At 54.5% G+C, this 56,652-nt stretch carries 57 protein-coding genes and 1 other annotated feature (1 of these 58 cut by a window edge); of the genes, 28 read left to right on the top strand and 29 right to left on the bottom strand.

Features of this window, described 5'->3' with window-relative positions; all coding sequences use genetic code 11:
* Positions 1-29 precede the first annotated feature (29 nt).
* Positions 30-2,627, bottom strand: a complete 2,598-nt coding sequence (gene topA / locus LZ634_RS13650) for a type I DNA topoisomerase (protein WP_234506040.1) — start codon at positions 2,625-2,627, stop codon at positions 30-32.
* A 394-nt stretch (positions 2,628-3,021) separates the two neighbouring features.
* On the opposite strand from topA, the gene LZ634_RS13655 reads away from it, so the two are divergent.
* Positions 3,022-3,273 (top strand): YciN family protein, encoded by a 252-nt coding sequence (locus LZ634_RS13655; RefSeq protein WP_052281647.1) that lies wholly within the window; start codon positions 3,022-3,024, stop codon positions 3,271-3,273.
* 81 nt (positions 3,274-3,354) lie between these two features.
* On the opposite strand, the gene sohB is transcribed toward LZ634_RS13655, so the two are convergent.
* Positions 3,355-4,401, bottom strand: a complete 1,047-nt coding sequence (sohB, locus tag LZ634_RS13660) for a protease SohB (protein ID WP_234506044.1) — start codon at positions 4,399-4,401, stop codon at positions 3,355-3,357.
* 252 nt (positions 4,402-4,653) lie between these two features.
* Here sohB and LZ634_RS13665 point away from each other — a divergent pair, with 252 nt between their 5' ends.
* Entirely contained in the window at positions 4,654-5,415 is a 762-nt protein-coding gene (locus LZ634_RS13665) for a YciK family oxidoreductase (RefSeq protein ID WP_234506047.1), read from the top strand.
* Positions 5,412-6,002, top strand: a complete 591-nt coding sequence (gene cobO / locus LZ634_RS13670; RefSeq protein WP_234506050.1) for a cob(I)yrinic acid a,c-diamide adenosyltransferase — start codon at positions 5,412-5,414, stop codon at positions 6,000-6,002. Before LZ634_RS13665 ends, cobO begins: the two co-directional genes overlap by 4 nt.
* Here cobO and LZ634_RS13675 read toward each other — a convergent pair.
* The 6 genes from LZ634_RS13675 to rnm all read right to left on the bottom strand — a co-directional run bounded on the left by LZ634_RS13675 (position 5,974) and on the right by rnm (position 13,834).
* Entirely contained in the window at positions 5,974-6,954 is a 981-nt protein-coding gene (locus LZ634_RS13675; RefSeq protein ID WP_234506051.1) for a helix-turn-helix transcriptional regulator, read from the bottom strand. The two genes, cobO and LZ634_RS13675, sit on opposite strands and share 29 nt — an antisense overlap.
* A gap of 23 nt (positions 6,955-6,977) precedes the next feature.
* On the bottom strand, positions 6,978-9,329 hold the full coding sequence (locus LZ634_RS13680; RefSeq protein ID WP_234506054.1) for a beta-glucosidase family protein: 2,352 nt from the start codon (positions 9,327-9,329) through the stop codon (positions 6,978-6,980).
* A gap of 17 nt (positions 9,330-9,346) precedes the next feature.
* Complete coding sequence (locus tag LZ634_RS13685) at positions 9,347-10,708, bottom strand: MFS transporter (protein WP_234506057.1); 1,362 nt, start codon at positions 10,706-10,708, stop codon at positions 9,347-9,349.
* Positions 10,709-10,893: 185 nt separating this feature from the next.
* The gene (gene rluB / locus LZ634_RS13690) at positions 10,894-11,799 is read right to left on the bottom strand and encodes a 23S rRNA pseudouridine(2605) synthase RluB (RefSeq protein ID WP_061279478.1); all 906 of its coding nucleotides are present in this window, start codon (positions 11,797-11,799) and stop codon (positions 10,894-10,896) included.
* Between the two features lie 512 nt (positions 11,800-12,311).
* Positions 12,312-12,932, bottom strand: coding sequence for an L-threonylcarbamoyladenylate synthase (locus LZ634_RS13695; RefSeq protein WP_052281657.1), 621 nt, complete (start codon positions 12,930-12,932; stop codon positions 12,312-12,314).
* Positions 12,929-13,834 carry an RNase RNM gene (gene rnm, locus LZ634_RS13700; protein ID WP_234506183.1) on the bottom strand — a complete coding sequence of 302 codons (906 nt, stop codon included), beginning with the start codon at positions 13,832-13,834 and terminating at the stop codon, positions 12,929-12,931. The genes LZ634_RS13695 and rnm overlap by 4 nt, the downstream gene beginning before the upstream one ends.
* 142 nt (positions 13,835-13,976) lie before the next feature.
* Positions 13,977-14,069, top strand: a sequence feature (Trp leader region).
* Between the two features lie 36 nt (positions 14,070-14,105).
* Between rnm and LZ634_RS13705 the strand changes: the two genes are divergently transcribed.
* The 5 genes from LZ634_RS13705 to trpA are packed head-to-tail and all read left to right on the top strand — an operon-like array spanning position 14,106 to position 20,637.
* Entirely contained in the window at positions 14,106-15,668 is a 1,563-nt protein-coding gene (locus tag LZ634_RS13705) for an anthranilate synthase component 1 (RefSeq protein WP_234506060.1), read from the top strand.
* Positions 15,668-17,263, top strand: a complete 1,596-nt coding sequence (trpD, locus tag LZ634_RS13710) for a bifunctional anthranilate synthase glutamate amidotransferase component TrpG/anthranilate phosphoribosyltransferase TrpD (RefSeq protein ID WP_234506063.1) — start codon at positions 15,668-15,670, stop codon at positions 17,261-17,263. Before LZ634_RS13705 ends, trpD begins: the two co-directional genes overlap by 1 nt.
* A gap of 3 nt (positions 17,264-17,266) precedes the next feature.
* On the top strand, positions 17,267-18,625 hold the full coding sequence (trpCF, locus tag LZ634_RS13715) for a bifunctional indole-3-glycerol-phosphate synthase TrpC/phosphoribosylanthranilate isomerase TrpF (protein WP_234506066.1): 1,359 nt from the start codon (positions 17,267-17,269) through the stop codon (positions 18,623-18,625).
* Between the two features lie 9 nt (positions 18,626-18,634).
* A complete protein-coding gene (gene trpB, locus LZ634_RS13720; RefSeq protein WP_234506069.1) occupies positions 18,635-19,828 on the top strand; it encodes a tryptophan synthase subunit beta in 1,194 nt (397 codons plus the stop codon).
* Complete coding sequence (gene trpA / locus LZ634_RS13725) at positions 19,828-20,637, top strand: tryptophan synthase subunit alpha (protein WP_234506072.1); 810 nt, start codon at positions 19,828-19,830, stop codon at positions 20,635-20,637. Before trpB ends, trpA begins: the two co-directional genes overlap by 1 nt.
* A gap of 31 nt (positions 20,638-20,668) precedes the next feature.
* Here the strand turns inward: trpA and LZ634_RS13730 are convergent, their stop codons facing one another.
* Entirely contained in the window at positions 20,669-21,124 is a 456-nt protein-coding gene (locus LZ634_RS13730) for a MarR family winged helix-turn-helix transcriptional regulator (protein WP_234506076.1), read from the bottom strand.
* Between the two features lie 75 nt (positions 21,125-21,199).
* Here LZ634_RS13730 and LZ634_RS13735 point away from each other — a divergent pair, with 75 nt between their 5' ends.
* The 3 genes from LZ634_RS13735 to LZ634_RS13745 all read left to right on the top strand — a co-directional run bounded on the left by LZ634_RS13735 (position 21,200) and on the right by LZ634_RS13745 (position 23,469).
* A complete protein-coding gene (locus tag LZ634_RS13735; protein ID WP_234506079.1) occupies positions 21,200-22,147 on the top strand; it encodes a quinone oxidoreductase family protein in 948 nt (315 codons plus the stop codon).
* A 324-nt stretch (positions 22,148-22,471) separates the two neighbouring features.
* Positions 22,472-23,104, top strand: a complete 633-nt coding sequence (locus tag LZ634_RS13740) for a LysE family translocator (RefSeq protein ID WP_234506082.1) — start codon at positions 22,472-22,474, stop codon at positions 23,102-23,104.
* Positions 23,105-23,202: 98 nt separating this feature from the next.
* Positions 23,203-23,469, top strand: coding sequence for a hypothetical protein (locus tag LZ634_RS13745; protein ID WP_234506085.1), 267 nt, complete (start codon positions 23,203-23,205; stop codon positions 23,467-23,469).
* A gap of 185 nt (positions 23,470-23,654) precedes the next feature.
* Here the strand turns inward: LZ634_RS13745 and LZ634_RS13750 are convergent, their stop codons facing one another.
* Together LZ634_RS13750 and ompW are read right to left on the bottom strand one after the other, a co-directional pair.
* On the bottom strand, positions 23,655-24,548 hold the full coding sequence (locus tag LZ634_RS13750) for a flagellin (RefSeq protein WP_234506088.1): 894 nt from the start codon (positions 24,546-24,548) through the stop codon (positions 23,655-23,657).
* Positions 24,549-24,815: 267 nt separating this feature from the next.
* Complete coding sequence (gene ompW / locus LZ634_RS13755; RefSeq protein WP_234506091.1) at positions 24,816-25,451, bottom strand: outer membrane protein OmpW; 636 nt, start codon at positions 25,449-25,451, stop codon at positions 24,816-24,818.
* 391 nt (positions 25,452-25,842) lie between these two features.
* Between ompW and LZ634_RS13760 the strand changes: the two genes are divergently transcribed.
* Genes LZ634_RS13760 through yciA form a run of 3 tightly spaced genes read left to right on the top strand, consistent with a single transcriptional unit; the run spans position 25,843 to position 27,586 of the window.
* Positions 25,843-26,586 carry a YciC family protein gene (locus tag LZ634_RS13760; protein ID WP_234506094.1) on the top strand — a complete coding sequence of 248 codons (744 nt, stop codon included), beginning with the start codon at positions 25,843-25,845 and terminating at the stop codon, positions 26,584-26,586.
* Between the two features lie 46 nt (positions 26,587-26,632).
* Positions 26,633-27,172: a septation protein A gene (locus LZ634_RS13765; protein ID WP_234506097.1), complete on the top strand. Its 540-nt coding sequence runs from the start codon at positions 26,633-26,635 to the stop codon at positions 27,170-27,172.
* Positions 27,173-27,187: 15 nt separating this feature from the next.
* Entirely contained in the window at positions 27,188-27,586 is a 399-nt protein-coding gene (yciA, locus tag LZ634_RS13770; RefSeq protein ID WP_234506100.1) for an acyl-CoA thioester hydrolase YciA, read from the top strand.
* Between the two features lie 32 nt (positions 27,587-27,618).
* On the opposite strand, the gene LZ634_RS13775 is transcribed toward yciA, so the two are convergent.
* Positions 27,619-28,155, bottom strand: a complete 537-nt coding sequence (locus tag LZ634_RS13775; RefSeq protein WP_234506102.1) for a YniB family protein — start codon at positions 28,153-28,155, stop codon at positions 27,619-27,621.
* A 132-nt stretch (positions 28,156-28,287) separates the two neighbouring features.
* Here LZ634_RS13775 and hxpB point away from each other — a divergent pair, with 132 nt between their 5' ends.
* The 4 genes from hxpB (at position 28,288) to LZ634_RS13795 (ending at position 32,124) form a co-directional block, all read left to right on the top strand.
* Positions 28,288-28,956: a hexitol phosphatase HxpB gene (gene hxpB, locus LZ634_RS13780; protein ID WP_234506105.1), complete on the top strand. Its 669-nt coding sequence runs from the start codon at positions 28,288-28,290 to the stop codon at positions 28,954-28,956.
* A gap of 152 nt (positions 28,957-29,108) precedes the next feature.
* Complete coding sequence (kduD, locus tag LZ634_RS13785) at positions 29,109-29,870, top strand: 2-dehydro-3-deoxy-D-gluconate 5-dehydrogenase KduD (RefSeq protein WP_234506109.1); 762 nt, start codon at positions 29,109-29,111, stop codon at positions 29,868-29,870.
* 89 nt (positions 29,871-29,959) lie between these two features.
* Positions 29,960-30,550, top strand: coding sequence for a metal-dependent hydrolase (locus LZ634_RS13790; protein ID WP_234506111.1), 591 nt, complete (start codon positions 29,960-29,962; stop codon positions 30,548-30,550).
* 182 nt (positions 30,551-30,732) lie between these two features.
* The gene (locus LZ634_RS13795; protein WP_234506115.1) at positions 30,733-32,124 is read left to right on the top strand and encodes an L-cystine transporter; all 1,392 of its coding nucleotides are present in this window, start codon (positions 30,733-30,735) and stop codon (positions 32,122-32,124) included.
* A gap of 103 nt (positions 32,125-32,227) precedes the next feature.
* On the opposite strand, the gene cedA is transcribed toward LZ634_RS13795, so the two are convergent.
* From cedA to osmE, 8 genes are all read right to left on the bottom strand, one after another.
* Positions 32,228-32,467 carry a cell division activator CedA gene (gene cedA / locus LZ634_RS13800; protein WP_234506118.1) on the bottom strand — a complete coding sequence of 80 codons (240 nt, stop codon included), beginning with the start codon at positions 32,465-32,467 and terminating at the stop codon, positions 32,228-32,230.
* A gap of 131 nt (positions 32,468-32,598) precedes the next feature.
* Positions 32,599-33,354 carry a chitin disaccharide deacetylase gene (gene chbG / locus LZ634_RS13805; RefSeq protein ID WP_234506121.1) on the bottom strand — a complete coding sequence of 252 codons (756 nt, stop codon included), beginning with the start codon at positions 33,352-33,354 and terminating at the stop codon, positions 32,599-32,601.
* 11 nt (positions 33,355-33,365) lie between these two features.
* Positions 33,366-34,712, bottom strand: a complete 1,347-nt coding sequence (locus LZ634_RS13810; RefSeq protein ID WP_234506124.1) for a 6-phospho-beta-glucosidase — start codon at positions 34,710-34,712, stop codon at positions 33,366-33,368.
* A 105-nt stretch (positions 34,713-34,817) separates the two neighbouring features.
* Positions 34,818-35,642: a transcriptional regulator ChbR gene (gene chbR / locus LZ634_RS13815; protein ID WP_234506128.1), complete on the bottom strand. Its 825-nt coding sequence runs from the start codon at positions 35,640-35,642 to the stop codon at positions 34,818-34,820.
* 25 nt (positions 35,643-35,667) lie between these two features.
* Positions 35,668-36,015, bottom strand: a complete 348-nt coding sequence (gene chbA, locus LZ634_RS13820; RefSeq protein ID WP_234506132.1) for a PTS N,N'-diacetylchitobiose transporter subunit IIA — start codon at positions 36,013-36,015, stop codon at positions 35,668-35,670.
* Positions 36,016-36,070: 55 nt separating this feature from the next.
* Positions 36,071-37,429: a PTS N,N'-diacetylchitobiose transporter subunit IIC gene (gene chbC / locus LZ634_RS13825; RefSeq protein WP_061284849.1), complete on the bottom strand. Its 1,359-nt coding sequence runs from the start codon at positions 37,427-37,429 to the stop codon at positions 36,071-36,073.
* 80 nt (positions 37,430-37,509) lie between these two features.
* Complete coding sequence (locus tag LZ634_RS13830) at positions 37,510-37,830, bottom strand: PTS sugar transporter subunit IIB (protein ID WP_052281685.1); 321 nt, start codon at positions 37,828-37,830, stop codon at positions 37,510-37,512.
* A 285-nt stretch (positions 37,831-38,115) separates the two neighbouring features.
* Positions 38,116-38,457 (bottom strand): osmotically-inducible lipoprotein OsmE, encoded by a 342-nt coding sequence (gene osmE, locus LZ634_RS13835; RefSeq protein ID WP_052281686.1) that lies wholly within the window; start codon positions 38,455-38,457, stop codon positions 38,116-38,118.
* A 216-nt stretch (positions 38,458-38,673) separates the two neighbouring features.
* Between osmE and nadE the strand changes: the two genes are divergently transcribed.
* The gene (nadE, locus tag LZ634_RS13840; protein ID WP_234506135.1) at positions 38,674-39,501 is read left to right on the top strand and encodes an ammonia-dependent NAD(+) synthetase; all 828 of its coding nucleotides are present in this window, start codon (positions 38,674-38,676) and stop codon (positions 39,499-39,501) included.
* Between the two features lie 81 nt (positions 39,502-39,582).
* Here nadE and spy read toward each other — a convergent pair whose 3' ends face one another.
* From spy to LZ634_RS13870, 6 genes are all read right to left on the bottom strand, one after another.
* Entirely contained in the window at positions 39,583-40,098 is a 516-nt protein-coding gene (gene spy / locus LZ634_RS13845; protein ID WP_234506186.1) for an ATP-independent periplasmic protein-refolding chaperone Spy, read from the bottom strand.
* 314 nt (positions 40,099-40,412) lie between these two features.
* A complete protein-coding gene (gene astE, locus LZ634_RS13850) occupies positions 40,413-41,390 on the bottom strand; it encodes a succinylglutamate desuccinylase (protein ID WP_234506138.1) in 978 nt (325 codons plus the stop codon).
* Between the two features lie 9 nt (positions 41,391-41,399).
* Positions 41,400-42,725, bottom strand: a complete 1,326-nt coding sequence (gene astB / locus LZ634_RS13855) for an N-succinylarginine dihydrolase (RefSeq protein WP_234506141.1) — start codon at positions 42,723-42,725, stop codon at positions 41,400-41,402.
* Complete coding sequence (astD, locus tag LZ634_RS13860; RefSeq protein ID WP_234506145.1) at positions 42,722-44,200, bottom strand: succinylglutamate-semialdehyde dehydrogenase; 1,479 nt, start codon at positions 44,198-44,200, stop codon at positions 42,722-42,724. Before astD ends, astB begins: the two co-directional genes overlap by 4 nt.
* On the bottom strand, positions 44,200-45,231 hold the full coding sequence (gene astA / locus LZ634_RS13865) for an arginine N-succinyltransferase (protein WP_234506147.1): 1,032 nt from the start codon (positions 45,229-45,231) through the stop codon (positions 44,200-44,202). The genes astD and astA overlap by 1 nt, the downstream gene beginning before the upstream one ends.
* Positions 45,228-46,448, bottom strand: a complete 1,221-nt coding sequence (locus tag LZ634_RS13870; protein ID WP_234506151.1) for an aspartate aminotransferase family protein — start codon at positions 46,446-46,448, stop codon at positions 45,228-45,230. Before LZ634_RS13870 ends, astA begins: the two co-directional genes overlap by 4 nt.
* Positions 46,449-46,896: 448 nt before the next feature.
* Here LZ634_RS13870 and xthA point away from each other — a divergent pair, with 448 nt between their 5' ends.
* The 7 genes from xthA to LZ634_RS13905 all read left to right on the top strand — a co-directional run bounded on the left by xthA (position 46,897) and on the right by LZ634_RS13905 (position 53,988).
* Positions 46,897-47,700: an exodeoxyribonuclease III gene (gene xthA / locus LZ634_RS13875; protein WP_234506153.1), complete on the top strand. Its 804-nt coding sequence runs from the start codon at positions 46,897-46,899 to the stop codon at positions 47,698-47,700.
* Positions 47,701-47,905: 205 nt separating this feature from the next.
* Positions 47,906-48,565, top strand: coding sequence for a TVP38/TMEM64 family protein (locus LZ634_RS13880; protein ID WP_234506189.1), 660 nt, complete (start codon positions 47,906-47,908; stop codon positions 48,563-48,565).
* The gene (locus LZ634_RS13885; protein WP_414467741.1) at positions 48,565-49,269 is read left to right on the top strand and encodes a TVP38/TMEM64 family protein; all 705 of its coding nucleotides are present in this window, start codon (positions 48,565-48,567) and stop codon (positions 49,267-49,269) included. Before LZ634_RS13880 ends, LZ634_RS13885 begins: the two co-directional genes overlap by 1 nt.
* Entirely contained in the window at positions 49,269-50,459 is a 1,191-nt protein-coding gene (locus LZ634_RS13890) for an ABC transporter substrate-binding protein (protein WP_234506156.1), read from the top strand. The genes LZ634_RS13885 and LZ634_RS13890 overlap by 1 nt, the downstream gene beginning before the upstream one ends.
* Positions 50,432-51,967, top strand: coding sequence for an ABC transporter permease subunit (locus LZ634_RS13895; protein WP_234506158.1), 1,536 nt, complete (start codon positions 50,432-50,434; stop codon positions 51,965-51,967). Before LZ634_RS13890 ends, LZ634_RS13895 begins: the two co-directional genes overlap by 28 nt.
* A complete protein-coding gene (locus LZ634_RS13900) occupies positions 51,967-52,599 on the top strand; it encodes an ATP-binding cassette domain-containing protein (protein WP_234506160.1) in 633 nt (210 codons plus the stop codon). The genes LZ634_RS13895 and LZ634_RS13900 overlap by 1 nt, the downstream gene beginning before the upstream one ends.
* A gap of 84 nt (positions 52,600-52,683) precedes the next feature.
* Complete coding sequence (locus LZ634_RS13905) at positions 52,684-53,988, top strand: rhodanese-like domain-containing protein (protein WP_234506161.1); 1,305 nt, start codon at positions 52,684-52,686, stop codon at positions 53,986-53,988.
* On the opposite strand, the gene LZ634_RS13910 is transcribed toward LZ634_RS13905, so the two are convergent.
* Positions 53,985-54,617: a CDP-alcohol phosphatidyltransferase family protein gene (locus LZ634_RS13910; RefSeq protein ID WP_234506163.1), complete on the bottom strand. Its 633-nt coding sequence runs from the start codon at positions 54,615-54,617 to the stop codon at positions 53,985-53,987. The two genes, LZ634_RS13905 and LZ634_RS13910, sit on opposite strands and share 4 nt — an antisense overlap.
* Positions 54,610-55,176, bottom strand: coding sequence for a carboxymuconolactone decarboxylase family protein (locus tag LZ634_RS13915; RefSeq protein WP_234506166.1), 567 nt, complete (start codon positions 55,174-55,176; stop codon positions 54,610-54,612). Before LZ634_RS13915 ends, LZ634_RS13910 begins: the two co-directional genes overlap by 8 nt.
* Positions 55,177-55,254: 78 nt before the next feature.
* On the opposite strand from LZ634_RS13915, the gene LZ634_RS13920 reads away from it, so the two are divergent.
* Positions 55,255-55,671: a pyrimidine (deoxy)nucleoside triphosphate diphosphatase gene (locus tag LZ634_RS13920; protein ID WP_320673459.1), complete on the top strand. Its 417-nt coding sequence runs from the start codon at positions 55,255-55,257 to the stop codon at positions 55,669-55,671.
* Here LZ634_RS13920 and LZ634_RS13925 read toward each other — a convergent pair.
* On the bottom strand, positions 55,631-55,900 hold the full coding sequence (locus LZ634_RS13925) for a DUF1496 domain-containing protein (RefSeq protein ID WP_234506169.1): 270 nt from the start codon (positions 55,898-55,900) through the stop codon (positions 55,631-55,633). The two genes, LZ634_RS13920 and LZ634_RS13925, sit on opposite strands and share 41 nt — an antisense overlap.
* Positions 55,901-56,135: 235 nt before the next feature.
* On the opposite strand from LZ634_RS13925, the gene gdhA reads away from it, so the two are divergent.
* Positions 56,136-56,652, top strand: partial view of an NADP-specific glutamate dehydrogenase gene (gdhA, locus tag LZ634_RS13930; RefSeq protein ID WP_234506171.1) — the 5' end (the start) only. It continues 827 nt past the right edge of the window; 517 of the gene's 1,344 nt are visible here — the first part of the coding sequence; its start codon is at positions 56,136-56,138; its stop codon lies beyond the right edge, outside the window.

The following is a 56,652-nucleotide window of genomic DNA, read 5'->3' on the forward strand; positions in this document are numbered from 1 at the left end:
GGCCCTTTGTAAACAACGTTCTGGGAACGTTACTTTTTAGCTTCAACCCATTTACCGTCAACGAAGAACGCTGACCAGCCTGTCGCTTTGCCTTCTTTCTCAGAGGCTACGTACTGCTGTTTGGTTTTACGGCTAAAGCGCACCATCGTTTTGTTACCGGCTGGATCCTGCTGCGGCGCATAGGCCAGGTAGCGCAGTTTCTCCGGCAGACGGTCGCGGAAGCGGAACAGTTCTTCCACCAGCGGCGCACGCGTTTCACGCGATTTCGGGAAGGTGTTGGCAGCCAGGAAGACCCCAGCGGCGCCATCACGTAGCACGAAATAAGCATCGGACTTCTCGCACGTCAGCTCCGGCAGCGGTACCGGATCTTCCTTCGGCGGTGCAACTTCACCACTGCGCAGAATCTTACGGGTGTTCTTACATTCATCGTTAGTACAGGCCATGTACTTGCCGAAACGTCCCATTTTCAGGTGCATTTCAGAACCACATTTCTCACACTCAACGATCGGGCCGTCATAACCCTTGATGCGGAATTCGCCCTCTTCAATCTCGTAGCCATCGCAGGTCGGGTTGTTACCGCAGACGTGCAGCTTGCGCTTCGGATCGATAAGGTAGCTGTCCATCGCCGTACCGCACTTCTGGCAGCGGCGTTTGGCGCGCAGCGCATTGGTTTCTGCGTCGTCGCCTTCCAGCACGTTCAGCACTTCGTTTTCCGGCACCAGGTTAATAGTGGTTTTGCAACGTTCTTTTGGCGTCAGCGCATAGCCGGAGCAGCCAAGGAATACGCCGGTGCTGGCGGTACGAATACCCATTTTACGGCCGCAGGTTGGGCAGTCGATGCTGGTCAGCACCATCTGGTTTGGCTGCATGCCGCCTTCTTCAGGCGCTTTTTCCGCGGTTTCCAGCTGCTTGGTGAAATCACCAAAGAACAGATCCAGCACCTGCTTCCATTCGGCTTCGTGGTTAGCCACGCGGTCGAGGTGGTCTTCCATCTGCGCGGTAAAATCGTAGTTCATCAGCTCGCGGAAGTTTTCTTCCAGACGATCGGTGACGATCTCACCCATTTTTTCTGCATAGAAGCGACGGTTTTCAGTTCGTACGTAGCCGCGATCCTGGATGGTCGAGATGATCGACGCATAGGTGGACGGACGGCCAATGCCACGTTTTTCCAGCTCTTTGACCAAAGACGCTTCGCTAAAGCGCGCAGGCGGTTTGGTAAAGTGCTGAGCTGGCGTCAGTTCAACCAGGCTCAGGCTGTCGCCCTGCTGAACAACCGGCAGAACGCGATCTTCATCACCTTTACGCAGCGCTGGCATCACTTTGGTCCAACCGTCAAAGCGCAGGGTACGACCGCGCGCTTTCAGTTTGAAATCACCCGCTTTCACGGTCAGCGTGGTGGAGTCGTACTGGGCTGGCGTCATCTGACAGGCAACAAACTGGCGCCAAATCAGCTGATACAATTTCTGCGCGTCCGCTTCCATATCTTTGAGAGCTTCAGCAACAACGTTCACGTCAGAAGGACGAATCGCTTCGTGCGCTTCCTGCGAGTTCTCTTTGCTGGCGTACTGATTGGCGTTCTCCGGCAGATATTTCTTACCAAAGTTGTCACCAATATAGTCGCGCACCATGCTGACTGCATCCTGACTCAGGTTGGTGGAGTCAGTACGCATGTAGGTAATGTAGCCCGCTTCATACAGACGCTGCGCCATCATCATGGTTTTCTTCACCCCAAAGCCCAGACGCGTACTAGCCGCCTGCTGCAGAGTGGAGGTAATGAAAGGTGCGCCAGGCTTGCTGCTGGTCGGCTTATCTTCGCGCTCAAGAACGCTGTAACCGGCTTTTTCGAGCAGGCTAACCGCCGCCATTGTCTCGTCACGGTTTACCGGACGGAACGGTTTGTCCGCTTTATGCGTGACCTGCAACGCCAGCGTATCACCGCCAGGTGTGGTCGTGGTGGCATCCACTTCCCAGAATTCTTCCGGGACGAACGCTTTAATTTCACGTTCACGCTCGACCACCAAACGCACCGCTACGGATTGAACGCGACCGGCAGATAAACCACGGGCGATCTTTTTCCACAGCAGCGGCGAGACCATGTAACCCACCACGCGGTCCATAAAGCGACGCGCCTGCTGAGCGTTAACACGGTCAATATTCAGTTCGCCCGGCTTTTCAAACGCCTGACGAATCGCATTTTTTGTAATTTCGTTAAACACCACGCGGCTATAGCGTGACTCATCCCCACCAATGACTTCCCGCAGGTGCCATGCAATGGCCTCCCCTTCGCGGTCAAGGTCAGTTGCGAGATAGATGTGGTCGGCTTTTTCAGCCAACTGTTTGAGTTCCGAAACGACCTTTTCCTTACCCGGCAGCACTTCGTACTGTGCAGCCCAGTCATGCCATGGGTCGACGCCCATGCGATTAACCAGCGCGCCTCGTTCATCCTTTTTAGGCTTTTTGGCCGTTTTGGTGGAGGTAGAGTCAGCGCTCTTTTTGGCGGCTGAGCCACTGGTCGGCAAATCGCGGATATGACCGACGCTGGACTTAACCACGTAGTCATTACCCAGATACTTATTGATCGTTTTGGCTTTTGCCGGGGACTCAACGATAACGAGAGCTTTACCCATAATCACCTTACCTAATTTGATTCTTCCAGGAATACATCGCACATGTTCCACATTCCACTGGCGACAAGCCTTGTATGTTGCGGCAACGCCAAAGGATATCAACCCTTTACTGACCGGTATTTGATACAAGCAGCCAGGTGGCTGAGTTTACAGACTTTTTTTCGTCAGACGTTATAGCACGAAGAATATTTGGTCGAATGTCAAGCAAATCTGTTGCCAGATCGCCGAAAGCGTCACACTGTACCTGATAAAATTCGTTACGCAACTTTATTAGCATGCAAACACCATTCATGCCAACTCTGCGGTAAAATCATTGCCCCTGGTAAATGTCGGGAAAATTTGCCCGAAATCAACACCCGGCGTAAACTAGGGCCGCAAATTTGAGGAGTTGAATATGTCAAATACTAGCCAACCAATCGATCGTCAGACTTTGCTTATTGAAGCAAACCGACTCATTCGTGAGCATGAAGATACTTTAGCGGGAATTGAAGCCACTGGCGTAGAACAGCGCAACGGCGTGCTGGTATTCAGCGGTGAATATTACCTTGATGAACAGGGACTGCCGACGCCAAAAAGCACGGCGGTATTTAATATGTTCAAGTATCTTGCCCACCAGCTGTCTGAAAAATATCACCTGGTTGACTGACCGTTAGGCACCGTCTGGTCCCGGTCGAAATAGCCCGGTAAACGCTCGTTTACCGGGTTTTCTATTTGAGCAGAAGTATTATTACAGCAGCGGTTTTTGCCCGCGCTGCCACCAGCGCATCATCAGATTATCGGCACTTTCCGCGGCGCTGCCGGTAAAGCGGTCCATCATTTTCTTACGCTGCATAAAGCGCACGTTAATGACGTCACGTCCGTCCATCAGCCCCAGCAGCAGTTCATCGCTGGTACCCACTTCGTCAACCAGACCTTTTTCCTGCGCCTGAGAGCCATACCAGTGTTCACCGGTCGCCACCTGATCAATATCCAGCGATGGGCGCATCTCTTTAACAAAGTCTTTGAACAGATGATGAGTCTCATTGAGCTCTTCACGGAACTTCTGACGCCCCTCATCGGTATTCTCGCCCAGCAGCGTCAGGGTACGTTTGTACTGCCCGGCGGTATGCAGTTCGATGTCGATGTCTTTATTTTTCAGGAAGCGGTTCAAGTTCGGGATCTGCGCAACTACGCCAATCGACCCGAGAATAGCAAACGGTGCGGCGACAATTTTGTTGGCCACACAGGCCATCATATAGCCACCGCTGGCCGCCACTTTGTCCACCGCTACCGTCAATGGAATCTGCTTATCGCGGATACGTTGCAACTGAGAGGCCGCCAGACCATAACCGTGCACCACGCCACCAGGACTTTCCAGACGCACCACCACCTGATCTTGTGGAGTGGCAACCGTCAGCACCGCAGTGACTTCTTCACGCAGCGAGGCGACCTCATGGGCGTCCATACTGCCTTTAAAATCAATCACCCACACGCGTGGCTTGTGATTCGTCTCCGCCTCGCCCTGTTTCGCCTTCGCTTTTGCTGCTTTCGCTTCCAGCTTCAGCTTTTTCTTTTGCGCCTTGTGCCAAAGTTTTTGCTGCGGCCCATCAAGTAAGGCTACCGCTAAATCTTCCTGCATCTCTTTGTGCTGTTCACTGAGATTGGTGATCCTCAGCTCGCCGCGCTGTCGCTTGCGCTGGGACAAATTAATAATCAGTACCGCGATAACGGCAATGGCGACGACAACCGTGACGATTTTCGCCAGAAACAGACCATATTGAAAAAGTAATTCCACACATCCACCTTGTACAAAAATCACATAATCTGCCGCTAAGTGTACAACACCGCGCCCAGCACGTCTCGACTGCAGTATCCACTCTCGAGCCGGCTTCCAGTTTACTTATTTGCCGATGAAATCATTGCAAATTGTTAATTCCGCGTTGTCTCTCCTGCTCGCCGATTGAAATGGTGCGGATAATCAGGCATAAAGCCCAAAAGCCATGAAAAGTACATAGAATATGGCTGCCAGAGGCCATGAGGAGTCACCGTGCATTATCAACCCCAGCTTGACCTGTTGCAGAATCGTATCATCCTGGTGACCGGCGCCAGCGATGGCATCGGTCAGGAAGCCGCCTTAACCTACGCGCGCCACGGCGCCAGCGTCATTTTGCTCGGCCGCAGCGATGAAAAATTGCGCGCCGTCGCCGAAGAAATCAGCCAGGCGGGGGCTATTCCCGCCCGCTGGTTCACGCTCGACCTGCTCACCTGCACGCCGCAGGAGTGCCAACAGCTGGCCCAACAAATCAGTGTTCACTATCCGCGCCTTGACGGCGTGTTGCACAATGCCGGGCTGTTGGGCGAGGTCGTGCCGATGGCGGAACAGGATCCGGACGTCTGGCAACAGGTTATGCAGGTCAACGTCAACGGCACCTTTATGCTTACCCAGGCCCTGCTGCCGCTGCTGCTCCAGTCTGACTCCGGCTCGTTGGTGTTCACCTCCTCCAGCGTCGGCCGTGAAGGACGCGCCAACTGGGGAGCCTACGCCGTGTCAAAATTCGCCACTGAAGGCATGATGCAGGTATTGGCCGAAGAATATAAAAACCGCCATTTACGGGTTAACTGCATCAATCCAGGCGGTACACGCACCAAAATGCGTGCCAGCGCGTTCCCAACGGAAGATGCGCTAAAGCTGAAAACTCCCGCCGACATTATGCCGCTCTATCTGTGGTTAATGGGCGATGATAGCCGCCGGAAAACCGGTATGACTTTTGATGCCCAACCCGGGCGTAAACCAGGAATTGCAGAATGAGTGATGAACGTTATCGGGAGCGCCAGCAGCGGGTTAAAGAACGCGTCGAAGCCCGTGTCGCAGCAGCCCAGGACACCCGGGGGATCGTGATTGTATTTACCGGCAACGGTAAAGGCAAAACCACCGCTGCATTCGGCACCGCAACTCGTGCCGTCGGCCATGGTCATAACGTCGGCGTGATTCAGTTTATCAAGGGCACCTGGCCCAACGGCGAGCGCAATTTACTTGAGCCGCAGGGGGTCGAATTTCAGGTCATGGCGACTGGATTTACCTGGGATACGCAGAATCGGGAAAGCGATACCGAAGCGTGTCTTGCGGTCTGGGAACACGCGAAGCGGATGCTGGCGGACGAGACGCTCGATATGGTGTTGCTCGATGAGCTCACCTATATGGTGGCCTATGATTATCTGCCATTAGAAGAGGTGCTCACCGCGCTGAAAAACCGCCCTGAGCACCAGACGGTGATCATCACCGGGCGCGGCTGCCATCGCGACATTCTCGAATACGCCGATACGGTCAGTGAACTTCGTCCCGTCAAGCACGCCTTTGAAGCCGGCATTAAGGCACAGATTGGGATTGATTACTAAGCGCTAGCCGCTCGAGCAGCGCATGGTTAAGCGGCAGGCACAGGCAGTCCTCTCCCAGCGCCAGCTCGCTCTCAATCACGTTTTGCCGCGAAATAAAGCGCTTGCGGTATTCGGTCGGCGTCAGACCACAGTATTTATTGAACGCGGCGATCAGGGCTTTATGCTCCTGAAAACCGCAGCTGTGGCTGATTTCGGTTATTGGCGTGCGGGTATCGCGCAGCAAGGTGCGGGCTTTGTTGAGCCGTACCAGCGTCAGGTACTCTTTAAAATTGTGGCGACTGACCTTTTTAAACAACCGCGAAAACCACGAATAGCTCATCCCGGTATGGCTGGCAACGTCGCTTAAAGTGAGCGGTTGATCGAAATGTTGATTAATAAAGTCGATGCCTTCTTTAATCATCGCCTCTTCGCGCAGCGAGTTTTCCGCACGCTGCGTCGGTTTCCCGGCAGCAACTAAGGCATCCAACAGCAGGTAAATCGCCGCAATACGCTGGAACGGCGCATGATTGTCGATAAGCTGTTCCAGGAGTGACATTAGCCGTTGCCGCACATGGCGGTCACCGTCGACAGGAAGCTGCGCGTGGGTTCGCCACTGCAAAGACGGCGCCGGATGTAGCTCATCAAAAAGCCCCGGTGAAAACTGCACCGTCAGCAGCTGGCTAGCCGGCTCTTCCGCATTGAGGGAGTGCACTTCTTCCGCGTTGATATAGAGCATCTCCCCGCACGTAAGCTCAACGCTCTGCTGCCCGACAGCAATAGAAAAGCGCCCGCTCAGCACCGTTATCAGCTCCGGTGCCGGATGCCAGTGAGGTTCGCAATAGCGAACCTCTGCGGCAAACACGTTCAGCTTCTCGGCATCGAAAGCAATCAGCTCATAACCGCTACCACAGCTAACCGTATGCGCCCCGGTTTGCGTTACCGGGCGCGGGTGAGTCACTGAAAATGGAAACACGAGCGCACTCCTGTTATTGACCTTTATTGCCGACCGGACAGTACCGCGTTAAGTTCATCCTTTTCAATATCCAGCGCCAGAAACTCGGTCAGCGCAATGAACAGGCCGCAGAACATATCAGGTGCCAGACGAATCAGCTTCTCACGGATCTGCTCAGGTGCCAGCGGGCTTTTCTGTGCAATCATCGCCACCACGCGGGCGAAAGCTTCCGGCTGCTGAATCAGTTGCTGAAGCGAGTTGTCATCGCGCAGCGGCACATAGCGCACCGGGCAATCAACGTAAACTTCAGCATGCAGCGGCAGGTCACGCGACGAGCGCCCAACATAAATTTGCCACTGGCCCGGCGTGACCACCCAATCGGCAAGCCCAGGATGATAACAAGCCAGTTCGGCTACCGGCAGCGTCAGGCTAACCTGACGGGTTTCGCCGGCCGCGAGCGCAACTTTGGTAAAGGCTTTCAGCGCCTGCACTTCGCGGATCAGTTCGCCGTCGGGCGCGCTCACGTAAAGCTGAACAATCTCTTTGCCATCGCGCAGGCCGCTGTTGGTCAATTCAAAAGTCACCGTCAGGGTCTCGCTTTCACCGATTCGCGCAGCCGATGTTTCAAGATTGGCATAGCTAAACTGGGTATAGCTGAGGCCAAAACCAAACGGGAACTGTGGCGTCAGGCGGCGTTTATCGTAGTAGCGATAGCCGACAAACAGCCCTTCGCCATAATGATGCCGCAAATTCTCACCGGGATAGTTCAGCCATGCTGGCGTCTCTTCCAGCGTATTCGGTACCGTCACCGTCAGCTTGCCGCACGGGTTACGTTGACCGAACAGAATTTCCGCTACCGCCCGCCCCATGCCCTGACCGGCAAAGAAGGTCTCCAGCAGCGCTTTACACTCGCCCAACCACGGCATCACCACCGCATCGCTGTTGGCCAACACTACCACCACGTTGGGCTGAACGGCGGCAACCTCGCGAATCAAACGCTCGTGTACCGGCAGAATATTGAGATCCTGACGATCGCCGTTTTCACCATCTTCACCCACCGCGGTACTGACAAAAATCACCGCCACGTCGGCGTCCTCGGCCACCGCTCGCGCCTGCGCCAGCGCCTGTTCATCATGGCGTAAATCGTCTGGTGTGCCTTCCGCCCAGCTGACGGTGAAATCGTCACCGGCAAGATCAAAGATCTCATCCAGCGGACGGTCCAGCAGGTACGGCACCGTGGTTGCACAGCCCGAACCCTGAATAACCGGCTCCTGCGCCGGTTTTCCGAGTACCGCGATCCGGCGCGTTTTCTCCGGGCGCAGCGGCAACAGGTCGTCGTCATTTTTCAGTAATACAATGGATTCTGCGGCCAATTGTTGTGAAAGCGCATGATTTGCCGGGAAGTCCGCCTGGGCATTCGGGCGGCGATGACGCTGCACTTTGTCCAGCAGCGCCAACATACGGTGACAGGCGCGGTCAACCACCACCATCGGCACATCGCCGTTTTCGATAGCGGCCAGCAGCGTCTGCTTATCGCGGCGCGTTTCCGGCATCGCCAGGTCATTTCCCGCCAGCAGCGAGGCTGGGCGATCTTTAATCCCGTACCAGTCGGACATCACCAGACCGTCGTAGCCCCACTCATCTCGCAGCACCTGGGTGAGCAGGAACGGATCCTGCGAGGTTTGCACGCCATTTAGCCGGTTGTACGACGACATCACCGTCCACGGCTGGGATTTCGCGATCGCGCGCTGGAAACCGGCGAGATAGATTTCGCGCAGCGCGCGTTCTTCAATAATCGAGTCCATCTCTGTACGACGATATTCCGAGTTATTGGCCGCAAAATGTTTCAAGCTGGCGCCAACGCCCTCGTCCTGTAATCCGTTAATTAGCGCGGCGGCGATATCACCGCTTACTACCGGATCTTCGGCGTAGTATTCATAACCGCGGCCAGCGAGCGGCGTTCGGCGAATGTTAATCCCCGGTCCCAATAGAATGCCAACCCCCATATGCTGGCATTCGCGCCCCAGCGCTTGCCCCATCGCATACACCAATTCCACGTCCCAGCTACAGGCGAGGCTTGAACCGTTGGGGAAACAGGTCGCCGGCAGCGAAGCGCTGAACAGCGCTTCGGTCCCGCCTTTCTCCTCGGACTCCTCGGCATTCGCCCGATCTGCCGTCTGGGTGATGACCGAAATAAAGTCATCCATGCTCCATTTTTCACGGCCGTCAATCTGGGCGCTGCTGTAGCGCACGCCGTAGGTGCCATCGGTCATCACAATATCGTCAATACCGAGCTGCGGTAATTTCGCCGTACGCCATAAGCCGCTGCCGGAGAGCAGTGCCACTTTATCTTGCGCGGTCATTGCGGCGATGATGCGGTTAAAATCACGATTCATATCTCGACTCCCTGAGGTTAAAGCGCGTTTTGTTTACGCAGGCTGATTTTTTGCACAATGTCGCGGTAGGTTTTTTCGTCTAGCGTATAGGCGGCGACAAAGATAGCGCCAAGGGCAAACATCGCGCCGGGGAACAGCGTCATTAAAATATTGATACCGCCGAGCGCGCTGGCGTTGACATTGCCGGCATCATAGTGATAGTAATCCAGCATCCAGCCGGCGCACCCGCCGCCGATAGCCATGGCAATTTTGGTAATGAAGTTAAAGAAGCCGTAAATGGCGCCTTCTGAACGTACGCCGTGATGCCATTCGGCATATTCCACGGTGTCGGCAATCATTGACCACATCGCGACGAATCCCATCCCTAAGGTAATACTGAACAGGCACACGCCGCTCATTATCAGCCAGATATTATCGCCAGCCACAAAATACTGCATTAATAACCCCAGCACGCCAATCAACAGCGCCACCAGGGTCATTTTCTTCTTACCCATGATAGCGATGATCTTTTCAGAAATAACGGTACCAAAAATATAGGCAGCCGATTGAATCATAAAGAACGTCGCGGTAAACCCTTCATCACCAATAATGTATTTAATAAAGTAAATGGCAATCGCCATCCACACGGTATAGGCGATGTAGAAAAAGACGGTGAATAGCGACAAATTAATCAGCGGCCCATTCCCCGTCACCGCGCGCAGCATTTCCCGCAGCGTCGGTGCTGGCACATCTTCTTCAGCACCGACACGCTCTTTAGTCATACCGAAACAGGCGAGGAACAGGAAAGTCGCCAGCATCGCAAAACAGGATACGGCGAAGACATAGCCCAACTGCTTGTCGTTAAACGGTGAAATCAGTAAATCTGCGGTGGTAGAAACAATCAGATAGCCGACAATCGCCAGCACAAAGCGATAGACCGACAGCGACGAGCGCGAAGCCTCATGCTGGGTCAGACGGTTGGTTAACGCCGAGTATGGCGTGTTCACCGCCGTATAGGCGAGGCAGTAAATCGTGTAGGACGCCAGCGCGAAAATGAACTTCGCTTCGCCGCCGAACGGCACAAAGCACAGCACCGTCAGGAAGCCCAGCGGTATCGAACCGTATAATAACCACGGGCGCAGCTTGCCGTGTCGACTGTGGGTTTTATCAATGGCAAAACCAATCAGGATATTAAATATTGCGTCAATCACGCGGGCGATAACAAATATCAGGCTGGCCTGCACGGCGCTGATGCCATAAATATTGGTATAGAAGAATAAAAGAAATAATGAAACAAATCCGAAGGACAAGTTAGAGGCTAAATCACCAAAACCATAACCTATTTTTTCTTTGACACTGATAACCACATAGCTTGCCGAGAGTTTTTTTGTTGTGTCCATTTTCGGGCTACCTTTTGCGTAATCTGTAGCAACAGTATATGGCGGTGGTTAATTTATCACTTTGCGTTATTTGTCCGGGGAATTCCTGTTTTTTGTCTTTATACGGAAGTGTGAATTAAATCACAGGAGAAAGGCGATATTATTGAAAATCAGCTTCCGGCGGGAGCCCGCCGGAAGCCACGTCATTACGCTTTACCGCTGTTGCGGGTGCTGGAACGACGATTGCTATTATTACCCGCACCGGTCCCGGTGGTGGTATGGCGTTTTACCGCGCGACGAATCTGGTTCGCCTTCATACGACGACGATCTTTTTCCACTGCCACTTTAGAGGTGGTTTCTGCCGGCAGTTCTACCAGCTTACGCAGGTAGTTGGTTTGCGCAAGGTCCAGCTCGGTCCAGCCACCGCGTGGCAGGCCTTTTGGCAGCTGAATGTCGCCATAGCGAACGCGAATCAGACGGCTCACCTGCACGCCAACCGCTTCCCACAAACGACGCACTTCACGGTTGCGGCCTTCGGTCAGGGTCACGTTGTACCACTGGTTGATGCCTTCGCCACCGCTGAATTTGATGGTTTTAAATGCCGCAGGGCCATCTTCGAGCTGTACACCGCGCGACAGCTGACGCACTTTGTTGTCGTCCACTTCGCCAAACACGCGCACGGCGTATTCACGTTCCACTTCACGGCTTGGGTGCATCAGACGGTTCGCCAGTTCACCATCGGTGGTGAACAGCAGCAGACCACAGGTGTTAACGTCCAGACGACCGACGGCAATCCAGCGCGCGCCGCGCAGTTTTGGCAGGCGGTCGAACACGGTTGGACGCCCTTCCGGATCGTTACGCGTACAGAGTTCGCCTTCCGGCTTGTAGTACGCCAGTACGCGGCAGATTTGTTCTACGGATTCTTTAACGGAGATTAAGTGTCCGTCGATACGAATTTTGAGACCGGGGATCACTTCAACACGATCGCCCAGCTTGGCGATTTTGCCGTCGACGCTCACGCGGCCCGCTTCAATAATCGTTTCAATTTCACGACGGGAGCCGTGGCCGGCGCGCGCCAGCACTTTTTGCAGTTTTTCGCTTTTATCGCTCATTGAGCTTCCTTCAGGTGTCGCCTTCACAGGCGTCTTAGAGACTTCATCAGCAGCGCGGGAAATGGGCACCGGGCTGCATAAGCAGGCAAACAGCGGCGTTGTATGACAACGCAGGCTGTCCACCCAGAATTGTGACCGCACATACTACACGAATTTTAGGAGAAAAGGGCAGCTAGTTCCTGCCCTTTTCTCCTCGCCGCAGCCGGGTGCGTGAAGGAAGCGTTTTAAATGCGCCGCTAGCGGTTACAGCGGCTGCATCATTTCAAACCACTCTTCACCGCCGTGGGTGGAATCTGAGCGCTTAATGAACTGATAACCAAAATGTTTGTACATCTCAAGATACTGAGATTTACGCATCAGCTCGCCGTACATACGCCGCCTTCCCTATTCCGCCCTATACCCTCAAGGTCTACTATCGCCCCGTTAGTGGACATGCGAAAGCGCAGCACTGGATGCTGGAACAAATAGGCACGCAGGAATAAATAGCCCGGCGAAAAGCCGGGCCGGGAATATTACATGAACGGTTTCACGTCGCCGACGCCTTCGCGGATGACGACCGGGGAGTCTTCGGTGAGATCGACAACCGTGGTGGGCTGCTGGCCGAGATAGCCGCCGTGGATGATCAGATCGACCACTTTTTCCAGACGGTCTTTGATCTCTTCCGGATCGGATTCGGTGAATTCGCTGCCCGGCAGCATCAGCGAGGTCGAGAGCATTGGCTCACCCAGCGTCTCAAGCAGCGCCTGAGCGATAGGGTTTGATGGCACGCGCATCCCGATGGTCTTACGCTTTTCCTGCAGCAGGCGACGCGGAACGTCTTTGGTGCCCTTCAGAATAAAAGTGTAGTTGCCCGGCGTGTTGTTCTTAATTAAACGAAACGCCACGTTGTCGACGTAAGAATAGGTAGACAGCTCGGACAGATCGCGGCACATCAGGGTGAAGTTGTGGCCGTCCGGCAGGTGACGGATGCGGCAAATGCGCTCCATCGCCCCTTTATCTTCAATTTTGCAGCCCAACGCATAGCCGGAATCGGTCGGATAGACGATGACGCCGCCCTTACGCACAATTTCGACCGCCTGGTTAATCAGACGCGCCTGTGGGTTATCCGGGTGGATATAAAAAAACTGACTCATGCTTCCCTCTCAATTGAATTCTGCGGCTGCTCCCAGCGCTGCCAGACTCCCTCGACGCCTGCGGGCAACCACAGTTTACGGCCCAGCTCAATCCACGGGCAAGGTTGATGGAAATCCGACCCCTGAGACGCCAGTAAATGATAGTCGCGGGCATAGGTGGCAAGCTGAGTGCGCTCGTGAGGCGCCTGCTGGCACTGGGAGACTTCCATCGCGTCGCCGCCGTGTTCACTAAAGTGTGCCAGCAATCTTTTCAGCCACTTGGCGGACAAATCGTACCGCCCCGGATGGGCAACAACGGCTACCCCTCCGGAATGATGAATGACATCAATAGCTTCCTTTATTGTACACCACTGCGGCGGAACGTAACCGGTTTTCCCACGTGCGAGATATCTTTTAAACACGTCGGCAATATTGCTCGCCTTGCCCTGTTCAACGAGGAAGCGGGCAAAGTGACCCCGAGTCACTGCTCCGCCCTCGGCCATTTTCAGCGCTGCTTCCCAGGCACCCGGTATCTGTGCTTTTTCCAGACGCTCGGCAATCATCTGCCCACGCTGTTGGCGACGGTCAATCTGTGCGCTTAAAAACGCCGTTAACGCCGGGTTCTCAATATCAATATTGAGCCCAACGATATGAATTTCGTGGTTCTCCCACAACGTCGAAATCTCAACGCCGGTAATCAGCTCTAGCGCCAGGCCGGCACGGGCAATTTCTGCCTGGGCTCGCGGGATCGCGTCGACGGTATCGTGATCGGTAATCGCCAGCGTGCCTACCCGCATTTCGCCTGCGCGGTGCACCAGTTCTTCTGGCGTCAGGCGGCCATCTGAGGCGGTAGTATGGCTGTGAAGATCGTAAATCACTGCATAATTGGTGTCGCTCAAAACCGCTCCCGTTGTACTGCTCATCATGTTTCGCGCCCTATCATAGCCGTATTATGCCAATTTCTAAAATCAGGGGTTGACTTTGCCCTTCCGGACTAGTTAACTAGTACGCAAGTTCACTTAGTAAAGGTATCTGCAAATGACTCGTAAATTGATTGCTCTGCACGGCGGTTGGTGGCGTACTTCCCAGTAGGGCGGAGTCATCACGTCTGCGTTAAGCAAACAGATACCCAGCCCGCCAATGAGCGGGCTTTTTATTAAGCAAAAAAGATAAAGAAATCAGGCGAGAACAACGATGCAAACACAAAAACCCCTGCTCGAGCTTCTGACCAGCGACGCGATTTACCGTGAAAACCCAACCGCGTTGTTCCATCAACTTTGCGGCGCGCGCCCGGCTACTCTGCTGCTTGAATCAGCGGATATCGACAGTAAGAACGATTTAAAAAGCCTGCTGCTGGTCGATAGCGCCCTGCGCATCACCGCCCTGGGCGATACCGTCACCATTCAGGCGCTGTCAGATAACGGGGCTTCCCTGCTGCCGCTGCTCGATGCCGCGCTGCCTTCCGGCGTTGAAAATGAGCGTCAGCCAAACCGCCGCGTTCTGCGCTTCCCGGCGGTCAGCAATCTGCTCGATGAAGATGCCCGTCTGTGCTCCCTGTCGGTATTCGACGCGTTCCGCATAATGCAGGAGCTGGTTGTGGTGCAGCAGGACGAGCGTGAAGCGATGTTCTTCGGCGGGCTGTTCGCCTACGACCTGGTCGCCGGCTTCGAAGATTTACCGCAGCTGGAAAGCGACACCGCCTGCCCGGACTACTGCTTCTACCTGGCGGAAACCTTACTGGTTATCGACCACCAGACCAAAAACACCCGCATTCAGGCCAGCCTGTTCACGCCGTCTGATGCGGAAAAAGATCGTCTGCTGCAGCGCATTGCCGACGTTCGTCAGCAGTTAAATGAACCGCCAATGGCGCTGCCGGTACGCGAAATTAAAGAGATGCGCTGCGAGTGCAACCAGAGCGATGAAGAGTACGGCGATGTGGTGCGCAAGATGCAAAAAGCGATTCGCGCCGGGGAAATTTTCCAGGTGGTCCCTTCGCGCCGCTTCTCCCTGCCGTGCCCATCACCGCTGGCGGCTTACGATGTGCTGAAAAAGAGCAACCCAAGCCCGTACATGTTCTTTATGCAGGATAACGATTTCACCCTGTTTGGCGCGTCGCCGGAAAGCTCGCTGAAGTACGACGCCACCAATCGTCAGATTGAGATCTACCCGATTGCCGGTACTCGTCCACGCGGCCGTCGCGCTGACGGTACGCTGGACCGCGATCTCGACAGCCGAATTGAGCTGGAAATGCGCACCGACCATAAAGAGCTTTCCGAACATTTGATGCTGGTCGATCTGGCGCGTAACGACCTCGCACGCATCTGTACGCCGGGTAGCCGCTATGTTGCAGACCTGACAAAAGTGGATCGCTACTCGTTCGTGATGCACCTCGTTTCCCGCGTGGTCGGCGAACTGCGTAAAGACCTCGATGTGCTGCACGCTTACCGCGCCTGTATGAATATGGGCACCCTGAGCGGCGCGCCAAAAGTACGTGCCATGCAGCTTATCGCCGCAGCAGAAGGCAAGCGTCGCGGCAGCTACGGCGGCGCGGTGGGCTATTTCACCGCCCACGGCGACCTCGACACCTGCATCGTCATTCGCTCCGCGTTTGTCGAAAACGGCATTGCTACCGTACAGGCCGGTGCCGGCGTGGTGCTGGATTCCGTACCGCAATCTGAAGCCGATGAAACCCGTAATAAAGCTCGTGCCGTTCTGCGCGCCATCGCCACTGCCCATCATGCACAGGAGATTTTCTGATGGCTGACATTCTGCTGCTCGATAATATCGACTCCTTTACTTACAACCTGGCAGATCAGCTGCGCGCTAACGGGCACAACGTGGTGATTTACCGTAACCATGTACCGGCACAGACCTTAATTGACCGCCTGGGCACCATGGATAACCCGGTACTGATGTTGTCTCCTGGTCCTGGCGCACCGTCTGAAGCGGGCTGTATGCCTGAACTGCTGACCCGTATGCGCGGCAAGCTGCCGATTATCGGCATCTGCCTCGGTCATCAGGCGATTGTCGAAGCCTACGGCGGTTATGTTGGCCAGGCCGGTGAGATCCTGCACGGCAAAGCGTCCAGCATTGAGCATGACGGCCAGGCGATGTTTGCCGGGTTAACCAACCCGCTGCCGGTGGCGCGCTATCACTCGCTGGTTGGCAGCAATATTCCGGCCGGCTTAACCATCAACGCTAACTTTAACGGCATGGTGATGGCGGTCCGTCACGATGCGGATCGCGTCTGCGGCTTCCAGTTCCATCCGGAATCCATCCTCACCACCCAGGGCGCACGTTTGCTGGAACAAACGCTGGCATGGGCGCTGCAGAAACTGGAGCAGAGCAACACCCTGCAGCCAATTCTGGAAAAACTGTATCAGGCGCAAACCCTGAGCCAGCAGGAGAGCCACCAGCTGTTCTCCGCCGTGGTTCGCGGCGAAGTGAAGCCGGAACAGCTGGCAGCTGCGCTGGTGAGCATGAAAATTCGCGGCGAAAGCCCGAACGAGATTGCCGGTGCCGCCACCGCGCTGCTGGAAAACGCCGCACCGTTCCCGCGTCCTGACTATCCGTTTGCCGATATCGTCGGTACCGGTGGCGACGGCAGTAACAGCATCAATATTTCTACCGCCAGCGCCTTTGTCGCCGCGGCGTGTGGGCTGAAGGTCGCCAAACACGGCAACCGCAGTGTCTCCAGTAAATCTGGCTCTTCTGACCTGCTGGCGGCGTTTGGTATCAACCTCGATATGAACGCCGACAAGTCCCGACAGGCGCTGGATGAGCTGAACGTGTGCTTCCTGTTTGCACCGAAGTATCACACCGGTTTCCGCCACGCGATGCCGGTTCGCCAGCAGTTGAAAACCCGCACCCTGTTCAACGTGCTGGGGCCATTGATTAACCCGGCGCACCCGCCGCTGGCGCTGATTGGCGTTTACAGTCCGGAACTGGTGCTGCCGATTGCGGAAACCCTGCGCGTACTGGGTTACGAGCGTGCGGCAGTGGTACACAGCGGCGGTATGGATGAAGTTTCTCTTCATGCGCCGACGGTGGTCGCCGAACTGCACAACGGTGAAATTAAGAGCTACCAGCTGACCGCAGATGACTTCGGCCTCAAGCCTTATCATCAGGCCGAGCTGGCTGGCGGCACGCCGGAAGAAAACCGTGACATTCTGACCCGCTTACTACAAGGTAAAGGTGAGGCTGCGCATGAGTCCGCCGTAGCGGTTAACGTCGCCATGCTGATGCGCCTTTACGGTCACGAAGACCTGAAAGCCAACGTTCAGCAGGTGCTTGATGTTCTGCACAGTGGTGCAGCCTACGACCGCGTCACCGCATTAGCGGCAAGAGGATAAAAAATGCAGACCGTATTAGCAAAAATCGTGGCCGACAAAGCGATTTGGGTAGAAGCCCGCAAACAACAACAACCGTTAGCCACCTTCTTGAATGAAGTGCAGCCAAGCCAGCGTCATTTCTATGACGCGCTGCGCGGGACACGTACCGCTTTTATTCTGGAATGTAAAAAAGCCTCCCCGTCGAAAGGGGTTATCCGTGACGATTTCGACCCGGCGCGTATTGCCAATGTGTATAAGCATTATGCCTCGGCAATCTCCGTCCTGACGGATGAAAAGTACTTCCAGGGCAGCTTTGATTTTCTGCCGATTGTCAGCCAGATAGCGCCGCAGCCGATCCTGTGCAAAGACTTCATTATCGATCCGTACCAGATTTATCTGGCGCGTTATCACCAGGCCGATGCCTGCCTGCTGATGCTGTCGGTGCTTGACGATGACCAGTATCGCCAGCTTGCCGCCGTGGCGCACAGCCTGAGCATGGGCGTGTTGACCGAAGTCAGTAATGAAGAAGAGCTGGAACGTGCTATCACCCTGAAAGCGAAAGTGGTCGGTATCAACAACCGCGACCTGCGCGATCTCTCGATTGATCTCAACCGCACTCGCCAGCTGGCGCCGCGCCTGGGTCACGACGTGACGGTGATTAGCGAGTCCGGTATTAACACCAACGCTCAGGTTCGCGAACTGAGCCACTTTGCCAACGGTTTCCTGATTGGCTCGGCAATGATGGAGCATGACGATCTCAACGCCGCCGTGCGTCGGGTGCTACTGGGCGAGAATAAAGTCTGCGGACTGACTCGTGCGCAGGATGCCAAAGCGGCATTTGAAGCAGGCGCCATTTACGGCGGGCTGATTTTCGTTCCAACCTCCCCGCGTGTGGTGAGCGTTGACCAGGCCCGTGAAGTGATTAGCGCCGCGCCGCTGAGCTATGTTGGCGTCTTCCGCAACACACCGGTTGCCGAGGTGGTTGAACGCGCCACTACGCTGCAACTTTCCGCTGTGCAGCTGCATGGCGATGAAGACCAGAGCTATATCGATAGCCTGCGCGCTGAGCTTCCGGCCAGCGTACAGATCTGGAAAGCGTTGAGCGTCGCGGACAGCCTACCGGCACGCAATCTCAACCACGTCGACAAATACCTCTTCGATAACGGTCAGGGCGGCTCCGGTCAGCGTTTTGATTGGTCTCTGTTACAGGGTCAGGATCTGAGCAACGTGATTCTGGCCGGTGGATTAAGCGCAGACAACTGCGTGGAAGCAGCCAAAAGCGGCTGCGCCGGACTGGATTTCAATTCAGGCGTAGAGTTACAACCGGGCATTAAAGATGCCAGCAAACTGGCCTCGGCATTTCAAACGCTGCGCGCATATTAAGGAGCAACAATGAGCACTTTACTGAACCCCTATTTCGGCGAATTTGGCGGGATGTACGTTCCGCAGATTCTGATGCCTGCCCTGCGCCAGCTGGAAGAAGCTTTCGTCAGCGCGCAGAAGGATCCTGAGTTCCAGGCCGAATTTACCGACCTGCTGAAAAACTACGCGGGTCGTCCAACCGCATTAACCAAATGCCGTAACCTGACCGCGGGCAGCAAAACCACGCTGTACCTTAAGCGTGAAGATCTGCTGCACGGCGGCGCTCACAAAACCAACCAGGTATTGGGTCAGGCGTTACTGGCAAAACGGATGGGTAAAACAGAGATCATCGCCGAAACCGGCGCCGGTCAGCACGGTGTCGCCTCGGCGCGGGCCAGCGCCCTGCTCGGCCTGAAATGCCGCATTTATATGGGTGCCAAAGACGTGGAGCGCCAGTCGCCAAACGTCTTCCGTATGCGTTTAATGGGCGCAGAAGTGATTCCGGTACACAGCGGTTCCGCCACGCTGAAAGATGCCTGTAACGAGGCGCTGCGCGACTGGTCTGGCAGCTACGAAACCGCGCACTATATGCTCGGCACCGCGGCAGGCCCGCACCCATTCCCAACCATCGTGCGTGAATTCCAGCGCATGATCGGTGAAGAAACCAAAGTGCAGATCCGCGAAAAAGAAGGTCGTCTGCCGGATGCGGTGATTGCCTGCGTCGGTGGCGGCTCGAACGCCATCGGTATGTTCGCTGATTTTATTGAAGACACCAGCGTTGGCCTGATTGGCGTTGAACCTGCCGGCCACGGGATTGAAACCGGCGAGCACGGTGCGCCGCTGAAACATGGCCGCGTGGGCATCTACTTCGGCATGAAATCGCCGATGATGCAGACCGATGAAGGGCAGATTGAAGAGTCTTACTCCATCTCTGCCGGGCTGGATTTCCCGTCCGTCGGGCCGCAGCACGCCTACCTGAACAGCATTGGCCGCGCGGAATACGTGTCGATTACCGATAACGAAGCGCTGGATGCGTTTAAAGAATTGAGCCGCCACGAAGGGATTATCCCGGCGCTGGAGTCATCGCACGCCCTGGCTCACGCGTTAAAAATGATCCGCGAGAACCCGGAAAAAGAGCAGCTGCTGGTTGTTAACCTTTCCGGTCGCGGCGACAAAGACATCTTTACGGTACACGATATTCTGAAAGCGCGAGGGGAAATCTGATGGAACGCTACGACAACTTATTCGCCACACTGAAGGCCCGCAAGGAAGGCGCATTCGTTCCCTTCGTGACGCTGGGCGACCCAAATCCGGGTCAGTCGCTGAAGATTATCGACACCCTGATTGCAGCCGGTGCCGATGCGCTGGAGCTGGGGATCCCGTTCTCCGACCCGCTGGCCGATGGCCCGACTATCCAGAACGCCACTCTGCGCGCTTTTGCCGCGGGTGTTACGCCAACGCAGTGTTTTGAGATGCTGGCGGCTATCCGTCAGAAGCATCCGACCATTCCGATTGGCCTGCTGATGTACGCCAACCTGGTGTTTAACCGCGGTATTGACGAGTTTTACGCCGAATGCGCGCGCGTTGGTGTGGACTCCGTGCTGGTTGCCGACGTGCCGGTAGAAGAGTCGGCGCCATTCCGTCAGGCGGCGATGCGTCATAACGTCGCACCAATCTTTATCTGCCCACCGAATGCCGATGAAGAGCTGCTGCGCCAGATTGCCACACACGGCCGGGGCTACACCTACCTGCTGTCACGCGCAGGCGTGACCGGTACCGAAACCCGCGCCGCGCTGCCGCTGCACCATCTGGTGGAAAAACTGGCTGAGTACAACGCCGCACCTCCGCTTCAGGGCTTTGGTATCTCCGCACCCGATCAGGTGACGGCAACCATCGACGCCGGTGCTGCCGGAGCGATTTCCGGTTCGGCGATTGTGAAGATTATCGAACGCAATGTGGAAAACCCACAGGCCATGCTCGATGAGCTTGCAAGCTTTGTGAAAAGCATGAAAGCCGCCACCAAAACGGCATAACGCCCTCGCCGCCTGGGGCAACTCAGGCGGCCTATTTTTGCTGCAAGCTATCTGCGTATTTACGCGTGAGTCGAAACAAGGCCTCAACCTCTTCCGGCGACCATGCCGCCAGCACCTGATTCATCAGCTTTTGTCTGGCCACGGCGATCGCATCAAAAATCGCCCTTCCCTGAGCACTCAACGTTACTTCACTGATACGTCTGTCCTGCGCGTTTGGCTGCTTATGCGCCAGCGATTGTGCTTCGAGCTTTTTCACCTGCCGGCTGACGGTGGTGTAATCGCGCCCCAAATTATCCGCAAGCTCGACCACACCAATCGGCCCGTAGCGGCCAATGGCCACCAGCAGCGGAAAAAGCAGCTGATCTAACTGGACGCCCGCCGCCTGCAGCAGCTGTTCGTCGCGCACCGGTTGATTCATTACGCCAATGATGTCGAGCAGCGCGCCATGAAATTCGGTGATGTCATATTTATTATGTGCATATTGCATATATTATCCAGCGGTGTATAGTGCCGTTATCTGATATGTGCATTTTACACATAAATAGCTTGCGGAGACACTAATATGAAAGCAGCCGTGGTCTTTGACCTCGCACAAGGGCCGGTTTGGGCAGACTTTGCCGACCCACAGGCCAATGAACAACAGACGCTGGTACGCGTTCGCGCCGCCGCAATCAGCCACGTGGTGAAAAGCCGCGCCAGCGGTAAACACTACAGTTTTGATGGCACCCTGCCGTTCGGCATCGGTATCGACGGAGCCGGAACCCTACCCGACGGCCAGAGAGTCTATTTTGCCTTTCCTACCGCACCGTGGGGCAGCATGGCGCAATACGCCCCGGTGGCGTTAAATCACTGTTTCCCGCTGCCCGATGGGTTAGACGATGCAACCGCCGCGGCTATGGCCAACCCCGGTATGTCTGCCTGGGCGGCACTGGTAAAGCGGGCTGATTTTAAAGCCGGTGAAACGGTGTTGATTAACGGCGCCACCGGCACTGCCGGACAGCTGGCGGTACAAATTGCCCGTCATCTTGGTGCCAAAAAAATCATCGCGACGGGGAGAAATCCCGCAGCGCTGGCCTCTTTGGGTGCGGATGTCTGCGTGTGCCTTACTGATGATGACGCCACTCTCAGCGCCCAGTTTGCAGAGCAGGCCAGCCAGCAGATTGACGTGGTGGTGGATTATCTATGGGGCCACAGCGCTGAATTACTGTTGCCGACACTGGCAAAACACAGCCCAGGCCGGTCGCCTATTCGCTATGTGCAGGTTGGATCGCTTGCCGGTGCGGATATCTCACTTAACGGCGCCGTGCTCCGTTCAGCGCCATTGCAACTGATGGGCAGCGGCATCGGTAGTCTCCCCATGTCTGAGCTTTTACGCGCGACCGGCGAAATGCTGCAGGCCGCAGCCATCGGCGGTTTTACCATCGCCACCACCCCGGCAAAACTGTGTGATGTAGCAACGGCCTGGCCGCTGGATGACAGCCAAAAACGTACCGTTTTCCTTATCGAGTAAAAAAAATCGCTTTCACACAAAAGATAGGGTTGATATCTTAGATGAGAACTATTATCTTTCTCATTACCGAATAGTTGAGTAAATCACTCAGGTACTCGGTACGACATTGCTCACATTGCTTCCAGTATTTTTGCCCGCATTCTATGCGGGCTTTTTTTTGCCTGTAGCCCCTGCCCGACATGTCAATTTTGCGCCACGAGAAAGAGCGTTAACGGGCCGGATCATCGCCTTTGCCACCATAATTAACAGTTCATTGACAAACCTCTCGCCCGGCAGCAGTGGAAGTCGTAGTATAAAAATCAGTCGCCACGATGGAGCCCCGGTATGTCTGATTTGCACAATATTCTCGCCTTCGCATTGGTTTCACTCGGCATGGCCCTCACCCCCGGCCCGAATATGATCTACCTGATTTCGCGATCCATCTCTCAGGGGCGAACCGCAGGATTAGTGTCATTGGGCGGCGTGGCGCTGGGTTTTATTTTCTATATGGTGAGCGCGGCATTTGGCCTGACGGCGCTGATGATGGCCGTCCCTTACGCCTACGATACGCTGAGAATTGCCGGTGTGCTGTATCTGCTGTGGATGGCCTGGCAGTCGGTGCGCCCCGGTGGCCGCTCGCCGTTCCAGCTAAAAGAGCTGCCGCAACATAGCCCGCGCAAGCTGTTCTTGATGGGCTTTTTGACCAACCTGCTGAATCCGAAAATTGCTATCGTCTATCTGTCGCTGCTGCCGCAGTTTATTAACCCCGCACACGGCAGCGTATTGACGCAATCGCTGATGCTCGGCATGACGCAGATAGTCATTAGCGTATCGATTAATGCCCTGGTGGCGATTTCCGCCGGGACAATTGCCCTGTTCCTGGTGCGTAAACCCTCATTTGCCGTGGTGCAGCGCTGGCTAATGGGCGGCGTCTTAACCGGGCTTGCCGTTAAGATCGCCACCGAATCCCGCCGCTAGCAATGGGCAAAAAGAGGACCTGCGCTTTTGCACGCTCTGCGATGGTGACAACTTAAGGCGTTTATTGAACGTATTATGGTTAACAAGGAAGATATTTTATGATCAGACATATTTCAGTTTGTTTTTTCATCTTATGCGCATTCGCAGTAAATGCTGCCGACGGCGGTAACGGTGGTGATGGAGGAACTGTTTCTGATGGCGGAAACGGTTCTGATGGTAGTGATACGGTCTCTGCCCCAGGCCGCGCGGGTTGCCCCGGCGGAAGCAATCCGGATATATCAGGAAAATTTTATCTGCCCGGGACAAAACAGCAATGCAACCCGGGTAAGCAGGATGCAATGAAAAGTGCCGGACAAAAGCATTAAGCGCCCTGTGAGCGAGTAGCGGACATGGAGACAAGGCTCAGACAACAACTGCCTTCAGGACGAAAAAGATTACGCACCCGAAAAAACCCGCCGGAGCGGGTTTCTACAAAAATCATGTTTTGCTAAATCAGTTTAACGATGATGTGACACAGATAAGTTTTCTTTATTAAAACTCATTGCATCCATCATCCAAGCAACGACATCACCATGCCTTGCATGCTGTTGGACTGCTTCAGCATCGACATACTCGTTTGTGACAGCAGTTGGCTTCGCGACATTGAAGAAGCCTCTGCAGCGTAATCTGCATCCTGAATATTTCCTAATGCCAGGTCGGTATTGTCCTTCATATTCGCAAGATTTGCGGCGGTATGGCCCAGACGATTAATTGTTGCACCCAAATCCGAACGAAACCGACCCGATTCCTCTAATGCCTCATCCAACTCATTGATGAGCGATTGTGCGCCGCTGGCGTCGCTAATATTAAATGCGCCATTTGCGTCAGTATGATTTGCCGTAACTTCATAGATGGCGATCATGGCCGTATCCAGTGACAGCCCAACCTCTACTGTCATATGTTCATCGGCACTGGCACCAATCTGGATATTCATGTCTTTATAAAGTTTAGCGTTTGAGTAATCAATATTGCCGTTTGACAACTGTTCACCAAGCAGTTTTTCACCCGCAAACGATGTATTGCCTAACAGATTTCCTAACCCAGAAAACAGCTCCGTAAGCTCAACATTAATAGCCTCTCGGTCTTTAACGCTATTCGTGTCATTCGCCGACTGAGTCGCCAAATCTTTCATTCGATGCAAGATATTGGTCGCCTCATCGAAAGCGCCCTCACCAACCTGCAATAAAGCCGTAGCATCAGCGATATTACGCTGCGCCACCGACATCCCCCGACTTTGTCCCTCAAGGCGCGAGGCTATCTGTAGGCCAGCTGCATCATCAGCAGCCGAATTGATACGCTTCCCCGTACCCAGTCGCTCCATCGCCGTAGAGAGTACGTTATTAGATTGATTTAATGCATTCATTGAAGCCATTGATGAAGCGCTAGTAAAAATGGATAAAGACACTCTTCGTTCTCCTAATAGAAAGCCTACCGACAGGCTTATCCTTCAGAACGATTAAAGCGACACATCGGATCAGTTAATTAATCATATGAATGTATTAACAAAACCAGGAAAAAAGAAACCTTTAGCTTTGAATCGATTATGCGGGAACGATGAAATGGCTGATTTCGAAGGTTATGCCGACAATCGTCGATAACAACTCGCGTGGGAAAGAGTGGAAGAAGCTGGTCATATAGCGACCAGCTTTACACAAAGATGTTGCAGAAAAAATCAGAAACGATAGCCCGCCGAGAACATAAACACCCACGGGTCGAGGCGAGTACTGACGCTCTGGTTGACGCCATTGGCTTTAAATTTAACGTTGGTGTCGATATCCATGTACCACACCGATGCGTTCAACAACCAATCGCGGTTAATCAAATAGTCGAGGCCAACCTGCCCGGCAGCGCCCCAGGAGTCGTCGAGACTCAGATCGGAAAGCCCAGCCTTTTTACCCGTATCATTAAAATCGTTGTCAAAGAAGGTGGTGTAGTTGATACCCGCGCCAATGTAGGGACGGAATTTACTCTGCGCATCGCCAAAGTACCATTGCGCCATCAGCGTCGGTGGTAATTGGTGTACGGTCGCAATATTGCCGGTTGGCCCAGTGCCCACTTTATGGCGGAACGGGCTGGCGGCTAGCAGCTCAATACCGATGTTGTCCGTTGCCATGTAGGTAAAGGTTAAACCCAGCTGCGTGTTGTTACTGACGTTAAAGCTACCGAGGCTACCCAATACGTTATCAGACCCTTCGGTTGGACGAACCGTCGCTGAACCCGCACGAATGAAGAACTCCCCTGCCTCATGCGCCCAGACGCTGCCCGACAAGGTGCTTAACGCAAGCGCAACCACTGCTAACTTTTTCATATCCACTTCCTCATTATGGTTTTTCTAGCGCGGCAAATATACCTATAACGAGTTACTTTTGATCCGTCACGGATCACACTAAGCCATGAGATTTAACATTTATTGATCCAGATTAATTTTTGCCGTTTACTCACCACCCGTGATTAATATCCAAATCAATTTTCGCATTTAGTGAAAGATTCGATGTTATTCCCGTCATTCAGGCGAATTAATCATCATCAAAAAGGGAGAAAGGTAACGGGCGGGATGAGCTGTATGTTCAATACGTCGTCAGTACGGCTTCTTCTTTACAAAGATATACTTAGAGGGACTTGTGCGAAGAGTGCTACGCCCGCGCGATTTGCGGTACAATTGCCGGCTAATTAACACCTGCCATACTCAAGGAGAGTGCATGTCTATCACGGCGCAGTCTGTATACCGTGACACGGGTAATTTTTTTCGTAATCAGTTTGTCACCATCTTACTGATTTCATTGCTCTGTTCATTTATCACGGTGGTGCTCGGCCATGCTTTTTCTCCCAGCGATGAGCAACTTGCTACGCTGACGGTTGGAGATCATCTGACCGGGAGCACCGGCCTGTTCGACCTGGTACAGAACATGACCCCGGAACAACAGCAGATCCTGCTGCAGTCTTCCGCAGCCTCAACGTTTGCCGGACTGATTGGCAACGCTATTCTGGCAGGCGGTATTCTGCTGATGATCCAACTGATCTCCGCCGGGCAACCGGTCAGCGCGCTGCGGGCGATTGGCGCCAGCGCACCGGTTCTGCCAAAGCTGCTGCTGCTTATCTTTATCAGTACTTTCCTGATTCAGATGGGCGTGATGTTTATTGTGGTACCGGGTATTCTGCTCGCCATCGTGCTGGCCTTCGCGCCGGTGATGATGGTGCAAGATAAACTGGGCGTCTTCGCTGCCATGCGCAGCAGCATACGCCTGGGCTGGGCCAATATCCGTATTATCGCCCCAGCGGTGGTTGGCTGGATGCTGGCAAAAACGCTGCTGCTGCTGTTCGCATCCAGCTTTGCCGTGTTGACGCCATATATCGGTGCGGTGGTAGTGAATGCGCTGAGCAACCTGGTTTCCGCCCTGTTGCTGGTCTATTTGTTCCGCGTCTATATGCTTATTCGCAACTAATCTGATGCTGCCCGTCGCGGGCAGCCCTGAACTACGGAATCGAAGTATGAAGCAGTTTCTGGATTTTTTACCACTGGTTGTCTTCTTCGCCTTTTACAAGATTTATGACATCTATGCGGCAACCTCGGCGCTGATCGTCGCCACCGCCGTGGTGTTAATTTACAGCTGGGTACGCTATCGCAAAGTCGAAAAAATGGCGTTGATTACCTTTGTTCTGGTGGCGGTGTTTGGCGGCCTGACCCTGTTCTTCCACAACGATGAGTTTATCAAGTGGAAAGTCACCGTGATTTACGCTCTGTTTGCCGGTGCGCTGCTGGTAAGCCAGTGGGTGATGAAAAAGCCATTGATCCAGCGCATGCTGGGTAAAGAGATAACGTTGCCAGAAGCCGTTTGGGGAAAACTGAACGTCGCCTGGGCCATCTTTTTCATTCTCTGTGGGCTGGCAAATATTTACATCGCCTTCTGGCTACCGCAAAACATTTGGGTAAACTTTAAGGTGTTTGGCCTCACGGCGCTGACGCTGGTATTCACCGTGCTGAGCGGGGTTTACATCTATCGCCATATGCCTCAAGACGACCATAAGTAAGCACAGAGAATAAGAATGACACAGCAAAATGACGCTCCTCAGGGTGAGCTGGTATTACGCACATTAGCGATGCCCGCGGATACCAATGCCAACGGCGATATTTTCGGCGGTTGGCTGATGTCGCAAATGGATATTGGCGGCGCCATACTGGCAAAAGAAGTCGCGCACGGGCGGGTTGTCACCGTTCGGGTAGACGGCATGACGTTTCTGCGTCCCGTCGCGGTGGGGGATGTGGTGTGCTGCTACGCTCGCTGCGTAAAGCGCGGCAACTCTTCCGTTACCATCAATATTGAAGTGTGGGTCAAGAAGGTTTCATCAGAACCTATCGGCCAGCGCTACAAAGCGACCGAAGCGCTGTTTATCTACGTCGCGGTCGACCCTCAAGGTAAACCGCGCGCGATTCCAGCCGCATAATTTCAAGCCCGGCCTCGCCGGGCTTGTTGCTTTTAGAGAAAGCCCAGCACTTTTAATACGAAGTAGCCGATTACAATCACGATAATCGGCAGAACATAGAGCGGGAAAAACTGCACAAAAATGGTATGACGTGGTACTTCCACGCGAGCTTCCAGCGCTTCGCGGCTCAGCCCTTCCGCCCCTTTCGCCTTCTCCAGAATCAGCTGATCTTCAACCCCTTCACGCAGGTGTTTCGCCTGACGCGCCATTCGCGCACCGGAATCCTGCATTGCCAGCGCGATAAAGATCAGCGCGAAGATAATCCAGAACAGGACATTTAGCCCATTTTGAAAGTCTGGCTGCGGCGAGTTGTACCAGAACACATTCAAGAACGGTGTATTAAAACGCATCATGTCCACCATTACGTGAACAAAATCCATCATCACGGCATCAATGCCAGGCTGTTTTGCACTGTGTTCATACATGAATTTCAGCACCGAAATCAGTGTCGAAATCAGCGCGGGTATAAAGATAATCCACCCGGCAATACGCTTAAGAATGGCAATGCGTCCAGCTTGTTGATACGTCATGGGTTCCCCTTGTTTAGACGCTTTATTCGGGACTCAGCCTCAGTCTATCTGCTGATGGCGACTTTCGCCCGACTTTACGCGCGATATGATATACCATTCCCCTGTATTCGTTATCCTAAAGGAGAGGTAGTTATGTCCGCCGAGCGCCAAATAAAAGCCGCCATTTTCGACATGGATGGATTACTGATCGATTCCGAGCCGTTGTGGGATCGTGCTGAACATAAAGTCCTGGGCGAGGTGGGCGTCGATTTTTCCCGTCGCCACGAACTTCCCGATACGCGCGGGTTACGCATCGACCTGGTGGTGGAACTGTGGTTTGCGCATCAGCCGTGGAGCGGCCCGGACCAGGCAACCGTCGTTCAACGCATTATTGACTACGTGATTGCGCAGGTTGAAGAAACCAAACCGCTGCTGCCCGGCGTACGTGAAGCGGTGGCACTGTGCAAAGCACAAGGTCTCAAGGTTGGCCTGGCCTCAGCATCACCGCTGTATATGCTGGAAAAAGTGCTCACCATGTTTGAGCTGCGCGATCAGTTTGATGCGCTGGCCTCCGCCGATAAACTGGACTACAGCAAGCCGCATCCGCTGGTCTACCTCAACTGTGCGGCTGAACTGGGCGTTGATCCAACCTGCTGCGTGGCGCTGGAAGATTCCGTTAATGGCATGATTGCCAGCAAAGCAGCGCGCATGCGCTCTATCGTCGTTCCCGCGGCGGAGAGTCAGCTTGACCCGCGCTTTAGCCTCGCCGACGTAAAACTACCGTCGCTTGAGTCCCTCACCCGCGAAAATCTTCTCGGGTAATGGTGATGCGGGCACAGTTTGTGCCCGCAAATGCCAACCAACTCATAAAAATGAAACGCTGTTTTATTTTTGTTTGAGTTTTCCGTTTCTCCCCACTATGCTTTGCCCTGTAGGTCATCTCATAACGATAAAAACCGTATACAGGGGTCGACATGATTCTTAATGCTTTCAATCTGCAAGGTAAAGTGGCGCTCGTCACCGGGTGCGATAAAGGTCTGGGTCAAGGCATGGCGCTAGGGCTGGCGGAAGCCGGGTGCGATATCGTCAGCGTCAGCCGCAGCTTACCGCACGAAACGGCGGAAAAAGTGCAGGCTTTGGGACGCCGTTTTTACGCCATTCAGGCCGATCTCAGCCAGCCTGAGAGTATTGCGGATATCGTCCCCGCAGCCGTAGCGGCGGCTGGGCGGATTGATATTCTGGTGAACAACGCCGGAACCATTCGCCGCGAAGATGCGCTGAGCTTTAGCGAGAAGGACTGGGATGAGGTAATGAACCTCAATCTCAAGTCGGTCTTTTTCCTGGCACAGGCGGTGGCCAGGCAATTTCTGGCCCAGGACAGCGGCGGAAAAATTATTAATATTGCTTCAATGCTCTCTTTCCAGGGCGGCATTCGTGTGCCATCCTACACCGCCTCAAAAAGCGGCGTATTAGGTATCACCCGCCTGCTGGCCAATGAATGGGCGCAGCATCGCATTAATGTGAACGCTATCGCCCCGGGCTATATGGCGACGAATAACACCCAGCAACTGCGCGACGACGCCGACCGCAGCAAAGCGATTCTCGACCGTATCCCTGCCGCTCGCTGGGGCACGCCAGAAGATCTCAAAGGCCCGGTGGTGTTTCTTGCCTCCGCGGCTGCGGACTATATCAGCGGCTATACGATTGCCGTTGACGGTGGCTGGCTCGCACGTTAAATTTTTGACAAAGAGTTACACTGTAACCTCTTCCGCCTACTGTATAAAAACCCTATACTGTATGAATTTACAGAACAATGGGTTTTATCATGACGGCGGAAGGTCATCTGCTCTTTTCCATCGCCTGCGCGGTGTTTGCTAAAAATGCCGAATTGACGCCAGTGCTGGCGCAAGGTGACTGGTGGCACATCGTGCCATCGGCGATATTGACCTGTCTGCTGCCGGATATTGACCACCCGCGTTCGCTGCTCGGGCAGCGGCTTAGCTGGCTGTCCAAACCCATTGCCCGCATGTTTGGCCACCGGGGCTTTACCCACAGCCTGCTCGCGGTGTTTGGTGCCCTGACGCTGTTCTATTTGAAAGTGCCCGATAGCTGGATTGTGCCTGCCGATGCGGTACAGGGTATGGTGCTCGGCTATCTGAGCCACATTCTTGCCGATATGCTCACGCCCGCTGGCGTACCGCTGCTCTGGCCCTGCCGCTGGCGTTTCCGTTTTCCCATTCTTGCACCGCGTAAAGGGAACCAGCTGGAGCGCGTGCTGTGTATGGCGCTGTTCGCCTACGCTGTTTTTATGCCGCAATCGCTGCCGGAGAACAGCGCCGTGCGCTGGTCATCGTCGATGATCAACATGCTGCAGACCGACTTTAATCGCTTTATTCATCGACGAGCTGAACAATAATTCAACAGAAATCACACTTTTGGCATAATCAATTCCATTTGGATATAAGGTTGTGATTCCAGTTCTGTTACCCTTCTCACATCCAGGCAAATTCCTCTCGGATTTGTTCTAAAAAAACACACGCCGCAGCACCATGAAATGGTGCCGGACGGCGTGGACAATACTTCTTCAGGAGAACGGGGATGAACTTTCCACTAGTCGCGAACATTATCGTGTTCGTCGTATTGCTGTTTGCATTGGCACAGACTCGCCACAAACAGTGGAGTCTGGCCAAAAAGGTGCTGGTCGGTCTGGTTGTTGGCGTGGTCTTTGGACTCGCACTGCAACTGATCTACGGTTCCGATAATCCAGTACTGAAAGATTCCATTCAGTGGTTTAACGTGGTCGGCAACGGCTATGTTCAACTGCTGCAAATGATCGTCATGCCGCTGGTATTTGCCTCAATTCTGAGCGCAGTCGCCCGTCTGCATAACGCTTCCCAGCTGGGTAAAATCAGTATTCTGACCATCGGTACGCTGCTGTTCACCACGCTGATTGCCGCGCTGGTCGGTGTGCTGGTGACCAACCTGTTTGGCCTGACCGCCGAAGGTCTGGTACAGGGTACGGCTGAAACCGCGCGTCTGAATGCCATTCAGAGTAGCTACGCCGGTAAAGTCGCTGACCTGAGCGTACCGCAGCTTCTGCTCTCCTTTGTGCCGAAAAACCCGTTTGCTGACCTGACCGGGGCTAACCCGACATCCATTATCAGCGTGGTTATCTTCGCCGCCTTCCTGGGTGTCGCCGCACTGAAACTGCTGAAAGACGATGCGCCGAAAGGCCAACGCGTGCTGACCGCTATCGACACGCTGCAAGGCTGGGTGATGAAGCTGGTGCGTCTGGTGATGCAGCTGACCCCTTACGGCGTGCTGGCGCTGATGACCAAAGTGGTTGCCGGTTCTAACGTGCAGGACATCATCAAGCTCGGCAGCTTTGTGGTCGCGTCTTATCTGGGTCTTATCATCATGTTCGTGGTGCACGGCATTCTGCTGGGCGTCAACGGCGTCAGCCCGCTGAAATACTTCCGTAAAGTATGGCCGGTACTGACCTTTGCCTTCACCAGTCGCTCCAGCGCCGCGTCTATCCCGCTAAACGTGGAAGCACAGACCCGTCGTCTGGGCGTACCGGAATCTATCGCCAGCTTCTCCGCATCGTTTGGTGCGACCATTGGTCAGAACGGTTGTGCCGGTCTGTACCCTGCCATGCTGGCAGTGATGGTTGCGCCTACCGTGGGGATTAACCCGCTGGATCCGCTGTGGATTGCCACCCTCGTGGGTATGGTTACCGTGAGCTCCGCAGGCGTTGCAGGCGTGGGTGGCGGGGCAACATTCGCCGCGCTGATCGTGCTGCCAGCCATGGGGCTGCCGGTCACGCTGGTTGCGCTGTTGATTTCCGTTGAGCCACTTATCGACATGGGCCGTACCGCGCTGAACGTCAGCGGTTCCATGACTGCCGGTACCCTGACCAGCCAGTGGCTGCGCCAGACCGACAAAGAGATCCTCAATAGCGAAGACGATGTCGAGTTAGCGCATCGCTAATCATTCGTCCGGCTGAGCGATAAACGTCAGCCGGACAAAACGAGATATAAAAAAACGCTGATTTTCATCAGCGTTTTTTTTTGCATCCGGACAACGTAAAACCTTACGCGTCGATTTCCCCATCCTGGCGCATCTGCACAGCCCAACGCTGGGCCGACTCAGGAATACTGAACGCCTGTGAGCGCTGAAACGCGCTGCCCATCAGCACAAATGCCACATACTTTCCGCGCAGCATCCAGACATCGCGAAAACCTTCTACCTTAACGGCATGGTCTGGCGGAGCGGGTTCGCTGCGTGGTACATAGCTGATAATCTGCCGATTTTGTTGGCGAAACGGTTTCATAAGCAGTTAAATTCACAATCATTAATGGCAAAAGCAGGAAAGTCTTATGATAGCAGGATTAGCGTGTGCGCGTCATACACAAAAAAGCCCGGCAGGATCGCTGCCGGGCAAGGGTTGAGGGGGTTAATCACTTACACGTCGCGGTAAGTACCGAGACGATAACCTCTTTCCGCAATCGCATACTTCAGCGAATCCGAGGTCAATACATCCAGTTCCGCCAGGCGCGGGTAGCAATATGCGCTGCCCATAATCGTGTTATCCACAAACGCCGGGTGGCACATCACTTCAACAGACTGTTCACCGCGCGCCGCTGAGCTATCCAGGGTTTGCAGGAACAGCGCGTCAGAAATAGCTTCGCCATAAAACTCGCTGCTGAAACCATCGCTGCTGCGCAGACCTTCAGGAATAACAAATGGATACGCAATGGAGCGGTCAATACGTATTGCAATGCCCTTTGATTTCGCAAATTCCGCCACCAGCGGGAAAATTTGCGGGATCATATGCACGTGATGATGGCTATCAAAATGCGTTGGCTCCGCGTCAAACAACTCAACAAAGCGGTTGTACTGACACTCAAGCTCATGAGCAATTTCATCCATCGGCAGCGCGCCTTCCTCTGCCACCTGCCAGATCCACTTGCCGAGTTTCCCTTCGCGGGTCAGACCCGGCATCGGTGACAGCGGCTCGCCCAGCGTCAGCACAAAGTGCATACCGACGGCCAGTTCCGGCGTACGGCGGCTTAGACTCGCCGCGTGGTCAATAGCCGCGCCGTTCACCAGCGCGGTCGTCGAGGTCACGAGTCCATTTTTGCAGGCATCGAGAATACCGTAATTCTGCCCTTTGCTCAGACCAAAATCATCGGCATTAACGATTAACAAACGTTCCATGCTGCCTCCTGTCACTTTTTCAGCTTCTCCACGGTGGCGGCGAAATTCGGCAGCCATTTTTCATGGGCCAGAATCAGTTCACGCGCCAGAATCTCTGCATCTTTATCAGAGTGGATAAGCGGGCTTAAGTTCAGCGCCAGTAGCACATCGTTAAACTCACCGCTCAACGCCGCATTGCTTGCCGCAACCTCGAAGCCTTTGATGGTGTGAATAAGACCCAGCACTTTTTCATCGAAGTGCGTTACGCGCGGATGCGGTTTCGCACCATCACGACCGAGGATAGAGGTCACTTCGATAGACCAGTCGGCCGGAATGTTGTCGATATGCCCGTGGTGCGGAATATTGACGTAGTGCTCGGTCTGCTTATCGTTGTAGATAGCGTTGATCACTTCGCACGCTGCGTCGGAGTAGTATGCCCCACCGCGCAGTTCCAGCTCCTTCGGCTTCACGTTCAGATCCGGATTTTTGTACAGCTCAAACAGCTGTTTCTCGACCTTCTGTACCACCTGAGCACGGGCGCCGCCTTTGTAGTACTCGCCCATTTCGATAGCCAGCATCTCTTTTTGCTTGAAGTAATACAGCAGGTAAGAGCACGGCAGCAGGTTCAGAGAGCGGATAAGCCCTTCGCTGAATGGCATATCGAAGATGTTCTTCACGGTGTTGGCGGAGAGCGTCCCGGAGGCCACACCGTCCAGCAGTTCGGCAAAGCGGGACTCGCCGTTCACCAGCACATCGCGGATGAAGACCATGTGGTTCAGGCCGAAGAGGTCGATGGAAAGATCGTCGCTCTCACTCAGGCGCAGCACGTCGGTGATGAACATTTTCATCCCGATAGGAATGTTACATACGCCGATAAAGCGCTTAAAGTTGGTATGACGGTAAACCGCTTCAGTCACCATCCCGGCCGGGTTGGTAAAGTTGATGACCCACGCGTCGGGGCAAATTTCCTGCACATCTTTAATGATGTCGAAAATCACCGGAATGGTACGCAGACCTTTAAACAGGCCGCCTGCGCCGTTGGTTTCCTGACCCAGATAACCATGGCTCAGCGGGATACGTTCGTCTTTTTCACGAGCCTGGAGCTGGCCGACGCGCAGCTGCGTCGTTACAAAGTCAGCACCCTGCAAGGCTTCGCGGCGGTTAAGCGTTTTGTAGACCTTCATCGGTACGCCGGCTTTTTCTACCATGCGCTGGCACAGAGCGTGGATAATATCCAGCTTCTCCTGCCCGTCTTCTACGTCAACCAGCCATAATTCGCTGACCGGCAGTTCGTGATAGCGTTTGAGAAAACCTTCCAGCAATTCCGGCGTATAGCTGCTACCACCACCAATAGTAACGACTTTTAATTTCTGGCTCATATCTTTCTCCCTAGAGATCCACAAGCTAAGCGTGGTTGACCCTCCGCATAATATGCGGCGAGATAAATTCTTTGTTTCAGAACTACGAAATATTATCGCAGCGCGTTATTTGATAACCGTTAACTTCTTACGATAATTACTTGGCGTAAATGAGGTCAGCTTTTTGAATGTTTTAATAAACAAACTTGGGCTGCTATAACCTGATTCATACGCAATATCAGTTACCGAGTAGTTGGTTATTTCCAGTTGTTTTTTGGCAAAGTTAATGCGGATATCATTAATAATCTGCATTGGTGTTTTGCCATAGTAGCGTTGAGTGGCTCGGGTTAAATATTCCTGGGTTTTCCCGGATAACTCGACCATATTCTCCAACGCCCCTTCACCAAATTTTAATTTATCGTGCATGGCTTCAACGGTGGATTTTAACCACTGCGGCGTGACATCCTGCGCCTGCTCTTCACGGTGATGTCGCAGACGATTGATCACATAGAAGGAAACCAGTTCAATAAATTCGTCAAATTCCGTTTCGCGAAAGTGAAGTGATGCAATAACCGACTCAATGTAGCTAAGAAACGTGCTTTTAATCGAATAGACTTGCGAAGCAACCAGAGCAAACGGGACCAGCGCCTGATAGTGGGTGTCGAAGAAGTCTTTGCTGATCCCAACGTTTAGGATTCGCGTCGCACCAAATTCATAGAAGCTCTGGTGGTGTGAACCCATAGGGATGAACACAAAGTCTCCGCGCTCCAGCATAACCCGTTTGCCATTGATAACCTGATAGTAGCGCCCGGTCAGTACGATTGTGAACTCGTAGTAATCATGCTGGTGTAACCCACTGATGCTTTCCGTTTTGTTGTAGATGAAGACATGAAAATTCTTACCGTTAAAGAGCTGTTGTTCTCTGGCGGTGTTGATTTCCATGCTGATCATCTTTGGTTGCCTCATGGGGAAAAGCCTATTGTACCTTCTCGTGAAGTTCGATCAATTCAGCAACGAGTTCGCGGGCCAACATTGACGTCATTAGATGATCCTGCGCATGAACCAACACCAGGCTCACTTTCATACGTCCTTCGCCTTCATCGCTTTCAATTAACTGTGTCTGCACACGGTGAGCTTCGCTCAGCGCAACGCGGGACTGGTCCATAGTGGCTTTTGCACCTTCAAAATCACCCTGCTTAGCCTGCTTCAGCGCGGCGTATGCCAGGCTGCGCGCCTGCCCGGAGTTGATAATCAGGCCCATCACCACTTCTTCGAGATCGTTTTCCTGCACGTCCTCAGCAACAACATTTTCCAAATCAAACATAACTATTCCCTTTTTGTGAGGGCGGTATGGAGGCTCGCTCCATACCGCATTGGCATTAGAATTTCAGAGCTGCAGCGATGTCTTCTTCGCTTTCTTCTTCTTCAATGGTCTGCTGTGCTTTGTTCGAAATCATCACGAATGGAATGTAAACCATTGTGGCGACACAGAGGTTGAACAGAGCGACAAACAGGGCTGCGATGCTACCGTTACTGTTGAAGAATGCGCCCAGACCGGTTGGCATGGTCCACGGAGCCAGGTTAGTAACCGGTGGAATGATGCCCATTGAGTAGGCTGCCAGGGTGATAGCGGCCAGAATCGGCTGTACCAGAACAAACGGGATGAACATAACCGGGTTCATGATGATTGGCAGACCAAACAGAATCGGTTCGTTAATCTGGAAGATGCCTGATGGCAGCGCCAGTTTCGCAACCTGACGATGGTCAGCGCGGCGAGAAGCGATAAAGATGGCGATAATCAAGCCCAGAGTCGCACCGGAACCACCCAGCAGGATGTAGGAATCCAGCATTGGTTTCGCCCAGAAGTGGAACTGCTGGCCCGCAGCGATTGCCGCATCAACAGAACCATACTGGTTGTACAGCGCGATGTTTTCCAGCGCCCATGGGGTCATGATGCCGTTATCCAGCGCGGTCAGCGCCAGGGAACCGTGAACACCGAAGAACCACAGCAGGGAGTTGAAGACCACGTACGCCCAGCCCACGACGCCACCCATTGCCGCCAGCGGCTTGGAGATAGAGTCCATGATTATCTGGTGGAAGTTGCTGCCGTAGGAGGCCAGCATCCAGGAGATAATCCCGAAGATGGAGAGGATCAGGAAGCCTGGAATCAGCGCCGAGAATGAACGTGCGACGGAAGATGGCACGCTATCTGGCAGCGTAATAACCCAGTTGCGACGGATAACAAAGGTGAACAGCTCAGCCACCACCAGACCGATAATCATACCGGAGATGATGTTCTGACCGCCCAGCCAGTTAGCGCCTACCGCATACGCGTCGCCGACGCTGTAAGGGGTAACGGTCATGAAGGCTGCAACGGCAAGCAGACCTGCCGCCATCGGGTCAACTTTGCGTTCTTCTGCTAAAGCTGAACCTATAAAGAAAGGCGCCATCAGCGACATAATGCCCAGGGTACCGTTATAAACGTTACCGCCGATGGCTTTAAAGCTGTCTAAAGTTGCAATGGTGGATGCATCCAGACGAATGCCCATTGAATAGAAGAATGACCCCTCACCAAAGCTCAGGAAAACGTTATTAATTAATACGAACATGGCCCCCGCGAGGGTCAGCGGCATTAATTTAATAAAACCGTTTTTAATGGCGTTAATGTGAGGCTGCTTTCCTATTTTAACAGCAAAAGGAAGGAGTACCTTTTCAAGCGAATCGATCACTTTACTCATAGAAAATACCCTTAAAGGGCCGCAATTAATATTGCGGCGATTGTAAGTGAAATAACTCTTTGACGGGAAAAATAATTAAATTACTGCGCAGCGGCTTTTTTAATTGCAGCAACAGCTGCTTTAAGCACGCCCAAACCATCTACTTTGCCATACAGCGTTGAATCAATAACTTCGATCGGCTTATTAGGTAAAATCTTCTGAATGTCACCTAACATATAACCAATTTGTGGACCGAGTAAAATAACGTCAGCTTCAGGACCTTTTTCAGCCGCAAATGCTTCGGAGAATGCTTCAATGACGACCGGTACTTCGTATTTCTCAGCCTGCGCACGCATTTTGGATACTAACAATGAAGTAGACATCCCTGCAGAGCAAAAGAGATAAATATGTTTCTTTTCCATTCACGCTTCCTCAACTTGTGAAATCTGCCATCACCGGGCGATGTTCCTTGTGCCCACTACCCTCGTATGTAACAGATGAGTTATCTTCTGTTTATGCCTTGAGTATACGGCAACAATTTGTGTACGGATAATTCTCAAAGCCCAGAAATTGTCTCTCATTGACCTCTGGTTTTGACTACCCTCACACTTTGGTCAAAATAATTCGCGACAAGAAATAAGCATGATTTCTCGTAAAAAAGCCCGACGCTAAGGTCGGGCTTTCGTAGATGTCCGATGAATACACGATTACTTGCTGGCGGCCTGCGGGTCCGTGTCGTACTGCGCACAAGTTTGATAACCAGAGTTGATAACATGGCCGGTATCGTCTAAGGCCACAAAGTAGGTTTCTGCTTTACCATCACGTTGACCCAATATATAGGTCTGGCAAGTACCACGGGCGTGGATCATCGATACTTCAGATGATGGTTTACCCGCAATCTGTGCAACCTGCGAACGGCTCATCCCTTTCTTCACGTCTTTAACCACCGGCTGAGTGAACTGGTCTGCCGTGCGGTCGTATGCGGTACAGCCAGCCAGCAGGGTCATGACAGCAGCGGCGCCCAGGAAACCAACAATATTCTTATTCATCTTCCCTCTCCTTTTTTATGAAGTGCATTAAGCCTGGAATAAATAATGCTATTTATCAACCAATACGCCTGAATGAACGCCGATTAACGGAATAATCGGATTAATTTACATCAGTCAAAACTGTGATCCTTGTCGTTTTACCGTCAAAGAGGTAGCTTTAACACATTGTTCTAATGGGCTATCGGCACAGGCTGGCACACATTTCCGGAGGGGTAAATGGCGTTACAACAAGAGATTATTCAGGCGCTTGGCGCAAAACCACAGATTGATGCGCAACAAGAGATCCGTCGCAGCGTCGATTTTCTGAAAACCTATCTAAAAACTTATCCGTTTATCAAATCGTTAGTATTGGGAATCAGCGGCGGGCAGGACTCAACCCTTACCGGCAAACTGTGTCAGATGGCGATTAATGAGCTTCGCGCCGAAACCGGCGACAGCGCGCTGCAGTTTTTCGCCGTGCGTCTGCCTTACGGCGTACAGTTCGATGAGCAGGATTGCCAGGATGCCATTGCTTTTATTCAGCCGGACCGCGTGTTGACGGTCAATATCAAAGCCGCGGTGCTGGCCAGCGAGCAGGCGCTACGTGAAGCCGGCATTGAACTGAGCGACTTTGTTCGCGGCAATGAAAAAGCCCGCGAGCGCATGAAAGCACAATACAGCATTGCCGGTATGACCCACGGCGTCGTCGTCGGGACCGATCATGCAGCAGAAGCCATCACCGGTTTCTTCACCAAATACGGCGACGGCGGTACCGACATCAACCCAATCTTCCGCCTCAACAAGCGTCAGGGTAAACAGCTGCTGGCCGAGCTTGGCTGCCCTGAGCATTTATATAAGAAAGCGCCGACCGCCGATCTCGAAGATGACCGCCCTTCTCTGCCAGATGAAGTCGCACTGGGCGTGACCTACGATAATATTGATGATTACCTGGAAGGCAAAACGCTGGAGTCTGCGCAAGCGAAGACCATTGAAGGCTGGTATCTGAAGACCGAGCATAAACGTCGTCCGCCGATTACCGTGTTTGATGATTTCTGGAAGAAATAAAGAAAAAACCGCCGGACCTGCCCATAACCTGTTGGTATTTATGGGCAAATCCGGCGGTCTTAAGACAGTGTGCCGCTAAACTTATTCGGCAGGCGCAGGAGGCATTTTACCTGCTGGCGCTTTACGTTCTGTCAGACGCTTCTCAAAATTCGCATTAAACTGTTTTTTCTGTTCTGGGGTTAAGATGTTGTAAATCTTGTTCTGGGTTTCCAGACGAGACAGCATCATACCTTTATGCTGCTCTTCCATTTTCGCAATCTGCGCTTGCGCTTTCGCTTTGTCGAAGCTGTCGCTGGCGACCAGGTTATGCATCGCACGCATCTCTTCCTGCGCCTCCTGTGCCGGGCGTTTATTGTGCTCGCGGCCCTCTTTCATGATGTCGCGAACCTGCTGTTTCTGCGCATCGGTCAGGTTTAGCCCCTGGAACATCATGTCGTGGCGTGGGCCCATTTTGCCTTTATGATGATTCATCATTTTAGCGTTCGGCTGTGCCGCTTCGGTGGTCGTGGTTGAGGTCGTATCCGCGGCGTGAGCCACGTTAGCGGCACCCAGAGCCAGGGTAGAGGCAACAAACAGAGCAGTTAATTTTTTCATTATCGGTCCTTCCTTTCAATTATTCTGACGGCGCATTGCCGTGTTGACGTGATTAACTTTACGGTGTTTATCGTCAATTAATCAGAGCCTGAGTAAAACAATGAAAGTGTAAAAAACGATTTCCATCCAATTATGGAGAAATTAAGGAAAAATAATAGAAAGTTGCAACAAAAATATTCAATTGCATGATTAAGAAGGGATTTTGTAGAAGTATAAAGCACCGGAGATTATTAATAAAGCAATTATCCAGGATTAATCTGTAATACTGAAAATCAGAATAAATAAATGCCGCCCGGAAGCTGAAGCGGCAAGTCTTATTAAATAACGGGAGGGCAGCGCTCAAGCATTAACCCCGCCCGTAGTCCCAGCGCGACATCCGGGTTGGGAAACAGCACGTACTCACAGGCTGAGGCCACCACATAGCGAGTCTCACCGTCTTCTGCCAGCAATGTTCCTTTGGCAAACGGGGTAAAATTCAGCGTCTGAGCCGACATATAGAGGCGAAAATCAGCGCTGCGTCGGGTTATCTGCTGCACCACCCGATAGTGGAGGGGTTCCACCGTTGAACCACCGCCAAATTCGCCCGCCAGCAGGTTCGCCAATTGGCGTTCCACCAGCGCAAACTGCGACAAATCATTTTGCCCAAACGGCTTGGCTTTCCCCAGCTCCAGCGTGCAGGCCTGCGCATCAAAGGATTCGCAGGTAAAATGGCTGAACGTTCCACCGGGAGCCTGATGAAACACCAGCGCCTGTAGCCCCGCTGAGCCGAGCCAGGTCAGAAACTGTGGATCCCATGGCGTCTCCCTTGCGGGTAAAACGCCAAAACGCTGATGATGAGAACCGCGAATGGCGGTATGCATATCGAGATGCCAGCGAACATCCGCCGGGCAGCGCTGATAAAACGCTGCCACGGTTTGCTCAAGGCTGGCCGCCCGAATGGTTTCATCGCTGACCGGGAAATGCCGCCAGCGCACGCCAAACATGCGGTTGAGATCGCTGTGTAGATAACGTTTATTGTCGCGCATCGCCGGCGGGTTGCCCAAAACCACCAGCAAATGCCAGCGCAGCGCTTGTCGCCCGCTAATCAGCGCATGGAGCAAGTTATCGACAATCTCTACCGGGGCCGTTTCGTTACCGTGGATCCCTGCCGACAGTACCATTGCCTGCGAACAGGGTTGATGGGGCGTCAATTGCAACACGCCCGCCTCGCGCCACTCCCAATGAAAGGTTTCGGTATCCCCCTCCAGCTGGGGCGGTAATCGCCCCGCCAGCGTCAACGCCAGGAACTGTTTCATCTGCTCTCCTTAACGCTGGAATGGATAGAGTGACCCCAAATGCAGGATCTGCGTCAGCCTGTCCAGCGCTTCGCGTCCTTCCTGCAATAGCTGCGGGTCGGCAAGGTCGCCCACCGTCAGGCGATCGCGATAATAGCGATCCACCCAATCATTCAAGCTGACAAACAGCGAATCGTTCATCATCACAGCCGGATTCACCGCTTTACGTTCGGCCTCGTTCAGCACCACCCGCAGCCGCAGGCAGGCCGGGCCACCGCCGTTGGCCATACTTTCACGTAAATCAAACACCCGCAGCGTATCGATAGGGTTGTCCTGGGCTATTAACTCGTTGAGGTAACGCCAGACGCGCGGATTCTCCTGCGCCTCACCGGGAAGCACCAGCATCATGCTGCCATCGGGCTTGCTCAAAAGTTGACTGTTAAACAGATAGGTCGACACCGCTTGCGCAACCGTAACCTTTGACGTCGGTACCTCAATCGCCATAAATCCTGGCACCCGTTCACGCAGTTGCTGTATTAACTGCGCCTGATGAACAAACGCCTGTTCATGGCAGAACAACAGCTGGCGGTTGCTGACCGCGATAACATCATTATGGAACACGCCCTGGTCAATCACCTGAGGATTTTGCTGAGCAAAAATCACCTGGTTTAGGTTGGTCTGATTCAGCCTCGCCACCGCCTCGCTGGCGGCGCGCGTTTGCCGCGCCGGATAACGCTGCGGCTGCACGCCGTTGGCCGTGTCCCGGCCATAAATAAATAGCTGGGTTCCCGGCAAACCATAGTCGCGTCCCAGCCGATTATGGTTGGCGGCACCTTCATCGCCAAAGGTGGCCACCGCTGGCAGCGGGCCGTGAACGGCGAAGTGCTCTGGAGAGTGGAAAATGCCCTGCAGAATAGCCTGCGTTGTCGGGGCCTCACTGGCACGGTGCAGGAGACTATTAAGGTTCGCCACGGTCAGGTGCACCTTGCCATCCAACGCATCCGCGGAAGGGCAAACCGTGGCCGCGTTAGCCACCCACATCGCCGAGGCGGAACTGGCCGCACTCAACAGTTCCGGCGCCTGCGCGGCGGCTTTGGCAATCACCTGCTCATCACGTCCGCCAAACCCTAGCTGGCGCAGCAGCGCGACGTTTGGACGCTCCTGCGGCGGGATAACCCCTTGCGGGAATCCGGCATCGGCCAGCGCCTTCATTTTTAACAGCCCCTGCTTCGCTGCCCGCTGTGGGTTCGACACCTGATACTGATGTTTGGCCGAGGCCTCATTACCAAACGACAGTCCGGCGTAGTGATGCGTTAGCCCCGGCAGACCGTCAAAGTTCACTTCCCAGGCGTTCATGATGGTACCTTCGAGGCGAAGTTGAGCCCTGGACTGAGCGAAGCAGGGAGCGTCAGCGTCGGCGACTCAAGGCTTGCCATCGGCCAGGCGCAGTAATCTGCGGCATACCATGCGCCAGGACGATGATTCCCGGAGGCGCCTGTGCCACCAAACGGCGCGCTGCTGGCGGCACCGGTCAGCGGTTTGTTCCAGTTGACGATCCCGGCGCGCGCCTCGAGCAGCAGGCGGTCGAATTTTTCTCTTTCGCTGGAAATCAGACCACAGGACAGGCCATAGCGCGTGGCATTAGCCAACGAAATCGCCTGGGTGAAATCCTCATAGCGCCAGATGCCGAGCAGCGGGCCAAACACCTCTTCATCGGCGATATCGTGCGCCTCGGTTAATTCAACTATCCCCGGCGTCAGCAGCGAGGTTCCGGGTTTGACTAAACGCGGGGCCAGCAGCGTTGTGCCGCCCTGTTCCACCAGCATCTCCCAGGCCTGATAAACTCGTTCGGCGGCAGCCGCCGAAATCAATCCACCGATAAACGGCTGCGGCTCGGCGTTCCAGGCATCGGGCACAATACGCCCGGCCACTTCCACCAGACGCTGTATAAAGGCATCGCCAATCTCTCCCCGCTTCACCAGCAAACGGCGCGCACAGGTACAGCGCTGACCGGCGGTGACAAACGCCGACTGAATCGTCAGATGCACGGCGGCGTCAATATCATCAGGATCATCGACAATCAGCGGGTTATTGCCCCCCATCTCAAGGGCGAGCATTTTTTGCGGCTGACCGGCCAACTGGCGATGCAGGTGAAAGCCGGTGGCAGAACTGCCGGTGAAAAGCACCCCGTCCAGTCCCGATTGGCTGCTGAGCGCTTCGCCGGTTTCGCGTCCGCCCTGCAGTAAATTCAATACTCCCGCCGGTAAACCGGCTTTTTCCCACAGTTTGACCACCGCCTCACCGCAGTTCGGCGTCAGTTCGCTCGGTTTAAACACCACCGTATTCCCCGCCAGCAGCGCCGGAACGATATGGCCATTCGGCAAGTGTCCGGGGAAGTTGTACGGGCCAAATACCGCCAGCACGCCGTGGGGACGGTGGCGCAGCGTCGCCGCACCATCGGCCATTTCGCTATAACTTTCTCCCGTACGGCTACGGTATGAAGCCAGTGAAATGGCGATTTTATTGGTCATCGCCGTCACTTCGGTTGCTGCCTCCCAGCGCGGTTTTCCGGTTTCGCGCGCAATCACCTCGGTCAACTCCGCTTTATGGCTCTCCAGCAGCCCCGCAAACGCCTCAACGATTTGCTGACGTTCGGCAAACGGGCGGCGAGCCCAGGCCGGAAAAGCCGCACGTGCGGCTACGACCGCTGATTCCACCTGCAATGACGTCGCGTCATTTCCCGCCCACACCGCTTCGCCTGTCACCGGGTTAGCGCTCTGACGTGATGCGCCACTGCCGGTTTGCCATGTTCCGTTAATCCATAGGCTCATTATTTTTTCTCCTCAGGGCACAGGCGCACCAGGCGCACGCTGTCGCCAGGATGACAGTTCAGGGCATCCAGCTGTTCGGCGTTTAACACAAGGCGTTCCGTCTGCGGATCGGCATGAACCAGCATCGCGCGGTAGTGCTGATACTGTTCGTTGGCGACTACGCACAGCGGCAAATCGCTACTGCCAGGCTCACCCTCCGCCACGGCAACCATGCGACTTTTGCGCACCGCGCGCACCCGGTCGATTTCACACTCCAGCGTCGGGCCGCCGTCGAAAATGTCGACATAATCGCGATAGCGGAAACCTTCTTTCTCCAGCACCGCGCGCGCCGGGGCGGTTTGCGGATGGACCTGGCCTATCACCGCCCGAGCTTCATCGCTGAGGAAATCGGTATAGATCGGGTGTTTAGGCATCAGCTCAGCGATAAATGCTTTCTGCCCGGTACCACACAGGTAATCGGCGCGGGCGAACTCCATCGAGAAAAAGCGATTCCCGAGACTCTCCCAGAATGGGGAGTAACCGTGCTCATCAATCACGCCGCGCATTTCTGCCACCACCTTGTGATTGAAGTGGTCGCGAAACGCCGCCATAAACAAGAAACGCGATGATGACAGCAGATGGCCGTTGCTCTCTTTGCGCCACGCCGGGTCAAGGAACAGCGTGCACAGCTCGCTGCTGCCGGTGTGATCGTTAGTGAGAAACAGGGTTGGCAGAGCGTTGTAAACGTTCAGCTCTTTCGAGGCGTGCACCAACGTGCCCACCCGATAGTTGTACCAGGGATCGTTGATACCTACCGCCACTTCAATCGCACACACCCCGACTACCGCACCGCTGCGGGTATCTTCGAGCACGAACACATAGCCTTGATCGCCACGCGGCAGCGTACCTTGCCAGGTCGCCTGCGAGCGGGCAATACGCGCCGCAAGGGTATTTTCATCGGCAGGCAACGAGGTGAGACCGCCACCCGTTTCCCCCGCTAACGTGAGCAAACCCTGGAGATCTCCAGCGGCAACAGGACGAATAATCATCATGATGATGTCTCCGCGATAAAGCGTTCACAGGCGGCTTCGAAACGGTTGAGACCCAGCGTCACATCCTCTTCGTTGACGACAAGTGCCGGTGCAAAGCGCACAACGCTGGCTCCGGCAATCAGCACCATTAATCCTTCTTCAGCGGCCAACAGGCTTATCTGTTTGGCTTTTCCGGCATATTCATCGCGCAATGCGCAGCCAATCAACAGCCCAACGCCGCGAATTTCTTTAAATAATCCCAGCCGGGCATTGATCGCCTGCAGACGCTCTTTAAACCACTGTTCGCGCTGCTTCACGCCGTTCAATACTTGCGGAGTATTGATAATCGACAGCACTTCGCCCGCGACGGCGCAGGCCAGCGGGTTACCGCCGTAGGTGGTGCCGTGCGTTCCCACCGTCATCACGCTCGCCATCTCTTCACGCGCCAGCAGCGCGCCGATTGGGAAACCGCCGCCCAGCGCCTTGGCGGTAGAGAGCAGGTCCGGCGTGATGCCGTAATGCATATACGCATACAGTTCGCCGCTACGTCCGACGCCGGTTTGCACCTCATCAAAAATCAACGCCGCGTGGTGGCGATCGCACAGCTCGCGCAGTTCGCGCAGGAATTCCTGCGTCGCCGGGATCACTCCGCCTTCGCCCTGAATCGGCTCAACGATCACCGCACAGGTGTTATCGTCAATCAGTACGCGGGCGGACTCGATATCGTTGTAGACGCCATGACGAATATCCGGCGGCAGCGGCGCAAAGTCTTGTGAATAGGCCGGTTGCCCCCCAGCGGTGACGGTAAACAGCGTGCGGCCATGAAAGGCATTCTTAAACGCCACGATGCCGGTTTTGTGTTCGCCAAAACGGTCATGGGCATATTTACGCGCCGTCTTCAGCGCCGCTTCGTTCGCTTCCGCCCCGGAGTTGCAGAAAAAGACGCGATCCGCGAAAGTGGCGTCAATCAACTGTTTTGCCAGCCGCAGCGCGGGCTCGTTGGTATAGCCGTTGCCGGTATGCCAGAATTTGCTGGCCTGCTCAGTCAACGCGCGGATCATCGCCGGATGGGCGTGCCCGAGCGCGTTAACAGCGATCCCGCCGGCAAAATCGATATAGCCTTTCCCCTCTTGATCCCACAACCATGCCCCCTCGCCGCGTACCGGAATAAACTGAGCCGGGGCGTAAACCGGCATCATCCACTGATCAAAATTTTGACGGCTGATTGACTGAGACATAGCGACCTCGATAAGTAAACAAATGGTTTAATTTATGTTAATGATTTTGGTTATTTCCCTTTAAATGTAGATTGCACGGTTCGTGCCAGCGAGAGCTAAAAATGCATAAAAGAGGATTGATAACGAAATATCAATAAGTTACAAAAGCCTTTTATTCACAAAAAATGCATACAAAGTGAATATCAATGACATCAGGGGACTATTCAGGGCGAAATTAAGAAATATTATGCATCGGCAAAATATCGTTCTGGATTTGTGATCGACTACGAAATTTATCGCATATTTACGCCTCATTACGGCGCAGATTGCCCAAACCTGGTGCAATTTTTGCCCGACAACACGGCAGCGACGATAAAAGAAATTGGCCATACCGCCGTACAAGAGCAGCGAGACAATCTAAATTCTGCTACTATCCCGTCACAATTCATCCCGCAAAGTGGCAACGACTATGAAATTTGTCTCCTTTAATATCAACGGCCTGCGTGCCCGCCCTCATCAACTGCAAGCCATTGTTGAAAAACATCAGCCTGATGTGATTGGCCTGCAGGAGACAAAGGTGCACGACGATATGTTCCCTCTTGAAGAGGTGGCAAAGCTCGGCTACCACATTTTCTACCACGGCCAGAAAGGCCATTACGGCGTGGCTATCCTGACCAAAGCTGAACCTATTGCGGTCCATCGCGGCTTTCCAACCGATGATGAAGATGCGCAGCGCCGCATCATCATTGCTGAAGTTCCGTCCGAGTTTGGCAACGTGACGGTGATTAACGGCTATTTCCCGCAGGGAGAAAGCCGCGACCACGAAACCAAATTCCCGGCCAAAACCAAGTTCTATCAGGATTTGCAGGACTATCTGGAAACCCGCCTGAACAAAGATAATCCGGTACTGATCATGGGTGATATGAACATCAGCCCAACCGATCTGGATATCGGCATTGGTGAAGACAACCGCAAACGCTGGCTGCGTACCGGTAAATGCTCGTTCCTGCCGGAAGAGCGCGAGTGGATGCAGCGCCTGCTCGGTTGGGGTCTGGTTGATACCTTCCGCAACGCTAACCCGGAAACGAACGATCGCTTCTCGTGGTTTGACTACCGCTCAAAAGGCTTCGATGACAACCGCGGGCTGCGTATAGACCTGCTGTTAGCCAGCCAGCCGCTGGCGGCACGTTGTATCGAAACCGGCATCGATTATGAAATCCGCGGGATGGAAAAACCGTCGGATCACGCGCCGGTTTGGGCCACCTTCAAGTAAGTTTGTTCAGCTAGCCCGCAGTCAATAATGGCTCCGGGCTAGCGATCTAACGCCCGTAGTGGCGAGATAATTCTGAGCAATATCAATAAATCAGCGCTAAGCTCTTGCTGTAGCCGTGAAGTTATAATAACGTCGCGCACACTTTTTCTTCCCGGCAGGAGGACCCCCATGCAAAAGAAGTCACCACTCCGCAGCCTCTAAGCTCCTGCTCATTGTCGCTGTTATCAGCCTGCTTTTCGTCTGTATTCACCGCTTCGGTCTGGCCGAACTGGTGACTAATTTTCGCCATTTGCAGCAGCTTATTGGGCAAAGCGGCGTCCTCGGCTATGGCCTCTATATCACGCTATTTATTATTGCCACTCTCTGCCTGATGCCCGGTAGCATACTGGTGCTGGCGGGTGGGATGGTCTTCGGGCCGTGGCTGGGCACGCTTTTGTCGCTGGTCGCGGCAACGCTGGCCTCCGCGCTGTCGTTTATTCTTGCCCGCTGGCTTGGCCGTTCGCTGCTGCTGAAATATGTCGGCCATACAGCAACATTTCAGGCAATTGAGCGCGGCATGACCCGCAACGGAACTGACTTTCTCATTCTCACCCGGCTTATTCCGCTGTTTCCCTACAATATTCAGAACTATGCCTACGGATTAACGGCGATCCCCTTTTGGTCATATACGTTGATTTCCGCCCTGACCACGCTACCCGGTATTTTTATCTACACCTTTATGGCGAGCGAACTGGCAGCCGACGGCATAACCCTACCGTTTGTGCTTAAGCTCAGCATTGCCGGGCTGACGCTGTTTGCGCTGGTCCAGGCGGCCAAAAAGTACGCCCGCCGTAAGCGGGTTGAACTGCCGACCAAGGAGAGTTGATGGCAGATAACAATCGTACGGTCTGGTATTTACGCGGCCTGATTATCATCGCCGCCTTCGCTGTGCTGCTGGCGTGGCTGTTTATTCCCTCAGTCACGGCGTTTGTCGACAATAGCGTCAGTGCGTTTATGGCGCTCGATCAGCACGGGATTGAGCGTTTTATCCACTCTTATGGCTCGCAGGCCGCGGTGGTGTCGTTCCTGCTGATGATCTTTCAGGCCATTGCCGCACCGCTGCCGGCGTTTTTGATTACCTTTGCCAACGCATCACTGTTTGGTGCTTTTTGGGGCGGGCTGTTGTCATGGAGCAGTGCGATGGTCGGCGCGGCGCTGTGTTTTTATATCGCTCGTATTCTGGGGCGAGAAGTGGTGGAAAAACTCACCGGTAAAGCGGTGCTCAAGAGCGTCGATAGCTTCTTTGCCCGCTACGGTAAACACACCATTCTGGTCTGCCGCCTGTTGCCCTTCGTGCCGTTTGACCCGGTAAGCTATGCCGCGGGGTTAACCTCCCTGCGCTTTCGTCATTTTATTCTCGCCACCGGTCTCGGCCAGCTTCCCGCCACCGTGGTCTATTCGTGGGTCGGCAGCATGCTGACCGGCGGCACCTTCTGGTTTGTCAGCGGGTTATTCATTCTGTTCGCGCTAACCATTGTGATTGTGGCCGCGAAGGCCTTCTACCAAGAAAGACACAAGAGGAATTCCTGATGCGTAATCACGGTGAAACCCGTCGCCATCTGCGGTTTGGTTTGCTTGGCATGACCATGCTGTTGCCGCTGGCCGCCCACGCCGATAGCTGGCAGCAGATCCAAAACGACGCTAAAGGTCAGACCGTTTGGTTTAATGCCTGGGGCGGCGATGAAGCCATTAACCATTATCTCGACTGGGTGAGTGGTGAAGTGAAGCGTGATTACGCCGTCGACCTGCGCATCGTGCATATTGCCGACGCGGCCGATACGGTAAAACGCATTCAGACCGAAGCCCGCGCCGGGCGTAAAACCAACGGTTCAGTCGACCTGCTATGGGTCAACGGCGAGAACTTCCGTGCGTTAAAAGAGGCCAACTTATTACGTACCGGCTGGGCGGAACAGTTACCCAACTGGCGTTATGTCGATGTCAGCAAACCGGTGCGTGAAGATTTCTCCGTGCCGGTCGACGGCGCTGAATCGCCGTGGGGCAGCGCGCAATTGACCTTTATCGCCCGCCAGCAGCAAACGTCGCAGCCGCCAACATCTCCACAGGCACTGCTGGAATTTGCCACAGCGCATCCCGGCACCGTGACCTATCCGCGTCCGCCGGATTTCACCGGCACCGCGCTGCTGGAGCAGCTGTTGATTAACGTCACCACCGATCCGGACGCGTTAAAACAGCCGCCGAATGACCAAACCTTTGCCGCCGTAACCGCACCACTGTGGGCCTATCTCGATAAACTGCATCCGCTGTTGTGGCGTCAGGGCAAAGATTTCCCCCCCTCTCCCGCACGTATGGATACCCTGTTGACCAACGGCACTCTGCGCCTGTCGCTAACCTTTAACCCGATGCACGCCAAACAAAAGGTCGCCAAAGGTGAACTGCCGAAAGACAGTTACAGCTTTGGCTTTACGCAGGGCATGATCGGCAACGTTCACTTTGTTACGATTCCAGCCAACGCCTCTGCCAGCGCTGGCGCACAGGTGGTTGCCAACTTCCTGCTCTCTCCAAAAGCCCAACTGCGCAAGGCCGATCCGGCCATCTGGGGCGATCCGAGCGTGCTGGATGCCGCGAAGCTCGACGCTGAACAACAGCAAACGCTACGAAAACTTATTCCGGAAAATACGCCGCCGGTACTGGCCGAACCGCATTCGGCGTGGGTGAACGTGCTGGAGCAGGAATGGCTGCGCCGTTACGGTACGCATTAACCGCCCTTTGCTGGGGCCTGATGCTGTTCATCTATCTGCCCCTGCTACCGGCGGCGGAGCTTTTGCTATCCCCGGCGATGTCCGTTGCCCATTGGCGGCAGCTGTTTAATGACCCGCAGCTGCCGCAGGCCGTTATCAGCACGCTAGTCTCCACGCTGATTGGCGTGGGCGGCGCGCTGCTGCTGGCGTTACTGGCAATCGCCACGCTTTGGCCCTCTCCCCGCTGGCAGCGGCTGGCGTCCCGCTTGCCGTGGTTGCTGGCTCTGCCACACGTAGCCTTTGCCACCTGCGCCCTGCTGTTGTTTGCCGAAGGCGGTGAGCTCTATCGCCTATTTCCGATGTTAACTGCCGTACAGGATCGCTACGGCATTGGTCTCGGACTGGTGCTGGCGGTCAAAGAGAGCGGCTTTTTGCTGTGGGTGTGCTGGGCGCTGCTCGGCGAGCGGCTGCTGGCAGAACAAGTGGTGGTGTTTAAAAGTCTCGGCTACGGACGTGGGCAAAGCCTGATCTACGTCATTCTGCCGGCGCTGATGCCGTCGCTTAGCGTCGCGCTGTTGGCGACTACCGCCTGGACTTTGTCGGTGGTCGATGTGGCGATGATTATTGGCCCAGGCAACCCGCCAACGCTGGCGGTGCTCGCCTGGCAATGGCTCAACGCTGGCGACATCGATGAGCAGGCCAAAGGTGCTCTGGCCTGCCTTCTGTTGCTCGCGATGCTGTTTATTCTCGCCGCACTTGCCGTTGGGCTGTGGCGAACCTGCCGTCGTCGTCACCCCCATCCAGATGGCAACCGCCAGCCTCGTTTCCCGCAGCTACCGGGAAAAACCGTGGGGTTGATGCTGCCGCTTAGCGGTGTGCTGTGCACCGCTTTTCTCGCCTGGCTGGCGCACGCCTCGCTTCCCGCGATGCACACCGTTAATAACAGCCTGTGGCTGGCGCTGCTCTCATCCTTGATTGGCGCGGCGGTGTGCCTGCTCTGGCTGGAATGGGGGCCATCGCGCCATCAGCGTTGGCTGGATTTGCCCTTATTACTTCCCGCGCTACCGCTGGCGGCCGGGCAGTATCAGCTGGCGTTATATGGCTGGTTCGACGGATTATTGACTACCGTGCTGTGGGGACATTTGCTGTGGGTGGTACCGTGGATGCTGTTTGTCCTGCGCCCCGCCTGGCGACAGATTGATCCACGCCAGGTACTGCTGGCCAAAACGCTCGGCTGGAGGCGTGGGCGGATATTTCTCCAGCTGAAATGCCCGTTGATTATCCGTCCGTTACTCTCCGCGCTGGCGATAGGTTTTTCCGTCAGCATCGCGCAATATCTGCCGACCCAATGGTTAGGCGGCGGACGCGTGCCCACGCTAACCACCGAGGCGGTGGCACTGAGCAGCGGCGGAGCCACCGCCACGCTTGCCGCACAGGCGCTATGGCAACTGCTGCTACCGATGTTCTTTTTCTTGCTGACTGCGCTATTGGCGCGGCAAGTCAGCCATTTTCGCCGGGGATTACGCTAATGTTGCAGGTGCAGAATTTGACCCTTTCGCTGGCCGGTCAGCCGCTGCTGCGCGAGGTGAACTTTACCGTCCAGCCGGGGGAAGTCGTCACACTAATGGGCCCCTCCGGCTGCGGGAAATCAAGCCTGTTTGCGTGGATGGTCGGAGCCCTTGACGGCGCGTTTCGCGCCCGCGGTGAGCTTTGGCTGAACGGGCATCGCTGCGACCCATTGCCGACCGAAAAACGGCGTATTGGCATCTTATTTCAGGATGCATTGCTGTTTGATCACCTGAACGTCGGGCAGAATTTACGCTTAGCGCTCCCGAAAAATGTGACAGGACAACAGCGGCGGTTTGAGGTTGAGCGCGCGCTGGACCATGCCGGGCTGGCCGATTTCTACTCGCGCGACCCGGCCACGCTTTCCGGCGGCCAACGCGCCCGCGTGGCGCTACTGCGCGCGCTGCTGGCACAACCCGACGCCCTGCTGCTCGATGAGCCCTTCAGTCGTCTTGACCAACAGCTGCGAGGCCACTTCCGCCAGTGGGTATTTAGTGAGTTAAAACAGCAGCATATTCCGGTCGTGCAGGTCACACACGACCCCGATGACGTGCCCCCTGACGCGCGCTGTTTACAGCTGGCAAACTGGCGCTGAAGCGGCAAACACTGCGTTAACGCAAGGTAATTCCCTTATCAGAGGTGCAAAATAATGCTCCATTTTTCCCCGTCGGATAATTTGATGAAACGTGTTTCTCAACTGACTGCGCTGGCCCTTGCGCTTGGTCTTGCCTCTTCTGCTTTCGCCGCCGAAACAGCGAAAACGTTAACCTTCACCCATTTACTTCAGCAAAAAGGTGCCGCGATTGATACGCGCCTGAGCGCGTTTTATAACGGTTGGCCGCAGCAGGCGAACGGCACCCAGGGCCACGAACCGGGCGCTCTGAACCTCTCCGCAAGCTGGCTGTCTGCGATGAACAACGAACAGTTGACCGCGTGGGCACAGCAGCATCAGCTACAGAAAAATACCGATATCGCACTGTACGGCGAGAGCAAAGACAACGAAGCCGTGGCTAAACGTCTGAAGCAGGCGGGTTACACCAACATCTCGACGCTGAGCGACGCGCTGCAACAGCCTGACCGTTTGCAAAAGCTGCCGCACTTCGAACAGCTGGTGTACCCGCAGTGGCTACACGACCTGCAGCAAGGTAAAGATGTTGCGGCGAAACCGGCGGGCGACGTGAAGGTGATTGAAGCCGCCTGGGGCGCGCCGAAACTCTATCTGGTCAGCCATATTCCGAACGCGGGCTATATCGATACCAACGAAGTGGAAAGCGAACCGCTGTGGAATAAAGTCTCTGACGCGCAGCTCAAAACGCTGCTGGCGAAACACGGTATTCGCCACGATACCACCGTGGTGCTTTACGGCCGTGACGTCTACGCCGCCGCCCGCGTGGCGCAAATCATGCTCTACGCGGGGGTGAAAGACGTCCGAATCCTCGACGGCGGCTGGAAAACCTGGTCAGACGCTGGCCTGCCGGTAGAACGCGGTTTGCCAAAAGATGTCGCTCCGGCACCTGATTTCGGCGTCACTATTCCGGCGCAACCGCAGCTGATGCTGGATATGGAACAGGCTCGCGGCCTGCTGCACCGTAAAGACGCTTCGCTGGTGAGCATCCGCTCCTGGCCTGAGTTCGTCGGTACCACCAGCGGCTATAGCTATATCAAGCCAAAAGGTGAGATTGCCGGCGCGCGCTGGGGCCATGCGGGGAGCGATTCAACGCATATGGAAGATTTCCACAACCCGGACGGCACCATGCGTAGCGCCGATGACATCGCGGCGATGTGGAAAGCATGGAATATTCTGCCTACCCAACAGGTCTCCTTCTACTGCGGTACCGGCTGGCGCGCTTCAGAAACCTTTATGTACGCCCGCGCGATGGGCTGGCAGAACGTCAGTGTGTATGACGGCGGCTGGTACGAGTGGAGTGCTAACCCGAAAAACCCGGTGGCCACCGGCGAGCGTGGCCCGGACAGCACGCTTTAATCCGCTACATCATGACGCTGAACGTTCTTCAGCGTCATGTACCCTCCCCATACCCGGTTAAACGTCGTCAGCCAGCACAGCGCGCCAAAAAGCCACGCCATCCAGGCAAACCACTGCGGAAACAGGCAGCCCAATACAAACAGCGCAATCGTCTCAGTGCCTTCAGTTAATCCACCGAGGTAATACAACGACTTATGCGCATATCCCGGGTTATCAATCTGGTATTTTGCCGCCAGCGCAGCAAATGCCAGAAAGCTGCTGCCGGTTCCCATAAAGGCAAAGAGTAGCCAGCCTCCCGCCACCGCATTCGCCGCCGGAGAGGCCAGAATAAAGCCGAACGGCACCAGCGCGTAAAACAGAAAATCGAGAGCAATATCGAGAAAACCGCCCGCATCGCTCAGGCCGCGTCGACGCGCCAGCGCACCGTCAAGCCCGTCAAACAGGCGGTTAACGACAATAGCCACCAGCGCCGCGCCGTACCAGCCTAACGCCAGAAACGGCAGCGCCAGTACGCCAATGGCAAAACCCAACAAAGTGATGCCATCAGCGCTGACGCCGGGGCGGTCAACTAAGGCGGCCGCGCGATTCAACCATGGTTTGAGCCGGGGATGAAGGTGTCTATCAAGCATCTTTTTTTGCCTCCATCGCACAGAGCCCCTGCGAGGGGATCTCCAGCGCCGCATTAAAACGGGCGGATAAATTCTGGAATGCGACCAGCGCGGTCATCTCGGTGATCTGCCCATCGTTAAAGTGACAGTGTAACGCATTTTTCACTGCATCATCGATTCGCGGCGGCGTAGCGGTCATCGCATCCGCATACTCCAGCGCCGCGCGTTCAGCCGGGGTAAACAGCGCGGAGCTTTGCCAGTCGCTTAGCGCCAGCACTTTATCCATCGCCCCGCAGCGCTGTGCCAGGCGCAGGCTATTTGCATCAATACAAAACGCACAATCGCACTGCTGGGAAACCCGGGTCATTAGCAGCGCGCGCAGCACGGGTTCAAGACGGGCTTTTTTACGCTCCAGATAACCGACAAACAGCGCCACCAGCCAGAACAGACGCGGCATACGCCCCCACCAGCGGGTCGGATTAAGTACCTCACCGTAATGTTTTTGCTGCATCGTAACGATAGGTTTCAAACTGAGGGGTAACTGACTGAGCGGCTGCACCCAGGGTTGTTGATTTTTCACCCGGAGACTCCTGCAAAACTTTGGCAAACGACAAAGCAGCGATAATATGGCATTCCACTCATCACGTCTTTGACCGCTATGCTGAAAACCATTGATGTTGTTGCCGCCATTATCGAACAAAACGGCAAAATTTTGCTCGCCCAGCGCCCTCTTCATGCCGATCAGGCCGGGCTATGGGAGTTTGCGGGCGGAAAAGTTGAGGCCGGTGAAAGCCAGCCACAGGCGCTGGTGCGCGAACTCCAGGAAGAGCTGGCGATTCACGCTTATCCCGCCTGCTATATCGCCAGCCATCAGCGCGAGGTTTCCGGGCGCATGATTCATCTGCATGCCTGGCACGTGCCGCGCTTTGATGGCGAGATAATCGCCCGCGAGCACAGCGCGCTGGTGTGGTGTACGCCGCAGGAAGCGCTGAACTACAATCTTGCCCCTGCCGATATTCCGTTGCTGAAAGCGTTTATGGCTTTACCCGACGCCACACCAGAGGGTTCGTGCTAACCGCGCGCTCATCGCGCTGGCACTGTAACAGCACGCCTTCGGTTTTCACCACCGCACCTTCACTGTAGTTCTGATCCTGATAGATACAGCACTGGGAGCACGGCTGCACCCGCTGAGTATTACCGTTGTTGCTAAATACTTCAGGCGGAACGTTAACTTCCACCTGCGGTCGCGCCTGCGCAGCATGACAAAACAGCATCAGCGCCCCGGCTATCCATAACATTTTCATTTGCTATCCCCTTAAATATTCACCTTTTATAACTATCGACCAAATTTGCCGCCAACTTAACTTTTTTCCATTATCTCTTTTAGTTATGACCTCGACTGGAGTATTAATTTTATTCGGCTTCCGGAATTTCCTTGTCATCCGCTAGCAGGGTAGTGATATAGTCGAAAAAAAGTCATTTATTAAACACAACCATAACAACTACATACATCCACAATCATAAGAGGTGCTTATACTAATGGAACAAGTTTGTTCTCTGAATCAATTCCTGGCTCATGTTCAACAACGCGACCCACACCAGACCGAGTTTGCTCAGGCTGTACGCGAAGTCATGACAACGCTCTGGCCGTTCCTCGAACAGAACCCGCGCTATCGTCAGCTTTCTCTGCTGGAGCGATTGGTTGAACCTGAGCGTGTTATTCAGTTCCGCGTCGTGTGGGTAGACGACCGCAATCAGGTTCAGGTTAACCGCGCCTGGCGCGTACAGTTCAGCTCGGCTATCGGGCCATACAAAGGCGGGATGCGTTTCCACCCTTCCGTTAACTTATCCATTCTGAAATTCCTCGGCTTCGAACAAACCTTTAAAAACGCCCTGACCACCCTGCCTATGGGCGGCGGTAAAGGCGGTTCTGATTTCGATCCGAAAGGCAAAAGCGAAGGCGAAGTGATGCGTTTCTGCCAGTCGCTGATGACCGAACTGTATCGTCACCTGGGCGCGGACACCGACGTACCGGCCGGTGACATTGGCGTGGGCG

The sequence above is a fragment of the Kluyvera intermedia genome (assembly GCF_021440345.1).
Lineage (GTDB): Bacteria > Pseudomonadota > Gammaproteobacteria > Enterobacterales > Enterobacteriaceae > Kluyvera > Kluyvera intermedia_A.

Coding starts and splice junctions, on each gene's coding strand:
- LZ634_RS13910 (WP_234506163.1), bottom strand. CDS start 54,617: ATGCTTGATAGACACCTTCATCCCCGGCTCAAACCATGGTTGAATCGC.
- LZ634_RS13905 (WP_234506161.1), top strand. CDS start 52,684: ATGAAACGTGTTTCTCAACTGACTGCGCTGGCCCTTGCGCTTGGTCTT.
- LZ634_RS13765 (WP_234506097.1), top strand. CDS start 26,633: ATGAAGCAGTTTCTGGATTTTTTACCACTGGTTGTCTTCTTCGCCTTT.
- hxpB (WP_234506105.1), top strand. CDS start 28,288: ATGTCCGCCGAGCGCCAAATAAAAGCCGCCATTTTCGACATGGATGGA.
- LZ634_RS13745 (WP_234506085.1), top strand. CDS start 23,203: ATGATCAGACATATTTCAGTTTGTTTTTTCATCTTATGCGCATTCGCA.
- LZ634_RS13895 (WP_234506158.1), top strand. CDS start 50,432: ATGGCTGCGCCGTTACGGTACGCATTAACCGCCCTTTGCTGGGGCCTG.
- LZ634_RS13870 (WP_234506151.1), bottom strand. CDS start 46,448: ATGTCTCAGTCAATCAGCCGTCAAAATTTTGATCAGTGGATGATGCCG.
- LZ634_RS13730 (WP_234506076.1), bottom strand. CDS start 21,124: ATGCAATATGCACATAATAAATATGACATCACCGAATTTCATGGCGCG.
- astD (WP_234506145.1), bottom strand. CDS start 44,200: ATGAGCCTATGGATTAACGGAACATGGCAAACCGGCAGTGGCGCATCA.
- trpB (WP_234506069.1), top strand. CDS start 18,635: ATGAGCACTTTACTGAACCCCTATTTCGGCGAATTTGGCGGGATGTAC.
- astA (WP_234506147.1), bottom strand. CDS start 45,231: ATGATGATTATTCGTCCTGTTGCCGCTGGAGATCTCCAGGGTTTGCTC.
- trpD (WP_234506063.1), top strand. CDS start 15,668: ATGGCTGACATTCTGCTGCTCGATAATATCGACTCCTTTACTTACAAC.
- xthA (WP_234506153.1), top strand. CDS start 46,897: ATGAAATTTGTCTCCTTTAATATCAACGGCCTGCGTGCCCGCCCTCAT.
- chbG (WP_234506121.1), bottom strand. CDS start 33,354: ATGGAACGTTTGTTAATCGTTAATGCCGATGATTTTGGTCTGAGCAAA.
- cobO (WP_234506050.1), top strand. CDS start 5,412: ATGAGTGATGAACGTTATCGGGAGCGCCAGCAGCGGGTTAAAGAACGC.
- nadE (WP_234506135.1), top strand. CDS start 38,674: ATGGCGTTACAACAAGAGATTATTCAGGCGCTTGGCGCAAAACCACAG.
- topA (WP_234506040.1), bottom strand. CDS start 2,627: ATGGGTAAAGCTCTCGTTATCGTTGAGTCCCCGGCAAAAGCCAAAACG.
- LZ634_RS13685 (WP_234506057.1), bottom strand. CDS start 10,708: ATGGACACAACAAAAAAACTCTCGGCAAGCTATGTGGTTATCAGTGTC.
- LZ634_RS13760 (WP_234506094.1), top strand. CDS start 25,843: ATGTCTATCACGGCGCAGTCTGTATACCGTGACACGGGTAATTTTTTT.
- LZ634_RS13740 (WP_234506082.1), top strand. CDS start 22,472: ATGTCTGATTTGCACAATATTCTCGCCTTCGCATTGGTTTCACTCGGC.
- LZ634_RS13810 (WP_234506124.1), bottom strand. CDS start 34,712: ATGAGCCAGAAATTAAAAGTCGTTACTATTGGTGGTGGTAGCAGCTAT.
- LZ634_RS13885 (WP_414467741.1), top strand. CDS start 48,565: ATGGCAGATAACAATCGTACGGTCTGGTATTTACGCGGCCTGATTATC.
- rluB (WP_061279478.1), bottom strand. CDS start 11,799: ATGAGCGATAAAAGCGAAAAACTGCAAAAAGTGCTGGCGCGCGCCGGC.
- LZ634_RS13775 (WP_234506102.1), bottom strand. CDS start 28,155: ATGACGTATCAACAAGCTGGACGCATTGCCATTCTTAAGCGTATTGCC.
- chbC (WP_061284849.1), bottom strand. CDS start 37,429: ATGAGTAAAGTGATCGATTCGCTTGAAAAGGTACTCCTTCCTTTTGCT.
- astB (WP_234506141.1), bottom strand. CDS start 42,725: ATGAACGCCTGGGAAGTGAACTTTGACGGTCTGCCGGGGCTAACGCAT.
- astE (WP_234506138.1), bottom strand. CDS start 41,390: ATGAAACAGTTCCTGGCGTTGACGCTGGCGGGGCGATTACCGCCCCAG.
- LZ634_RS13790 (WP_234506111.1), top strand. CDS start 29,960: ATGACGGCGGAAGGTCATCTGCTCTTTTCCATCGCCTGCGCGGTGTTT.
- LZ634_RS13890 (WP_234506156.1), top strand. CDS start 49,269: ATGCGTAATCACGGTGAAACCCGTCGCCATCTGCGGTTTGGTTTGCTT.
- chbA (WP_234506132.1), bottom strand. CDS start 36,015: ATGTTTGATTTGGAAAATGTTGTTGCTGAGGACGTGCAGGAAAACGAT.
- kduD (WP_234506109.1), top strand. CDS start 29,109: ATGATTCTTAATGCTTTCAATCTGCAAGGTAAAGTGGCGCTCGTCACC.
- osmE (WP_052281686.1), bottom strand. CDS start 38,457: ATGAATAAGAATATTGTTGGTTTCCTGGGCGCCGCTGCTGTCATGACC.
- chbR (WP_234506128.1), bottom strand. CDS start 35,642: ATGATCAGCATGGAAATCAACACCGCCAGAGAACAACAGCTCTTTAAC.
- LZ634_RS13705 (WP_234506060.1), top strand. CDS start 14,106: ATGCAAACACAAAAACCCCTGCTCGAGCTTCTGACCAGCGACGCGATT.
- LZ634_RS13920 (WP_320673459.1), top strand. CDS start 55,255: ATGCTGAAAACCATTGATGTTGTTGCCGCCATTATCGAACAAAACGGC.
- yciA (WP_234506100.1), top strand. CDS start 27,188: ATGACACAGCAAAATGACGCTCCTCAGGGTGAGCTGGTATTACGCACA.
- ompW (WP_234506091.1), bottom strand. CDS start 25,451: ATGAAAAAGTTAGCAGTGGTTGCGCTTGCGTTAAGCACCTTGTCGGGC.
- LZ634_RS13925 (WP_234506169.1), bottom strand. CDS start 55,900: ATGAAAATGTTATGGATAGCCGGGGCGCTGATGCTGTTTTGTCATGCT.
- LZ634_RS13680 (WP_234506054.1), bottom strand. CDS start 9,329: ATGAATCGTGATTTTAACCGCATCATCGCCGCAATGACCGCGCAAGAT.
- LZ634_RS13655 (WP_052281647.1), top strand. CDS start 3,022: ATGTCAAATACTAGCCAACCAATCGATCGTCAGACTTTGCTTATTGAA.
- LZ634_RS13795 (WP_234506115.1), top strand. CDS start 30,733: ATGAACTTTCCACTAGTCGCGAACATTATCGTGTTCGTCGTATTGCTG.
- trpCF (WP_234506066.1), top strand. CDS start 17,267: ATGCAGACCGTATTAGCAAAAATCGTGGCCGACAAAGCGATTTGGGTA.
- cedA (WP_234506118.1), bottom strand. CDS start 32,467: ATGAAACCGTTTCGCCAACAAAATCGGCAGATTATCAGCTATGTACCA.
- trpA (WP_234506072.1), top strand. CDS start 19,828: ATGGAACGCTACGACAACTTATTCGCCACACTGAAGGCCCGCAAGGAA.
- rnm (WP_234506183.1), bottom strand. CDS start 13,834: ATGAGCAGTACAACGGGAGCGGTTTTGAGCGACACCAATTATGCAGTG.
- LZ634_RS13830 (WP_052281685.1), bottom strand. CDS start 37,830: ATGGAAAAGAAACATATTTATCTCTTTTGCTCTGCAGGGATGTCTACT.
- LZ634_RS13695 (WP_052281657.1), bottom strand. CDS start 12,932: ATGAGTCAGTTTTTTTATATCCACCCGGATAACCCACAGGCGCGTCTG.
- LZ634_RS13735 (WP_234506079.1), top strand. CDS start 21,200: ATGAAAGCAGCCGTGGTCTTTGACCTCGCACAAGGGCCGGTTTGGGCA.
- LZ634_RS13900 (WP_234506160.1), top strand. CDS start 51,967: ATGTTGCAGGTGCAGAATTTGACCCTTTCGCTGGCCGGTCAGCCGCTG.